The sequence below is a fragment of the Enterococcus sp. DIV0806c genome (assembly GCF_051710905.1).
Lineage (GTDB): Bacteria > Bacillota > Bacilli > Lactobacillales > Enterococcaceae > Enterococcus_B > Enterococcus_B mundtii.
The window spans coordinates 173014-230684 of sequence record NZ_JBIOLO010000002.1; the positions used below are offsets into that span (position 1 = coordinate 173014).

The 57671-nt window shown below is 36.1% G+C and carries 46 protein-coding genes and 10 pseudogenes (2 of these 56 only partly in view); 19 read left to right on the forward strand and 37 right to left on the reverse strand.

Annotated features, from left to right (window positions below):
• From IGK77_RS15580 to IGK77_RS15600, 5 genes are all read right to left on the reverse strand, one after another.
• Window positions 1–299 carry the start of a helix-turn-helix domain-containing protein gene (locus IGK77_RS15580; RefSeq protein ID WP_438713348.1) on the reverse strand. The gene continues 985 nt to the left of window position 1, outside the view, so only the first 299 of its 1284 coding nucleotides appear in the window; it begins with the start codon at window positions 297–299; its stop codon lies beyond the left edge, outside the window.
• A gap of 61 nt (window positions 300–360) precedes the next feature.
• Window positions 361–5886, reverse strand: a complete 5526-nt coding sequence (locus IGK77_RS15585) for a WxL domain-containing protein (protein WP_438713349.1) — start codon at window positions 5884–5886, stop codon at window positions 361–363.
• A 13-nt stretch (window positions 5887–5899) separates the two neighbouring features.
• On the reverse strand, window positions 5900–6943 hold the full coding sequence (locus tag IGK77_RS15590) for a DUF916 and DUF3324 domain-containing protein (protein WP_438713350.1): 1044 nt from the start codon (window positions 6941–6943) through the stop codon (window positions 5900–5902).
• Window positions 6944–7035: 92 nt separating this feature from the next.
• Window positions 7036–7860, reverse strand: coding sequence for a WxL domain-containing protein (locus IGK77_RS15595; protein ID WP_438713351.1), 825 nt, complete (start codon window positions 7858–7860; stop codon window positions 7036–7038).
• Between the two features lie 14 nt (window positions 7861–7874).
• Window positions 7875–8192 carry an LPXTG cell wall anchor domain-containing protein gene (locus IGK77_RS15600; RefSeq protein ID WP_438713352.1) on the reverse strand — a complete coding sequence of 106 codons (318 nt, stop codon included), beginning with the start codon at window positions 8190–8192 and terminating at the stop codon, window positions 7875–7877.
• A 454-nt stretch (window positions 8193–8646) separates the two neighbouring features.
• Here IGK77_RS15600 and IGK77_RS15605 point away from each other — a divergent pair, with 454 nt between their 5' ends.
• Together IGK77_RS15605 and IGK77_RS15610 are read left to right on the forward strand one after the other, a co-directional pair.
• Entirely contained in the window at window positions 8647–8862 is a 216-nt protein-coding gene (locus IGK77_RS15605; RefSeq protein WP_438713353.1) for a DUF378 domain-containing protein, read from the forward strand.
• A 563-nt stretch (window positions 8863–9425) separates the two neighbouring features.
• Window positions 9426–9965, forward strand: a complete 540-nt coding sequence (locus IGK77_RS15610) for a hypothetical protein (protein ID WP_438713354.1) — start codon at window positions 9426–9428, stop codon at window positions 9963–9965.
• Between the two features lie 542 nt (window positions 9966–10507).
• Here the strand turns inward: IGK77_RS15610 and IGK77_RS15615 are convergent.
• The 3 genes from IGK77_RS15615 to IGK77_RS15625 form a co-directional block, all read right to left on the reverse strand.
• Complete coding sequence (locus IGK77_RS15615) at window positions 10508–13117, reverse strand: BspA family leucine-rich repeat surface protein (protein WP_438713355.1); 2610 nt, start codon at window positions 13115–13117, stop codon at window positions 10508–10510.
• 1041 nt (window positions 13118–14158) lie between these two features.
• Window positions 14159–15553, reverse strand: coding sequence for a hypothetical protein (locus tag IGK77_RS15620; RefSeq protein WP_438713356.1), 1395 nt, complete (start codon window positions 15551–15553; stop codon window positions 14159–14161).
• A complete protein-coding gene (locus tag IGK77_RS15625; protein ID WP_438713357.1) occupies window positions 15550–18207 on the reverse strand; it encodes a binary toxin-like calcium binding domain-containing protein in 2658 nt (885 codons plus the stop codon). Before IGK77_RS15625 ends, IGK77_RS15620 begins: the two co-directional genes overlap by 4 nt.
• Window positions 18208–19040: 833 nt before the next feature.
• On the opposite strand from IGK77_RS15625, the gene IGK77_RS15630 reads away from it, so the two are divergent.
• The gene (locus IGK77_RS15630; RefSeq protein WP_438713050.1) at window positions 19041–20336 is read left to right on the forward strand and encodes an ISL3 family transposase; all 1296 of its coding nucleotides are present in this window, start codon (window positions 19041–19043) and stop codon (window positions 20334–20336) included.
• Between the two features lie 550 nt (window positions 20337–20886).
• Here the strand turns inward: IGK77_RS15630 and IGK77_RS15635 are convergent.
• From IGK77_RS15635 to IGK77_RS15645, 3 genes are all read right to left on the reverse strand, one after another.
• Window positions 20887–21663, reverse strand: coding sequence for a LytTR family transcriptional regulator DNA-binding domain-containing protein (locus IGK77_RS15635; RefSeq protein ID WP_438713358.1), 777 nt, complete (start codon window positions 21661–21663; stop codon window positions 20887–20889).
• A gap of 11 nt (window positions 21664–21674) precedes the next feature.
• The gene (locus IGK77_RS15640) at window positions 21675–22199 is read right to left on the reverse strand and encodes a hypothetical protein (protein ID WP_438713359.1); all 525 of its coding nucleotides are present in this window, start codon (window positions 22197–22199) and stop codon (window positions 21675–21677) included.
• Window positions 22200–23034: 835 nt separating this feature from the next.
• On the reverse strand, window positions 23035–23241 hold the full coding sequence (locus IGK77_RS15645; RefSeq protein ID WP_438713360.1) for a hypothetical protein: 207 nt from the start codon (window positions 23239–23241) through the stop codon (window positions 23035–23037).
• Between the two features lie 782 nt (window positions 23242–24023).
• Here IGK77_RS15645 and IGK77_RS15650 point away from each other — a divergent pair.
• Window positions 24024–24194 carry a transposase gene (locus IGK77_RS15650; RefSeq protein ID WP_438713361.1) on the forward strand — a complete coding sequence of 57 codons (171 nt, stop codon included), beginning with the start codon at window positions 24024–24026 and terminating at the stop codon, window positions 24192–24194.
• 553 nt (window positions 24195–24747) lie between these two features.
• Here the strand turns inward: IGK77_RS15650 and IGK77_RS15655 are convergent.
• The 7 genes and pseudogenes from IGK77_RS15655 to IGK77_RS15685 form a co-directional block, all read right to left on the reverse strand.
• Window positions 24748–24963: pseudogene (locus IGK77_RS15655) on the reverse strand (DUF2187 family protein).
• 67 nt (window positions 24964–25030) lie between these two features.
• Window positions 25031–25231: a cold-shock protein gene (locus IGK77_RS15660; RefSeq protein ID WP_086335682.1), complete on the reverse strand. Its 201-nt coding sequence runs from the start codon at window positions 25229–25231 to the stop codon at window positions 25031–25033.
• Window positions 25232–25573: 342 nt separating this feature from the next.
• The gene (locus IGK77_RS15665; protein ID WP_438713362.1) at window positions 25574–28570 is read right to left on the reverse strand and encodes a WxL domain-containing protein; all 2997 of its coding nucleotides are present in this window, start codon (window positions 28568–28570) and stop codon (window positions 25574–25576) included.
• Between the two features lie 87 nt (window positions 28571–28657).
• On the reverse strand, window positions 28658–28792 hold the full coding sequence (locus IGK77_RS15670) for a hypothetical protein (RefSeq protein WP_438713363.1): 135 nt from the start codon (window positions 28790–28792) through the stop codon (window positions 28658–28660).
• Between the two features lies 1 nt (window position 28793).
• Window positions 28794–29855: a DUF916 and DUF3324 domain-containing protein gene (locus IGK77_RS15675; RefSeq protein WP_438713364.1), complete on the reverse strand. Its 1062-nt coding sequence runs from the start codon at window positions 29853–29855 to the stop codon at window positions 28794–28796.
• A 129-nt stretch (window positions 29856–29984) separates the two neighbouring features.
• Window positions 29985–30806, reverse strand: a complete 822-nt coding sequence (locus IGK77_RS15680) for a WxL domain-containing protein (protein ID WP_438713365.1) — start codon at window positions 30804–30806, stop codon at window positions 29985–29987.
• A complete protein-coding gene (locus IGK77_RS15685; RefSeq protein ID WP_438713366.1) occupies window positions 30807–31175 on the reverse strand; it encodes an LPXTG cell wall anchor domain-containing protein in 369 nt (122 codons plus the stop codon). It lies immediately after the preceding gene.
• Between the two features lie 487 nt (window positions 31176–31662).
• Here IGK77_RS15685 and IGK77_RS15690 point away from each other — a divergent pair, with 487 nt between their 5' ends.
• The 6 genes and pseudogenes from IGK77_RS15690 (at window position 31663) to vanS (ending at window position 36332) form a co-directional block, all read left to right on the forward strand.
• Window positions 31663–31848 (forward strand): hypothetical protein, encoded by a 186-nt coding sequence (locus IGK77_RS15690; RefSeq protein WP_438713396.1) that lies wholly within the window; start codon window positions 31663–31665, stop codon window positions 31846–31848.
• A 385-nt stretch (window positions 31849–32233) separates the two neighbouring features.
• A pseudogene (vanC, locus tag IGK77_RS15695) lies at window positions 32234–33287 on the forward strand (D-alanine--D-serine ligase VanC).
• 191 nt (window positions 33288–33478) lie between these two features.
• Window positions 33479–33972, forward strand: a pseudogene (locus IGK77_RS15700) (alanine racemase).
• Window positions 33923–34395: pseudogene (locus tag IGK77_RS15705) on the forward strand (alanine racemase C-terminal domain-containing protein). Before IGK77_RS15700 ends, IGK77_RS15705 begins: the two co-directional pseudogenes overlap by 50 nt.
• A gap of 169 nt (window positions 34396–34564) precedes the next feature.
• Window positions 34565–35260, forward strand: coding sequence for a vancomycin resistance response regulator transcription factor VanR-C (vanR-C, locus tag IGK77_RS15710; RefSeq protein ID WP_438713367.1), 696 nt, complete (start codon window positions 34565–34567; stop codon window positions 35258–35260).
• Window positions 35250–36332 (forward strand): vancomycin resistance histidine kinase VanS, encoded by a 1083-nt coding sequence (gene vanS / locus IGK77_RS15715; RefSeq protein ID WP_438713368.1) that lies wholly within the window; start codon window positions 35250–35252, stop codon window positions 36330–36332. The genes vanR-C and vanS overlap by 11 nt, the downstream gene beginning before the upstream one ends.
• A 216-nt stretch (window positions 36333–36548) precedes the next feature.
• Here the strand turns inward: vanS and IGK77_RS15720 are convergent, their stop codons facing one another.
• The 5 genes and pseudogenes from IGK77_RS15720 to IGK77_RS15740 all read right to left on the reverse strand — a co-directional run bounded on the left by IGK77_RS15720 (window position 36549) and on the right by IGK77_RS15740 (window position 38823).
• Window positions 36549–36764, reverse strand: coding sequence for a DUF2187 family protein (locus IGK77_RS15720; RefSeq protein WP_137073137.1), 216 nt, complete (start codon window positions 36762–36764; stop codon window positions 36549–36551).
• 66 nt (window positions 36765–36830) lie between these two features.
• Window positions 36831–37031 (reverse strand): cold-shock protein, encoded by a 201-nt coding sequence (locus tag IGK77_RS15725; protein ID WP_438713369.1) that lies wholly within the window; start codon window positions 37029–37031, stop codon window positions 36831–36833.
• Between the two features lie 255 nt (window positions 37032–37286).
• Window positions 37287–38024, reverse strand: coding sequence for a trypsin-like serine peptidase (locus tag IGK77_RS15730; RefSeq protein ID WP_438713370.1), 738 nt, complete (start codon window positions 38022–38024; stop codon window positions 37287–37289).
• A 167-nt stretch (window positions 38025–38191) separates the two neighbouring features.
• Window positions 38192–38566 (reverse strand): annotated as a pseudogene (gene tnpA, locus IGK77_RS15735) (IS200/IS605 family transposase).
• A 122-nt stretch (window positions 38567–38688) separates the two neighbouring features.
• Entirely contained in the window at window positions 38689–38823 is a 135-nt protein-coding gene (locus tag IGK77_RS15740) for a hypothetical protein (RefSeq protein WP_438713371.1), read from the reverse strand.
• Between the two features lie 172 nt (window positions 38824–38995).
• Between IGK77_RS15740 and IGK77_RS15745 the strand changes: the two genes are divergently transcribed.
• The 4 genes from IGK77_RS15745 (at window position 38996) to tnpB (IGK77_RS15760) (ending at window position 41541) form a co-directional block, all read left to right on the forward strand.
• On the forward strand, window positions 38996–39232 hold the full coding sequence (locus IGK77_RS15745; protein WP_438713372.1) for a hypothetical protein: 237 nt from the start codon (window positions 38996–38998) through the stop codon (window positions 39230–39232).
• Window positions 39229–39636: a hypothetical protein gene (locus IGK77_RS15750; protein WP_438713373.1), complete on the forward strand. Its 408-nt coding sequence runs from the start codon at window positions 39229–39231 to the stop codon at window positions 39634–39636. The genes IGK77_RS15745 and IGK77_RS15750 overlap by 4 nt, the downstream gene beginning before the upstream one ends.
• Window positions 39637–39982: 346 nt before the next feature.
• Complete coding sequence (gene tnpA / locus IGK77_RS15755; protein WP_438713374.1) at window positions 39983–40384, forward strand: IS200/IS605 family transposase; 402 nt, start codon at window positions 39983–39985, stop codon at window positions 40382–40384.
• 11 nt (window positions 40385–40395) lie between these two features.
• On the forward strand, window positions 40396–41541 hold the full coding sequence (gene tnpB / locus IGK77_RS15760) for an IS200/IS605 family element RNA-guided endonuclease TnpB (RefSeq protein WP_438713375.1): 1146 nt from the start codon (window positions 40396–40398) through the stop codon (window positions 41539–41541).
• On the opposite strand, the gene IGK77_RS15765 is transcribed toward tnpB (IGK77_RS15760), so the two are convergent.
• Window positions 41538–41954, reverse strand: a complete 417-nt coding sequence (locus IGK77_RS15765) for a hypothetical protein (protein WP_438713376.1) — start codon at window positions 41952–41954, stop codon at window positions 41538–41540. The genes tnpB (IGK77_RS15760) and IGK77_RS15765 overlap by 4 nt on opposite strands.
• A 350-nt stretch (window positions 41955–42304) precedes the next feature.
• Between IGK77_RS15765 and tnpA (IGK77_RS15770) the strand changes: the two are divergent.
• Window positions 42305–42673 (forward strand): annotated as a pseudogene (gene tnpA / locus IGK77_RS15770) (IS200/IS605 family transposase).
• A gap of 16 nt (window positions 42674–42689) precedes the next feature.
• Window positions 42690–43823 (forward strand): annotated as a pseudogene (gene tnpB, locus IGK77_RS15775) (IS200/IS605 family element RNA-guided endonuclease TnpB).
• Window positions 43824–43995: 172 nt separating this feature from the next.
• Here tnpB (IGK77_RS15775) and IGK77_RS15780 read toward each other — a convergent pair.
• From IGK77_RS15780 to IGK77_RS15790, 3 genes and pseudogenes are all read right to left on the reverse strand, one after another.
• A pseudogene (locus tag IGK77_RS15780) lies at window positions 43996–44310 on the reverse strand (type II toxin-antitoxin system PemK/MazF family toxin).
• Window positions 44311–44454, reverse strand: a complete 144-nt coding sequence (locus IGK77_RS15785) for a hypothetical protein (protein ID WP_438713377.1) — start codon at window positions 44452–44454, stop codon at window positions 44311–44313.
• A gap of 44 nt (window positions 44455–44498) precedes the next feature.
• Window positions 44499–45844: pseudogene (locus IGK77_RS15790) on the reverse strand (IS3 family transposase).
• Between the two features lie 69 nt (window positions 45845–45913).
• Between IGK77_RS15790 and IGK77_RS15795 the strand changes: the two are divergent.
• Window positions 45914–47073 (forward strand): IS3 family transposase gene (locus tag IGK77_RS15795; protein WP_185953894.1). Its coding sequence is split into 2 segments (ribosomal slippage): window positions 45914–46160 and window positions 46160–47073, totalling 1161 coding nucleotides; the frame shifts between segments, so codons are not numbered across the junction.
• 366 nt (window positions 47074–47439) lie between these two features.
• Here IGK77_RS15795 and IGK77_RS15800 read toward each other — a convergent pair.
• The 6 genes from IGK77_RS15800 to IGK77_RS15825 all read right to left on the reverse strand — a co-directional run bounded on the left by IGK77_RS15800 (window position 47440) and on the right by IGK77_RS15825 (window position 52604).
• Window positions 47440–48519 carry an LptM family lipoprotein gene (locus IGK77_RS15800; RefSeq protein WP_438713378.1) on the reverse strand — a complete coding sequence of 360 codons (1080 nt, stop codon included), beginning with the start codon at window positions 48517–48519 and terminating at the stop codon, window positions 47440–47442.
• 463 nt (window positions 48520–48982) lie between these two features.
• On the reverse strand, window positions 48983–50098 hold the full coding sequence (locus IGK77_RS15805) for a DUF4062 domain-containing protein (RefSeq protein ID WP_438713395.1): 1116 nt from the start codon (window positions 50096–50098) through the stop codon (window positions 48983–48985).
• An 83-nt stretch (window positions 50099–50181) separates the two neighbouring features.
• Window positions 50182–50877: a Fic family protein gene (locus IGK77_RS15810; protein ID WP_438713379.1), complete on the reverse strand. Its 696-nt coding sequence runs from the start codon at window positions 50875–50877 to the stop codon at window positions 50182–50184.
• Between the two features lie 48 nt (window positions 50878–50925).
• Window positions 50926–51525, reverse strand: coding sequence for a tyrosine-type recombinase/integrase (locus IGK77_RS15815; RefSeq protein ID WP_438713380.1), 600 nt, complete (start codon window positions 51523–51525; stop codon window positions 50926–50928).
• 559 nt (window positions 51526–52084) lie between these two features.
• Window positions 52085–52360, reverse strand: a complete 276-nt coding sequence (locus IGK77_RS15820; protein WP_438713381.1) for a type II toxin-antitoxin system RelE/ParE family toxin — start codon at window positions 52358–52360, stop codon at window positions 52085–52087.
• Complete coding sequence (locus tag IGK77_RS15825) at window positions 52350–52604, reverse strand: type II toxin-antitoxin system RelB/DinJ family antitoxin (protein WP_002334330.1); 255 nt, start codon at window positions 52602–52604, stop codon at window positions 52350–52352. Before IGK77_RS15825 ends, IGK77_RS15820 begins: the two co-directional genes overlap by 11 nt.
• Window positions 52605–52948: 344 nt before the next feature.
• Here IGK77_RS15825 and IGK77_RS15830 point away from each other — a divergent pair, with 344 nt between their 5' ends.
• Complete coding sequence (locus tag IGK77_RS15830; protein WP_438713382.1) at window positions 52949–53383, forward strand: helix-turn-helix domain-containing protein; 435 nt, start codon at window positions 52949–52951, stop codon at window positions 53381–53383.
• On the forward strand, window positions 53380–53859 hold the full coding sequence (locus IGK77_RS15835) for a hypothetical protein (protein ID WP_438713383.1): 480 nt from the start codon (window positions 53380–53382) through the stop codon (window positions 53857–53859). Before IGK77_RS15830 ends, IGK77_RS15835 begins: the two co-directional genes overlap by 4 nt.
• 210 nt (window positions 53860–54069) lie before the next feature.
• Here IGK77_RS15835 and IGK77_RS15840 read toward each other — a convergent pair.
• From IGK77_RS15840 to IGK77_RS15855, 4 genes and pseudogenes are all read right to left on the reverse strand, one after another.
• Window positions 54070–54330, reverse strand: a pseudogene (locus tag IGK77_RS15840) (DUF7006 family protein); the annotation flags it as partial.
• 107 nt (window positions 54331–54437) lie between these two features.
• Complete coding sequence (locus IGK77_RS15845) at window positions 54438–55916, reverse strand: helix-turn-helix domain-containing protein (RefSeq protein WP_438713384.1); 1479 nt, start codon at window positions 55914–55916, stop codon at window positions 54438–54440.
• A gap of 49 nt (window positions 55917–55965) precedes the next feature.
• Window positions 55966–57249 carry a helix-turn-helix domain-containing protein gene (locus IGK77_RS15850; RefSeq protein WP_438713385.1) on the reverse strand — a complete coding sequence of 428 codons (1284 nt, stop codon included), beginning with the start codon at window positions 57247–57249 and terminating at the stop codon, window positions 55966–55968.
• A gap of 61 nt (window positions 57250–57310) precedes the next feature.
• Window positions 57311–57671: the 3' portion of a WxL domain-containing protein gene (locus IGK77_RS15855; RefSeq protein ID WP_438713386.1), read on the reverse strand. Its footprint extends 5813 nt past the window's final position; the window shows 361 of its 6174 coding nt (coding positions 5814–6174); its start codon lies off the right edge, out of view; its stop codon occupies window positions 57311–57313.

The window sequence follows — 57671 nt, forward strand, 5'->3', positions numbered from 1 at the left end:
AATTGATCCACCAAGAGAAAAAGTTTCTCTTTATCTAGTAACGCTTGTTTCTTCTCATAATACCCTTTAGGGTCAAGAAAGGAAAAGTGGTAGCCCTTCTCATCGCCGATCAATTGGATTCTCTCACCAAAGTAATACTTGATTGCCTTCATATCTTCAATGATCGTCCGTCGCCCAAAGCCAGTCTGCTCAATTAAGGTGTGGGCGATAACGTGTTCCTCTTCTTCTAACGTTGCCAATAAGACCAGCCATCGTTTAGTCTTATCCGCCATGACTAAATGATCAAATAAACTGTGCATATTTTTTCTGTCCTTTCTATGAAGAAAAAGAAAAGAGCCGCAGCCCTTCTCTTTCTTGTGATTAATTGCCAGGAACTGCACTTAGTTCCCAGGTGAGTGTTGTTTCGTATGTGCTCGCTCTTGGATTCGCGGTTGGAGGGACTTCAAGTGCCACGCTTTCGCTTGCACTTTCACCGTCACCAAACCGATAGATCCAGGTACCTGCTCCTTGGCCATCGAGCGCGGTCAAAAGTTTAGTCTTTTCTCCTGGAATTAAAGTGACACCGTCTTGAGCATACAACGTCGGTTCGTCACTTCCGTGAACAGACTTCAATTGTTGGTTCGTTAATGACAAACGTGCCCCTCTTAGTTCATTTTCCTGTAAATCCGTAAACTGACTGTTTTGCGTAACTGCTAATTGCCAGCCGTGACGTTCCTCTTCTGGCCGTCGATCACTGATCTGGATATAGTTTGGTCGCTCTTCCACCTCATTGACGGTTCCATCAGGATTTAACAAGCGTTGCGGTTGCGCATAATACCGCTTCGTTCGCGTAGAGATTGCTTGTTCGCCAAATGTGAATTGAGAAGCAAAATCAATACTTAATAAGCCTTGTTCTTCTTCGAGCTCAGGTTTATTCTCTGGATCGACTTCAATTTCTGGATTCATCGGATCTACTGGTGAGACAGGACCAAGATTTCCAACCGTTAAAATTGTCGCTGGTTCAAATGTCACATCATGAAACAGTAATTCGATTGGCGGATTGATATTACCTCGATCATTATTTGTTTCAGGTGGAGCAACGACCTCTGCGGCCTTTGCGGATCCTGCATTATCCCGTAAAAAGATTTGAATTTCATCGTCTTCTTTTAGTACGAGTTCACTTAGATCAAGCGTAAATCTGCCATCGTCGTTAACAGTAACCTCCGACGTATCAAAGGATTGCCCATTATGCGTTGCGGTCACTTCGACTTCTTTATTTTCTGAAGTCCCTTGGATGGTTCTACTATTTTCACCAATGATGGAAGACGAGAATTTCGCAGGTACCGGAGGGACAATTGGAAAGACTTCCACAGTGTCCGTTAGAATCTGATGGTCAAAGCCTTCGGTCAGTTCGCCACTGGTTAATTCTACATGGCTGATTCGAACTTTTGATCCCGCTTCAAGGGGGGCAGGTAAGGTAATTTCAAAAAGTCCGCCACGTTGGGCTTCTCCGTAAATACTGATACCTGGTGATTCGTCTGAATGACCGACGGTCTTGGTCGTATAGTCTCGTGTGTGCCCTGATGGGGATTTTACTTCGACTGTTACGATCGCTTCATCATCCCACGCTGGACGACTATCATCTAGTCCTACAGGAAGACTCACGCGCCCATAGATTTTCTTATCGGCATTGGTTGGCACCCTCAGCTCATCTGCGATGGCCCAGCGCCCATTATTACTACTTAAACGACTGTATGCAGTTAAACCTGTGTTGCCAAATACTTCCGTATTTAGTTGATCTGGTGCACTTGTCTGGCTTAACGTATTAAAATTTGTTCCAGTAAAGGAATAATCAATAGTACGAATGTCTAAATCTGGATCACCACTCAAGTCAGCACCTTTTCGCCAAACAGATAAATCACTATTTATTGCATTTAGTGTCGCTCCACTACTAACATTAAATATATTTCCACCACCGATACGAGTATTTCTAAAGTCCATAAATAGTGGATTCTCAAAACGAACAGTTGCATTTCCAGCGTTGAAAATTCCTCCCGCATCTGTGGCTGTACGTCCTTGGGCAATGAAAGTGGCACCATCTCGCGCTTCAATTTGCCCCGCCTGACTTTCCATATCTATCGCTGCTCCGTTATCCGCAACAATTTGAACCTTAGAACCCAAGCCATCAACTACAAAAGAATTATCCCCGGTCCTAGGATAATGTACCCCTTGATTTGCCAAACCAGAGGCCGTATCTTGATCTCTAGGGACACCATCTCCAGGATTATAGATGAAAAATTGCCCCCCGTTCCTAACTAAAATATGATTATTTCCACCATACATACGAATACCGGGTGTCCTTCCTCCTGTTTTACTTATATTCATTTTTGCATTATCTATTGTAAACTGATAGCCTCCTGCACGTATAAAACGTAAGACAGAAACAGCACCATTCTTCGTTTCATCAGTACTTCCGGCAGTTAAATTTAATTCTGAATTACTTAACAAATCAAATTTTCCATCTTTGCTAAGCAGACCTAACGCAGTGGCATGATTTGCATGAATGTTCAATTTTGCGCCTTCTGTCAATCTAATTTCAGCATTAGGATTATTAGCTCCTGAAGTAGTACTAGCCATAGCAGCACCTAGATAAACCGCTGCATTGGTTTCAGCGGCGCTGACATTACTAATTACTTCCATCTTTGATGTAGAACCACTCATTTGTAATGAAGCACGTGCACCATGTATCGTTATACTATTCGCATTATCTGATGTTGCATTGACTTGGGCACCATTTTCTATAACAAGAGCTGAATCTGCTCCAGCTAACCAAATATTCTTACCAGAACTGGCTGTTTCAAAAACAGTATCAGAGTGATCAAGTAAGACTGTACTATTATCTCCATCCATATGAATATTGTGCCCAGAGCTTCCGTTTGCCTCCCACTGGCTCTTTGAGATGGCTAATTTATTAGTAGTTCCTGTTGCAGAATAACCGACCCCACTACCAGCTAACTTCAATTTTATATCACTGGAATCAACGTGTGTGGTTGAATTATTTCCCGTCATTACTATACCACGTCGATTGCCAGAAGTAATATTAATAGAAATATTTGACCTATCTGCAATATTTAGTTCTGGATCACTCCCTCTGAGATGGAGTGCATTATTGATTGTAGCTGACCCGGCACCTGTTCCACTAGTAGTAGTGACTCCTAATTTTGAGCCACCTTCTAAGTCTATCTTAGGTCTTGCATTGTTGTTACCGACTTGAATGTTTTCGGTAGTACCTGTTCCACCACCAGAAATATTGAAGGCACTATTCTTTTTTAAAGAAAGTAACGCATCTGTGCCTTCCAAAATCATTCCTTGCGAATCACCAGTATCTGTCATTTCAATCTGACTCTCATTTAAGAGTACTTGTGGTGTTGCACCTTGTAAAAAAATTCCTCGACCAGTCGTCGTCCCCATAGTCACGTGACTGTTATCCAACACTAGTTTAGGCAAAGCCCCAACAAGATTCAGCCGTTGTCCTGACGTGGATCGAATCAGCATATCTGTGTTTATAGCCTGTAAGGATGACTCTCGTCCATTAATGGTCAGACCTTGACCTGTTGCTGTATTTATATTCAGCTGGCTATCTTTGATTGTCAAATCAGCCTCTGCACCATTCAAAAAAACTCCTCGACGCGCATTAGAAGTAACCGAAATATTCAGTTCTGATTCTTCTGATATCGTCATTTTCGGTTGCTCACCACGTAAGTGTAGCGCATTGTTAGCCGTATCCGAAGCGCCACCTGTACCACTCGTAGTAGTGACTGTCACTTTAGAAGCACCAATTAGTGAGAGTTCTGGACGAGGGTTATTGGAGCCAATTTGAATATTTTCGAGCGTTCCTGTCCCTGCCCCATTCACTATTAAATTACTATTATCTTCTAATGAGAGTAATGCATCTGCTCCAACTAAAATCATCCCCTGAGAAACATCGGTGTCTATGATTTCAATGTTGCTTTCATTTAATAAGACTTGTGGTGTCGTTCCTTCTAAATATATTCCCCGGCCAGTTGTAGCGGACATTGACAATTGGGTCTGATCCAATGATAACTGAGGATTGTCTCCAATCAAATTCAACCGTTGACCAGTAGTGCTTGTTAAACTACCTGTTGTTTCTACATAGCTGACTTTAGGTGATATACCCGTCAATGCAAGTGTAGGTCCTGTTGTAGAACGAATGTCACTACGACTATTCGTTACAGAAAATGATGGCTCACTACCAGCTAGATTTACCGTTGCCTGTGTGGTGGTAGAGGTAACTAATAGTTCTGAGCTATCCACCATCATTTGAGGATTATTTCCTGATAGATTCACCGCTGACTGTGTAGCTGAGGTCACAGATAATTCCGAATCATCAACAATCACTTGTGGGTTATTTCCGGATAGATGTAACCCTCTTTTAGCAGCAGTACTTGTCGTCGTAAAGTTGCTTTTATCACGAACAGTGATTTTTGGTCCTGCTCCAGTCAAAGCAATCGTATTATTGCTTGTATTAGTAGGAGCAGCAGTCGTTCCGATTGTACTAATCGTTAAACCTCCACCAGATTGGAGTGCAACTTCCGCATTTTCTCCTCTAAAATCAATTGTATTTGCGACACCCGAAGTCGTAGTAATTGCTAAAGTTGCGCCGTCTTCGATTGTTAGTTTAGGTTCAGAAACAGTCGCTGCTGCTAGAAAGATCGTGGCATTTCCACGACTGATAGTTACTTGCGCTTCATTTACAGCCTTCACTTCTTTCGCTTGAATAAAGGTTTGCGTAGAAGTGGTGCGTGTGAAGTTACTCGCCCCCCCTGTAAATTGAACCATTCCTTCTGGAATAGAGGCTAATTGCATCGCATTTGCATTGACCTCTGCTACATCTTCTATTTCTAATACCCAATTGTGACTGACCTCTACCGACGCATTGACTAGGGGAGTCGCACCTACTTTTGTAATTGTCGCGTTTTCTATCCGAAAGGTAGTCGCTTCGTCTACGTCTTCTAATTGAAAATAAAAACCATTGTTCCCAAATGTCAAAGTATACCCATTTCCTTGAATAAGCAAGGGACGAGACACCGACATAATATTTACGATATTTTCTGACAGATTGTCTTGAACAGAGATAATGCTAACTTCAGGATCTGCGACTGCTTCTCTGAATGCAGCCATTGTTGCGACTTCTGCCGTATTTCCTTCAAAGACTGCCTGTTCGAATGTTTCGTTCTCAGAAGGAATAGCTTCCTCTTTCGATTCTTCGGTTGCTACAGGCGCTTCTTTTTCTTCTGATTGTTCAGTCGCATTTACATCTTGCTCATGTTCTTCATTTGATTCATCAGAGGATTTCTGATTCATTTCTGATTGATCTTCAATCTCCGTTTCTTCCTTTTCCGATATTTCAAGTGTCGCAGTTGCTTCTTCGACGGATACCTCATAATTGCCTTCAGACTCATAAACCACAGGAAGCACAAATGTTTGTTGCGCCCGCTCTGCTTGAATCGTCCATTCATCTGATTCTTCTTCTTGGTTGATGGTAACCCCAGCTTGTAACTGGTCTTTTACCAGCTTTGCTTCCTTCGGAAGGGTAATCTTTGCCTCTGACACCTCTTGATCTGAAACAAAGGTCACCTTCAATGGCTCTTCAACCGTTCCTTGAAGGCGAGAGCGAGGAAAGGAAAAGCGAGGATTGCCTTCTTTTTCCACTTCTAGATAGTTTTTTATGGATGGAAGTTCCAATTGTTCTTCTTCCTGTACTTGCCCCCCTTCCTTTTTATCCGTGGTTTCCGCATAGACGATGCCTACTGGCAGGAGGAATGCATGCAGAACAAGAATCATCGTTCCTAAAATGAGCATTCCTTTTTTCATTAGCTTTCTCATGGAATCCTCCTCTCTATACTTCTTTTTCGCTTTCACGTGCTCTTTTCTTTTGCCACATCAGGTAAAGAACAAGTCCAAGCATTAAAACGAGTAAAATAATCGCACCGATCATCCACCAATTGATACTTGAATCAATCATTACGTCTTCTCGATTTAACTTGCGGGCTTCATCGGATTCAATCGTAAATTCACGCGTCCATGACCATTCATTCTCTCCCGATGTCGCTGTTAATTCTAGGACATAGTTCCCACTTCGAAAACGGTCGCCTTCTAAAGAAATCGGGAAGTTAAAGTTGGAATTCGGCGCCATCTGCATCATTTCTTTCTCTGCCTTATAGAGGACATCGTTCTCCCCTGCTCGTTTCACGGTAGCTTTCACCGCCAATTGATTGACAAAAGTAGGCGTAAAGTTTTGTAAAGAGGCACTGATCACATTGCGGTAGTTCAATTGATCCGCAAACACATCTAATAGTTCCAACTCAGGTTGTACCGAGTCTCTGCTATTACTGACGACCACACCAACCACATAGGCAAATTCATTCTTAATGGCCACGCCTTCCCCTGTGGCTTCATCGGCTTTTTCTGTTTCCTCTTTTAGTTCGGCAATGCGTAAGCCTCCGGCCAAAAAGCCGTCAAAGGCTTCGTCTGGCATCTGTAAGGGAATCTCAACCGTCTTCTTTTCATTTCCAGCTAATTCAATGACACCGGAAGGCGTTATCAGCTCATCTAAGGAGTGGGTTAAGGTTGGATCCGCTTCTTCGGCATCTTTGCCGTATTCGACGTTTCCTAACACGTTGGTATATGCCGTATGTGGGGTGACCTGAACCCTTATGGGTTCTGCGCTCGTGTTCCCAATCTCCAAGCGCAAGATTTCTTTTTGATTCGGGGCTAGATTCAAATCGTAATAGCCTTTGTCCTCATCTACTTGGCTGTCTGGAAAAAGTGGTGTGGCATAAATATTAAGTGCCGTTTCTTCTGCCTGAACCGAAACCGGTAAGAAAAAACAGAAAATGGCGAGCAACCATAAGTATTTGTACTTCTTTTGTGTATAGTTCATCTAACGTAATCCTTTCTTAAAAAAAAGCAGCGTCACAGAAATCTGTAACGCTGCCAGTAACTAATGGAACATGGAAATAGGAATGTTATTTCTTAATCCTCATCAGGCTCATTCTCAGGTGTTAGTTCTAATTCCCATGTCAATGTAGAGGTATACGTTACCGCATCTTTGGCGGTTGAACCTGGAACAAATAGTTTGATTGCGTCATTTTCCACTACGTCCGCTCCGGCTGTGACTTGTTGTGCAAGAGCAGCATTGTCCCCCCAAACAACAGAAGATGATCCGGCCCCTTTTTTAGCAGCCGCTGTCATCACTGGCACAGCCTTTTCTCCGGGTAAAATCTCCAGGCCAGTAGCATGTACCTCAGGTTCTTGTTCAGAATCATTGATGCTATAAACAAGATTTGGATCGTGCAATGTGATCTTTGCTCCTTTTAACACCTTATTTTGTGTATCAGCTGGACCTTCAAATTCAGACAAGCTGACCATTAATTTCCATCCTTCATTCGTACCACGTGTGTCTTGGACTTGTGCCAAACTCACATAAGGGATCTTGTTTTCTTCGCCCGTTGTTCCTGCCTTTTGTTGTCTTTCAGCGATCATGTTGTAATTTTTATCGGTAGTTGAGATAATTTGTGAGCCGAAGTTCATCGTTGGAACTGTCGCGATCGTTAACGGTCCTTTATTTTGTCCATCCGGTCCTGTAATCGGTGGAATGTCTACCTCTGGTTCTCCGGGTAGTTCATCCACTTCCGTATCGTCATTCCCTGGGGTGAATGTGATTTGCCCATCGGTTGTCGTTTTGCGGACTTCGCTTGTTTTTTCCTCGTTGTCTGGTTCATCGGCAAACGCTTGAACGCCTCCAGCTAAAATGGTCGTAGATAATGCAGCAACACTTACTAATCGAATAAATTTCATGTGTGATTCCCTCTTTAATTTTCTCTATTTTTTTTGTTCTTCATGTTTCTTTTGATTCCAAAGAATACAACTAAACCTGTGAGTAAACAACCTAGCCAAATCCAGTAAGATTGCATCGTTGCATTGGTCTGGGGAAGGTCTCCCTCAATAATGGGCTTAGCTATTTCTGTCGGTGGTGGATCCGGTGTACCGATTGGTTCATAGCGTCCCGTAAAGTGAATTGATCCTTCGGTCTCGGTTGAGTGTATAGACGAAGCTTGTACATTAGATGTAAACCTCAAAATCAGGATTACCAGTAAATAGCGAGTGACTATTCTTTTTTTATAGTTCATTCCCCTCCTCTTTTTATGAAATTCAAAGCTTTTAATATACGGAACTAAACAAGCAAGGTTCAAATTGGAGTCTTAATTGCACTCACCTATAATAAAATATTCTACAGAAAATGAATAATCGAAATTTTCACCTCGACGTGCAAATTTAGAATTATTATTATTAAAAATTAATCGTCAGATAGCCTTCTCGAAAAATCGAGAAGGCTATCGTTTATTTTATAGAAGAGTTAATTGGAAATTCATACTTTATTGTAGCTCACTAAGTATTTCTGACTATCAACGTTTAAACCTGACTTTTTGTCAGTTAGTTACTTTTTTGATAGAAGACATTATCTACTGTACCTTTATTTGCTTTCTTCTTTTTCATAGTTTACTAGAATTTCTGAGCGTTATATAAGCAATGTTTCTTATTTTAGTACATAATTATTTTATCAATTAAGAAAGGAGAATTATAATGAAAACTTTAGATGCTATTGCATTAACTTTATTGATTGTGGGAGGACTGAACTGGCTGTTGGTAGGCTTGTTCGAACTTGATTTAGTTGCTATGATTGCTGGTGGTTCCACATCTATTTTTGCGAAAATTATTTATATTATCGTAGGAATTTGTGCAATCTACTGCTTGAAATTCTTCCCAATGATTACTAGAAAAGTTGATGAAACATATTAGATAATTATTATTTTTATGAACCTTTCCATTAATGGAAAGGTTTTTTATTTGAGAAATTTTATTTATTTGTAATTTATAGTATTACATTATTTCGCTTTTCGGAATATATAAACAAATCTATTCTAACTCATAAATTGTATTATTCGTAGTGGTAAATGCTTCTAATTATATAAGAAACTGTTGGGTTCCTTCCTTTTCCAATACACTTATTTGTTAACTATGAAAATCACCAACGTGCGAGAACTTCCTTACTAATACCCTCTCATCTATTAATAGATGTACTAATTAATATGAACACTCTTACTTTTTATACTTTTATCTCTATTTTACTTACTCATTCTGTTGACGAAATTTTACTAGCTTCTAGAAATACCCATTAGCACCTCTAAATAAATTTTGCTAAGTGATTATTAGTTAATTATTCCAACAGATTATATCGAAATTTAAAATAGTTTTAAAAAAAATTAATAATATTTTTTTGGAAGCGCTATCCATGGCGTGATACAATAAATATGTAACAGAATTACTGATTATTTATAAAAATAATAAAAGGAGGCGCCATTATGAAAAAAGTAGTTTTCTCACTTGTTTGTCTTTTAGGTTTCTTATCAGCAGGATTATTAGGACCAAAAGTTCAAGCAACCATAATACTTCCAGAAAATACAAGCTCTATTACAGATGTTCCAATAAACACTCCACGAGTTATGTCGTCAGTTAACACGAACAATGATTTTAACTCTATGCTATATTTGAATCAAACAAAATCCGCTGGTTGGTATTATCCAACAATGCAAAAACAGAGAGAACCTTGGTATGATCAAATCGTTTTTGAAAAATCACCTAGAGGACTATACATTAGAGTATTACACTCAAAAGAAAATGATGACAAATTATACTTTAATATCTCTAATAGAGGATATGTTTATCTAGATAGAAAAGAAAATGCCAGAGAGTTTTCTGTTACCAAGCTGCCATCTACAAATAATTTAAATTATGATACCTTTAGAATTACAGATCTATCTACGGGCCAGTCTTTGGGAATTTATAATAATTATATTACTATCGGTTCAGGTACTATCCGAAGAAACTGGATTTTTGTTTAAATTGATGGAAGGCACTCATCAGAAATCTATTTTTATCTAGTATTTCTTTTGATTTTTTAGATTGTTTCCATACCCCAAAGTTCAAAAAGAGTATTTAGAAGATAGCTATTTTCTAAATACTCTTTTTTTAAAACAACGTACAAATCTATGTAAACAGAGTTTTATTTCTATGAAAGTCTTAATCTATACACCAAAGAAGTTGGCACTCAAAGCCAACTCCTTTTTTGCGCACAGAAAACCAATGATTTCCGGACAATCTTTTTAATAAATCTATTTTTATACCACCTTACATACCATCGAATGGTTGTTCTATGTGTTCAAATTATTCTCACATAGTTCGTTGAAGTACGTACGATAGTCCGTTTCAACAATTCGCAAGATCTTTTTGACTGGCCGTATCCGGATTTTCAAACCGTTAGCTCCAAGTACCACCACCTTCGGATTACCATCAACAGAAACTGCGATTCCCTAGAACTAACATTAGGCGCTTGGCTTATTTCAAGCAATCGATTAACCTTCTTAATGAATATTAGATTTGTTCTTTAAATTCGTGGGACGAATCGTAACACGATTCGGTAATTAGGTACAAGTGTGCTCTCGTAATAGCCCCCTTGCTCAAGTTCAGGATGATCAATCCACCGTGGATAATCCCCATAAAATTCTCCTGATAAGGAAAGCGGTGTACGATCTCCTTCTGGTAAACGAATCAAATGTTGCTCCGGCATCGTTGCGTATAACTGTTTTTTAGTCTCTTGCGTTTGGAGATTCAAGCGCAACAATGGCTTCGTAATATCCTCATAACTAGGATCCTTCACATCACTTTCTACATAGTCAAGTGGATCTTCCCCTTCTTTCAAAAGAACGATTCCAGCAGGGGCATCAATAGCAACTTGGTTGATATACGTATCAACAGCCACCGAGGATTGATTGTGGATCTCATAGGTTTGGCTCTCAAACTGGCGGTTCGATTCTTCTTCGTCATACAATGATTCAAAAATCATTTTGACAGGGATCGTTACCCGCAAATGTTCAACTTTTGAGGTCAGATTGATACCGATCGTCATCTGATATGCTTTATTGCCGACTTCAAGAATAGCGTAGTAACTCCCGTCTTCTTTACTATCTAACGAAAGATCTGTCTCAATGATGCGAAAATCATTGGTCATGACTTCTTCAGATATGATATTTCTTGCTTGCGCACGACTTTTTTGGAGAATGAGCTCATGTAATACTTCGACTGTATCTAGCTCGTTGATCTCAGAACGATCTAACGTAAAGTTATTGCTTCGATAATCAATACCTTTAATGACTGTTTGCTCTTCTGTCACATCTCCAGTCGTATCCCCAGAAGGCTTTGACAGTTTCATTTCGACCTTTGACCCCGTTTCGATCCGTTCATTTTCTGCTAAGTTGATTTGGAAGGAGCGAACCTTCTCGTGGGTATCTTGATAGTCTCCCCAGGCAATACGAGGAGAATCTTTTTCAAGAACAACTATATTTCCTTCTGTGTTTTTATAGGTAATCGTCAACTGATCCACCATTTCTGTGGCATGACCGTGAATCACTACAGATTGGTCACTCACAGGGTCAAATTTGGCAATGAGTTGTTCAGGAGGAACTGGCTCCCAGATGTAAGTACCCGGATAAGTGCCATCATAGTTATTCATAAACTCGGTTGAGTTTTCAAATGCGATAACACCAGTCCCGCTAGTTAAACTTTCTTTTAAGACCCATCTGCCTGTGTATTGATCAGTTATTTCAATCTGCGGCAAATTTGTCCAAGCTCCATTTGGCGAAAAAACACTTTTTTCTCCCAGAACAATTGTCTTTAAAGATGTATTATCAAACATACTTATAAAAAAGCTTAACCTTGCTGTATCCCAGTTACTGATATCTAATTTTGTTAAAGACCTTGCACCACTGAACATAAAGCTCATATTAGTTACCTTCGATGTATTCCAGTTACTCATATCCAATTCGATTAAGGATCCTGCGTTTTGAAACATCACACCCATATTTGTGACATTTGACGTATCCCAGTTACTGATATCTAATTTTGTTAAAGACCTTGCATCACTGAACATAAAGCTCATATTAGTTACCTTCGATGTATTCCAATTACGCACATGTAAAGTTCTCAACGAAGAAGTACCATCGAACATATGGCTTATATCGGTCACATTCGACATGTCCCAATTATTCAAATCTAATTCTCTTATTGATGTATTGAGAAACATTTGTCTCATGTTTTGGACATTTGAAACATCCATTCTGCCAATATTTTCAATTATTTCCAGATTTCGTAAGTTTCCAAACAGACTCTCAGAATTTTTTGGTAATATCACTTGATCTTCCACAATGATTTGTTTAACTGAAGAATGGGTTTTCCATGGGGCATCTACTGCTGCGCCAGCCTCTCCACCATATAATGTAATTGTTTCAGTTCCTTCCTCATACGACCAAGGAACCGTTCCCCATAGATTCTGTTCAGGCTCGTAGGTATAGACAACCATTTGTTCTTCTACTCTAAAAGTTCCAGAGGCATTTTCGGGAGTCTTACTCAATTGCCAACCACTAATGCTTAACGCTTCGGTTGTGTAGATTTGATCAACTAATCCAATCAGCACGCTAGGATCAGCTAATTGATTCCCTTCCTCATCTTCATGCTTTACAGTAACATTTCCACCTTGAACTGGTTCAAAAACTGCACGAATCACAGAGTTTCCAGCTTCCCTTTGGCTTACAGTAAGATCTTGGTTAGTTGGATGAAGTATAACTATTGGACCTGAAGCGACTTCCCAACGTAAAAATTGGTAACCGGGATTTGGAAATGCATTCATATTACCCAAGTTATCTCCTATTCGGAGCCAAACTACATTCGTTCCTCCCTGATAAGTTCGTCTAGGATTACCACCAGCTAGTGGACTTGCAATTAGCTCTAAACGGTATTCAGTAGTACGATTGCTCATCTCTTCGCTATCGTTTCCTTCTAATTCTTCTGACTTTTTTGCATATTCCAAAGTGTCTGTTACTTCATGATTACCAGAAAAACTTAACTGATCATCCGCATAGGTTAGTTGAAATGGGATATAAGGTAAAAGTAAAACCATAATTAACAAAATTTTCCCAACTATTCGGATAATTTTTGTCATTTTCATACCACTCCTCTGTATATTTCTCTCTAAAACCTCGTTCTTGATTTAGATAATAAAAAAATATCCTATGATATCGAATGTCTTCAAAAATTATTGCCCTATCTTCTCTACTATAAAAAATATATAACAAACGTGTGCTATTAATACTAAGTTTTTTAATAACATTTTTATAACCCTATGCTTATAGGCAAATCTCTTACCCGAACAATATTAACAGGATACTAGATTAAAATAAAATCCTTTATTTTCACACACCTATGAAATAAAGTTTTCTTTTTTTGTAAATCACTTTAAAAATTTAAAATAATATTTTCCGATAGAAATTTGTTTTTCTTTCTAAGAATCTTCAGACTTCGGCTACAGCTTTTCAACAAAAGGAATTTTCCCAAAAATAATGGTTATATTTCGTGAAAATTTAATCAATTAGATCTGCATTTGACATTTCTTGTGTGAATTGTAAAAGAATGAAGGTCAAGAAGTGTTTTGTATCAAACTTTTACATTGCACAAATTTGAATTGGATAGCAGATGAAAAGATATTCAAAAAAAATAAAATCGTGCTTGTTATATTTTTATATCCTATGTATTTATATTTATATCTTATCAACTATTACTAGAATTCCATTATTAACGACTCTTACAGAACAACACGTTCTCGATAAATACGAGACTATAATTAATTTATTTAATCGCTTTCTACTCTATAATCTCCTAATGTAAAGTTGTATTTTTTTAACTTATATGTGTAATTTCCACCTTTATTTGCAAAAATAATTTGAGTTTTAACTTTTTTTAAATTTATAAACATGAGAAATAATGAATTATATCTAGATTGTATCTCTGTTAATAAAATATACTTATTAGTTTTACTCCAAATAATAGGGAAACATAAAAAGAAAGATTAGTCCATCTTAAAAACAAACTAACCTTTCTTTTTTTCAATTTTTGTTATCTTTTGCCAAAGATTATGAAGTGTTATTTTTTGTTAGAATATTTCTCTCTTCATACTTTGTTATATAAATCAATTATAGTCTCACCCTTACATATATGGATTCAACTTTTCTTTGATATATTTACAGGTGTTCGGAACTTGTTCCCAAATCAATTTTCTAATCCGTTCTTCTTTCGAATGCATCGCCGCAAATACTTCCGCAAAGTACTCTCCTGGATCTGTCGTGCCATATAGTACTTCAGAGTTTGTTTCTTCATCATAAATTAGCTTAGTTGTTTCATTCGTTAAGTTCTCACTTTCTTCCAAAAACAAATTTTCAAATTCCTCGTTATTTTCTGACCATTGTAACTCTTCTGAACCCAATAATAAACAATCGATTGCATGTCCTAACTCATGTGCTACAGTTTTGTAAAAACTCTTTTCATATTCATATTCTTCCATAAATTGTTCTGCTGAAAGATCAACAGTCATTTCATTTTTAAAAGGGTCATAATGTCCAGCTTCGTCTTCTTTTTCCTTGGCAAGAATACTTTTATCTACATAATTCAATTGTAAAAAACTAGGTTGTATATCAAATTTTTTTGTAAAAATCTCTTTTAATAATTGTTTAGGAAAGGTGGTAAGGTAATAATTAATACTGTTTTTAGCTCTTTCCACAACCAAATTGGTTCGATAACTTTCTGCTTCGATATGGATATGGTCTTCATTAATTCCTAATTCATTTTTTAGCTGACTATTTAGATTTTTTTCATTCTCCTGTAACAATTTAGTAATCTCTGCTTTTGGAATAATTTCTGCTTCTATTTTGATGTATTGCCTCCCTTCATTGACCAAACTGAACCTATTCACCAACACACCCGTATCTTTATTTAAAAGTACCTCACTTCCACCCAGATACATCATTTCCGTTCCTCTAGGTATTTTTAATTTCATGATGATCCGCTCATCATTATTTGGATTTCTTTGATATAAATCACCAATTGTATAGCCTTTTACATGAAAATATTGAAAACTATTCCTAAACTCTTCAAACTTTTCTTGATCAATTCCTGTTCTGTTGTCGAAGTAATCATTCACGGAAAATCCTAAGTTCTCTGGAGATAAGAAGGAGTAAACATATTGCGTAGCAGTTGTTTTATCAGTTTTTTTATCAAAAAGTGTTTTTAAGTCTTCCACCATCTCTAGATAGTCTTCTAAATCTTCGACTTTACCAATCTCATCTCCAGTATCAAAGCGTTTATTTAACTCTTTTAAATTTTCATTGTTTGCTCTTGTTATATCAATAAGTCTACCTTTTTCAATGTTCGTTAATCTTCCCTTGAATTCGTCTGCCTTTTTTTCACCATATTCTTTTGCGGCTTGTTCGTCTTTTTTATAGTCCGGTCGAAAGTTCTCATTGGCATAAAATTTATTCGTACCTACTCCTGTTGTACAGATAAAAAAGACAGCAAAAACAAAGAAAATTCTGAAGATTTTTTTCATTGCATGCCTCCTGTCGCAGGCATCACTAGATCTGTATCACTAGAAAAGACGCGGACAGTCCCCCCATCCCTTTTATTGGCCCATATTTCAATTTTAGTTTGAGAAAGATCCACAGGTAGTCCCCATAACAAATTCATTTGGCTCCCATTCATAACTGTAAGTTCATCTAAAGTAGATTGAGAACCTTCCTGATTTGTAAAAACCCCTTTGTAGGAGGCTATTTTAGAAGAAATATGTTCTGGTATATTTTCAAATATTATGCCAATTTTATATTTGTCCTCTAGCATTCCTTTTTGCCAGTCCTTAAACTTATGAACTCTTTCTATACGATAATCAATAGGATCATTGCCATCTAAAGTTTTGTCATAAATTGGATATCTTTTTCCATTATATTCTGCATCCAACGTAAAAATATCTTTTGAATCCTTTAATGCATTCCCCACATAAGTAAATCGTTTTCCTTCCTCCGTATTTTCAGAAGAAAGATAATAGGCATTTCCATATTCGATGGATGCTAGATATTGATCGTTTACAGTGGCCCGATAATGATATTTTCTATGCATCGTTTCATTCAAAACAATGGAAATATCATTTGGAGTTAGTGTAATTTCTTTCACAGATTTTTGAATTATCAACCCTTGTGCTTTTTCTAAATCTTTTCCGATCTGCATAATTTCTAAGTCTGTGTCAGATAGGAACCCAAGCTTAGTACGTAGTAAATCAAGCGTATTTTGAGTCACCCCTTGTTTTATTTCATTTTTCGCATCAGTTGTAAAAAGGTCCCGTACTTCTCCTTCACAGGCTGTCATATAGTCCGAAGTAATAATTTGGATGTTCATTCCTGGTCGAATGGTTACATCATAGATATTATTTAATCCTTTTTCTTGGACTTGACGAGTTACTTCCTCATGGGTCTTCTGATCAAAAATCAAGTAACAATCCTCTTCATTCAATGACAAACCCTTTCCTGTTATCTCATGATAGTAAGAGAGTTTACCATTGCTTTCTTCTATTCCAAATCCTTTTTTAATGGCCTCCTTTACGGTTAACTCAGGTGTTCCATCATTTGGATCTTTCACGTTTCTAGCAGCAATTCTTCGTTCAATCGCCTCTTCGTTGCCAACATCAAGGGTAATACCTGTGGTTGTTTTATGAATTTGAGGAATATATAAGTCCCAACTTCCACCTATAATATTTCCTCCTGAAGCGCTACGCTTAACAAAGTTCCCAGAAAACTGGGTGGTCTCCAGCCGGAGTTGTTTACCCTCATCTAATTTTTGGACTTGTTCATAATTTAAAGGAATGAGTCGTGAAGAGAATTCATCGAGTGTATTCAATGCGAGACCATTCAACCTTCGTTCGGGATATGCTTCATCAGGTGCAAGATCTTCCGCTGTTTGATTGATCTGCGCAGTAATTGTAGCAAGTGTATCTTTTTCTAAAACAAAGTTAACGGTTGGTTTCAAACCATATACTACACCTGTACCGGTGTTATAGTAGCGAATATTTGCATTTAAATCCGCCGTTTCACCTTTATTTAAACCAATACTACCGCTCCAGGTTTTCCCCGTTGTATTTTTACTTTCAATTGATTGTGTCTCTGTATGAGAATAATTGCCTGTTATAGATACCTTAGGGAATGCAGATATTTCTCCACTTAAACTGATTCCTTCTGTGTTTGCCCAAGTAGAATTCGAGCCTGTTTCTCTTGATTCAGAGGTGCCATGTTCATTATTTTCATTGATTACACGAGATAATATCATTTTTTCCATACCAACAGATATTGCAGGTACAGCAGCTACTAATGGGTCTCTGGCTTCCCATTTCATCCCTTCATCCACGTCTCCTATTGCTTTCTCAAAATCTGTGTACGGATCACGAGCCGTATGTGCATGATTTGGATTCGATACATACTTAGTAAATCCTTTTGAAGCGTATGAATCATCCCACTTTGTTACAATTCTGTTGATTATCGTGTAGCCGTTTTTCTCCCATTCGTCATATATTCCATCATCGTCTGTATCAACAGAAGAATTTATTCGGGCAAAAGGCTTGTTTTCATCCATTTTTTTTACCAATGCTTCTTCTCTTTTTTCTGGATCGAGTTCAGGTCGCAATAATTTTTCGTTCGCATTCACTGTTTTATTTGCCTTTGTGTTCTTCCAAGATAAATCTAGATCAAAGATTTGGTTCTCTTTTTGATTTGTCTGGTACTCAGCCACAATAGAGTATGTACCTTTTTCTAAATGAATCGTTTTTATCATACCATTTTCAATAACCGATTGTTTATCCACTTGCAAGAGTATAGTTTTATTATCAGTCGTAGAAAATTCATACTCTCCTGTTTGTTGAATCTGTATTTGACCGACCCATCTAGCAGATTGTATCGGTTCTTCCGTTACCTTTTGGATTTCTGCCACGTCTTCAGAATCAATCTGAAGCTTTCCATCAGAGTAAGTATCCATACTAATAAATGCAGGTTTCTCAAAGTTATCTCCATAGTAATAGTATCCCAAAACACCTGCCAGATTTTTACTATGATCACTCGTTTGTTTTTTTACTTCTATTTCTTCACCTTCAGCATAAACATTGGAAAATGCTAACGGTGCAAGCAGAGCCGTAGCTATTAAACTATAAATCCATTTTTTCTTCATAAAAAAAGGCCCCTTCCTTTTATTCCATCTAATTTAAAAAATATATTAATATGGATGACTTTATTTAATTCATTTGCAACATCGAATTTTTGATAACTTTATTTTTACTATAATGACTGTTGGAGTTCTAAAGATCCAACAATTATATTTTTAATTTCGGTTGCGCTTACATTAAAATTTATAAAGAGACTTGAGCTAATTCCACATTCAACCTTTTTAAAGTCAACTCATTTCTTCGACAATTACACTTATTGTCTAACTACTAAAAACAACAGTAACAATAAAACATGTCTTTTTCAATTTCCTCCACTCCTTTGGTTTTAATTAATAAAATATAGAAGTTATTTTCTATATTTCTATCATGCTACATCCAAACAAATAAAAAATGCCTTTAACAACTTTTTTTGTCTCTTTTGCGCAAAATTTCATTTAAATATTTTGCCGTTTTTTTACAAAATAATATTTTTCAGAATGTTAATCTGCACGTAGAAATTTCAACAGAAATTGTACTTCACATTATCATCAAAAAACAATCAATTGATTTTCATAGTTTTGAAAGCATACCGATTTAAATTAATCAAACATATGACTTATAGTTACTTCAATTTTCTTTATTTTCTTGACAGAATTTATTAAAGCAAAATCTTAATTTTCCAAGATCAAGCCAGATCAAAAGAGAATCCATCGAAGCTTATTTGGCTCTATAATTTATGGGACTGATGAATCAAAATTGATTCTTCAGTCCCATTTTCATTTTAGGTATTAAAAAACATATCGTTCTCTAGTATGATTAAATCACCACAAAATAAACAACTGAGAGGACGATATGCTATATGAATGATTCTATCAAAAAAATGCTGAGATTAATAGATAAAGATTTGATGATTACTAAGATCTCTTACGAGATCTTTCATAAGGAAAAGACATTGGTCATTAATGCCATTCTCTCACCTGATCCTCGTACCTGTAGAAGTTGTGGTTCTACTGTGGTAGATGGAAACGGGAAAGCAATTGTCGTGAAAAATGGGAAGAAGGAAATCATTGTCCGCTTTGAACAATACAATCATATGCCAATGGTTATGCGCTTAAAAAAGCAACGCTATACCTGTAAAAACTGTCGAACCCATTGGACTGCTCAAAGCTATTTTGTCCGCCCAAGACATTCAATTGCGGATCATGTCAGATATAAAATTGCTTCTTTACTGACTGAAAAAGTCTCTTTATCTTTTATTGCGAAAAGCTGTCAGGTATCTTTGACTACCGTTATTCGTACATTGAAAGAGTTTAAAAGCTATTTACCAAAGCCCACTAAGAGGATTCTCCCCAAAGTATTGATGGTTGATGAATTTCGTTCGCACACTTCCATAGAAGATAAAATGAGCTTTATTTGCGCAGATGGAGAAACAGGTAATTTAATTGATATCTTACCTACGCGTAAATTACCTCGATTAACAAACTATTTCTTGGGCTGCATCAATCCAGAAGAAGTAAAATTCTTAGTCACAGACATGAACGCCGCCTACTTCCAGCTTACCAAACGCGTTCTGCCAAATGCGAAAGTAGTGATTGATCGGTTTCATATTGTCAAACACATGAATCAAGCTTTCAATGAGTTGCGTATCCGTGAAATGAATGAACTGCGTAAAGCAGGACAGAAAAGCCATGCAGAAAAACTGAAAAAGAACTGGCGCTTTCTGCTAAAAAATCGTGCAAACATTAACCACTATGAGTATAAAACATGGAAAAGTTTCCGAGCACCTAAATACCCATTTCTTACTGAAGCAATGATGATTGATCGATTGCTTAGCTTTTCTACGCCCCTAAAGGAGGCATATCCCTTTTTCCATGAATTAGTTGAAGCTTTTCGAGACAAAGACCCTGACTTGTTTTTCTCCTTATTGGCAGAACTTCCCGAAACGTTAGATGACGGCTTTCGTGAGAAACTTCAAAACCTTCTGACCTACGAAGAAGGCATCGCCAATGCGATGATTTATCCTTACTCCAATGGAAAAATAGAAGCAAAGAATACCCACATAAAAACGATGAAACGAGTATCCTACGGTTTTAGATCATTTGAGAACATGAAAATTAGAATCTTTTTGACCAATCGATTAATCAATGTTAGATAACAAAAAATCTGAGCCAGAATGAGGTTCATTCTGACCCAGATTTAATTTTTCGCAACTCATCAGTCCTTATTGACAAAGAGCCACTATTTCTTATCTATTAATAAAAATCAATGATTAATTTAAAATCCCCATTTTTAAATTAATATCGTGTAATTTTGTACTCTGAAGAACCCCCATGAATATTCCCGCTACGCACCTTTATCCTTTAGAATACGTTTACTACCACACTCCTTTTTTATTTTCAGCTAGCTTAATTAAATTTTAACCAATAGTAGACTACACTGCCTATCTTTTGTGCTTCGTTTCATGCCATTGAGGAAAATCATACTCGATCATATCCATTTTTCTATGCTTTTCTTTTATAAAAAACATGAGCATATAATCGTATACCCCTTTAGTTTATAGAGGCATATAGCATTTTCTTGAATATCACTTTCTCATTAATTGTACATATTTTCAGTGTCATAACTAACCAATTGACTGATTAGAATTCGAGAATATTTTCCTCATCGCCAACTATTAAGATACTTATTCGAATTATTTTTTACACTTATCTATGAAAGTCATTTTTTGAAAGATTCCAATAATTCTGCACGGCTTTTTCTACTTTTTTTAAAATTTTTTTTCCCACATATAAACGTCCCAAATTAGAGAATTCTATAAAACTATTACGACCATCAATTTTACGAATATGTAACAAATTCAATACATAAGATTTTAGCAGAAAAAAATCAGAAGTATTTTTCAACTTATTTTTGATATCGATTAATTTATAATTAACTAGAATCTCATTTTGTTTGCAGTTAAAACGCACACTCCCCTTATCTCCTGGAACTGACTCTATGTACATAATGTCAGAAATAGGCAAATTAAAATAATGACTCCCTTTTGACAGCTTAATTGTAATGAAAAGTTTTTCAAATTTTCTGAATTGTTCATGTATCCTGACTTCTACTAAAGTATCATGCAATACTTTTTCAAATTCCGCTTTGCTGAATCCTTTTTTAGGTATGTAATTGAATAACAAAATATTTTTTTGCAATGCTTCCAAGCAATATCTCGTATCTTCTGCGATAAAAATAATAAAACAATAATTATTTTGAAAACGAACATATTCCGCCAGCTTAAATACTGATTCTTTTTCATAAGAACTAAGGCCAATAATAAATAAATCATTGTCTGTAATCGAAAAATTTTTGATTGACGAAAGAATTTCATTCGTATTTTTGAATTTTTTCATAAAAACAGGAGTAAAGTACTCTATGATTACAGCATGTACGCTCTTATCAAAGAGTAGATGGTTATCCACTATCCATACATTTTTCACTGGTCATCTCCTTAATAGTCTTGATCTTTCTTTGTAACAGAAATAAATAAGTGATCAATTGTTTGTGTCTTAGTGTCTTTTGTAAAAATTGTTACTTTCTGACAAGCACATAAAGAAGCCTTTCCTAATGTATAGTTCCAAAAGGTTTTGTATTCTGTATGGTTGTCTAACTTAACTAGACTTATAAAATAATCGTAGGTACGTTCCTTCAACAGATATGTACACACTGTGTCTTGTAAAAAAAAACGCTGGAATTCCCTAGGATAAGAGGATGCATAATGACAAATGATATCAACTAATTCTCTTGTATTTTCAAATTTAAACTCAGCTATAAAAGAATCAAAGATACTTATAATATATTCATAAGTTGATTGTCTAAATTCAGCAATATTTTGAAATTCACGATAAATTGGTTGAGTGGAACATGTAATAAAATCTGCTAATTTTCTTGCCTTAAAATTGTCAAAACCTTCTTGGACAACAAAGTGATAGGCTCCTTCGAGTAAACATTCTCTAGAAAAAATTTTTTTTCTCACGATATTTTCCCTCCTAAAAGTAAACAACGAACTGGTCAACATTTTTTACACATAAATCGAATGTCCAATGAATCATAAGATAAAAATATACTCAGGTAAAAATTAAATCAAGTATCATCGATGCAAAGACTTCTGTAACAAAAGAATACCTACCGACTATAAAAATCTGCGGACTACAAAAATAAAAAATAATAAAACTAACACTAAGAAAATTATCATTGTTAAATTTGCTCCTTTCATAAAATAAAAGTAGGCTAAAGTTTTTATGGAAAATTCAAAATATCATAAATAGTTTCTTTCTCTTTTCTTAGATTATCTTTTTTAAAACATATCAGCTTAGTTTCTCATATTGATTGTTAACAATTAATATGATACTCGAAATAATTCCTCTCACTATCCTTTTAATGTTCTATACTATTTCTTTTATGCTTTCCGTTTTTTTCATTCGGATAAAAAGAGGAATGTAGTATATATTATTATTGAGTAACTATCTTAATTTCTATTAGCACTATTTTTTTGTGAGGAAACTAAAAAATAGCCATAATAGAATTACATGCACTGAAGCAAACTGGTTAAGAAGGATAGAACCATGGACTATGCTATTCTTATTTTAAATAGCATCTTCTAAAAGAGTTGTCTTTCTAAAAACCAAAACAGGGTGTTACCTCTTCACATCTATCGGTAAAGCTAGACAGAAAACGGCGAGACATTTGCCCGTTGATTCTAAAGCTAAACACAATGCACTGAAAAATCGTCCGATACTATCCAGTCTTCAAGAATCCTGTAAATAACGAGAATCGTTCTTTACAAACAGCTATATCTTTCATATAACTATTTAATTCAATCCCAGTCGCTCAATTTCAACGACGGTTTCAATTTTGGAATACAGAACCTCTATATCCCTAACCATTAAGTTCGTTTGATGAACAAATTTTCTATTTCCAAGATTGGCCCATGTACTGCCATCGATTAGATGAACCATAATCGCTCGTTGTAAAATCAATTGGGGCGAACAGGGCTTCATTCGTGTAGGCTTGTTCATTTTTTTATCACTCCTTCACTAACTTTCTCGAACAAATATCAGAAAACAAAGGCAAACAAAAAGGAGGAATTCCACATGTGTGAAATTCCCCCTTAATGACTGTAGTTGTCAACAACGCCCCATAACAGCTAAATTGATCGCTCGTTTGACACGCACTCCCCCACTGAATCAAACGTGTGAAAAAACGACTCGTATTAGTCCAAGACAATGTACAAATGCCCTCACTCACCTTCTAAAAAATCAGTTTTTAATACTGTTCCATAAAAAAGATTTTAAAAAATAAGTAAAAACAAATGAATACTACTCAGATGTTTGTTATAATTAGCAACGTTGTAGACATCGTCTACAATAATTAAGGAGCAATCCATTCAACATGTTGGATATGTTGTTTGGACCCTTTGACTCTCAACGACCTTTAAACTGATTGGCGTCAGTTTGAAGCGAGAGAGCTAAAGGTGCTCCTTTTTGTTTACCTTCATTTCAGAAACTAAAATATCTAGCTCCTTTTAAGCAAACAAAACCCAGTACTTTATTTAATTCTACTTAACGATAACATGCTTCTTGTACCTCTGGCAACAATAAAGTATTCTAATTTTACTATAACTATATTCCCTTTGAATAAAAACACTCTTTGATTCCTCTGATAATTCCTTATTCAATTTGAATAAGAACCGCGTACCAAGTGCTATTCTAATTAGAGATAATTCGTCTTAATAGTTATTCTAATTTAGACAATTTATGTTAAATATTTATCTTACAAATTTCCCAGTATTCATATCCCGATGGACATGGTACATGAGGTCTATTCTTTACGCTGGCAAATCGAGTTGCTTTTTAGAATCTGGAAATTAGTGTCAAAAATCAATAAAGTGAAGAAAATTAATGTTTATCGATTGAAATACCATATTTATAGTAAATTAATCGCATTATGGCTAACGATGACCACCATGTAGAAAATGCGAAAATTGTCGTATGAAAAGTAAAACAAAGAGCTGAGTGAATACAAGGCAATACGTGTTTTAATCCATTATTTGCCTGATTTCTGTCAATCTCTCATAAACAGAGTCAAGACGATTTACTAAGGCGTCTTCTAAACTTAGTCAAAATAAGTAGCTTGAAATCTAGAAAACGAGTCAAAAAGATTTGTCTGGATATTCTTAGTGTATTTTTTAAGTTAAAAATTGATAAAAGCCTCTTATGCTTATTTCCTCTGCCCATTTTAATGAAGCAGAAGCTAAAATACATCATTTACATAATTACTGGAAAAGGCAAATTGCTTCATGCGCGTAGAGAGGCCCTACGTATAGGGATAGCAATTAAGTCCTTGGGTTTCCTATCCAATCGTTTAAAGAAATCACATGACTTCCTCAAACCTTTATAAAGACAAATAATCATTAACCAATTAAAAAACTCTTACCAAAGTAAGAGCCTACGCATTTAAGTTAGTCCCATCAGTAAGTTCTGTAATGAATTTCATACTACCTTTTTCATCGAGCAACACTTGATTCAGATAGCTACTAAGTTTTTATAATTGATCACCGTTTTTTCTGAAGTAACGCTTACTTGGGCTATACTTAGAGTGACAACTACCGAATTCTTTAGAAGGGATACGATGGTTCCAATGACTTGTTTCTTGTTATGTTTAAATGATACCTATTGATTTTCTTTAAAAGCCAAGCCTTTGATCGATGGTTCTATTGGTTCCCACTGTCCAAAACTCATAATAATCTCCCCTTTTTAAGTATAAAAAAAAACCGCCTCAAGCAATTGAGACGGTTAAACAAATCATTTATGCTGTACAAATGTTAACGGCTTGCATGCCACGCTGACCTTCTTCTGTATCAAAGGTGACTGCTTGCCCTTCATCAAGAGACTTGTAGCCATCTGCTTGAATCGCAGAAAAATGAGCAAAGACCTCTTGACCATTCTCACCTGTTATAAAACCAAAACCTTTGTCTGCATTAAACCATTTTACTGTACCATTATTCATACTGTTTCCTCCTTGTGCATCTCTACGTATGCGTGTTGTTGCAATAAATGTTTGATAAGCAAAAGGAGAGTATAAATGGAAGCATAGCACTCTTAATACGTTTCAAAGTATATCACTACATTTAGTATACCACATAAAGCACCAAGTTACAATTTTACAAAATATATTATTTCTGTATATAGCTTTTCTATTTATAAATTACCTCTAAACCTCATTAAACAAATTCAATCAATAAACAAAAACGATAAATTCTCCATAGTAATCCATCAAGGAGAGTTAATTCCTTACTTTATCTATGAGAGATTCTAAAGACATAGTAAAAGAAAAAACGGTATTCTTTTTCTAATTATCAGGAACTGCACTTAATTCCCACGTCAGCTTTGTCGAATAACTAGTTGCTCCTGGATTCGCGCTTTTAGGTACATACAGACCGACACTTTTATTTGCCGTATTACTATCACCCAAACGATAGATCCACGTCCCGGTACCAGTTTCTCCTTTTGCTTGTATGAGAACTTTTCTTGTATTTGGCAAGATTCGCTGCACAGGTTCTTCCTGTAGTTCAGGGGTAGTTCCGCCTTGCGCTGTCACCAACTCTTGATTGAATAATTGGAGTTCAGATCCACTCAATTCATGTCCGCTTGCATTACTAAATTGCCCTTTCTGAGTAATTGATAATTGCCATCCATTACGTTCATTATCCGGTCGTCGATCACTGATCTGCACATAATTTGGCCTTTTCTCGTTCTCATTCACTGTTCCATCTGCATTTAATAATCGTTGCGGCTGCGCATAGTAAGTTTGATTGCTAACAGATATCCTTTGTATCCCGAACTTGAATTGAGAAACAAAGTCTAGGCTCAAGAGCCCTTGATCTTCTGGTATTTCAGGCTTATTCTCTGGGTCAACTCCAATTTGTGGATCTAGTGGGTCAACTGGCAGAACGGGTTTAGTATCTATGACTTCTTCATAAATATAGGTTACTGAAATCGGTTCTTTTGAAAATACTCCAGCCGCGTTTTCTGGAGTTTTTATCAAATTCCAACCATCAAATTCTTCTGAAGCTGTTATATAAGGATCTCCTACTATTCCTTCAATTATCTTTGGATCAGCTAACTGTTGTCCATCAACACTTTGATATGAAACTGTCACCGTACTAATAGTATTAGGTTCTACTACTGTGCTAGCTGTTGCTGTTCTTATTCCCAGAGTTGAAGTAGCTGTAACTGTATTTCCCCCAGTAAAATAGCTCCCCTCAGGTAACTTGTATATATACTCCCCCTTGTCATCTGCTTTTGTATGTCCAGTCTCCCCATCTATCCAACTAGCTACAGGAATAACTCTATCCCCTGAAAATTGTATAATACTACCAGGAGTTGCTTTTCCTGTTATAACGTGAGAATTCTCATTATTTTTATTTTCTGATAAAGAGTTGATCGTTAAATCTATCTCAGGGACACGATCGAAGTATATACGTGAAAACCCATTATGTGGATTTCCCGAAGCAGTAGTACGATAATTTGTTTGAAAGTCTATTGTTACTTGCGGATTTGAAAATATGGCAGAAATATTTGTAATTTCTCTACCACTATACGTGATAGTTGAAAGTGCTAGGTCTGACCAATTAAAATCAGGGTCATCACTGATATTAAACCCTTTCCGCCAAGCCGAGACATTTTGATAAAATGCACTAAAATAACCTGGATTAGTCATATTAATTAAATGCGCATTCTGATTATTACGTGAGTCTAAGTCTACTTTATTCGAGTCATTAAATTGGAATATTCCATTAGCACCTACATTAATCAAGTTCCTAACCCCAGTGCCATCCTCAACCTTGATTGAAAATTCTCCTGCTTTTCCAATATCAAATTCACTGTTTGCCCCAACAGCAACCACATCTCGGACGCTCGTTCCTTGGTTATTTAAACCAATATTAAGTGCACCGTAGTCAGAAACCTTTACTTTAGCATTTGTTCCCAAAGTCATTGCTGAAGTACGCATTTCGCCGTTAATATTAATGTTAAGCCTAGCATGATCTGATATTTCTACAGCTGTATTTGCAGTAAGATTTATCCCACCTCGTGTTGTATTTTCGAGTGTAGAAATATCCAATGAAGAAGATTCTTCTAGAATTAAATTTCCCTTTGCTAAACCTATAACATTGTATCCAGTACCGACTATTTCACCTGTATTTCCTAAAGTTTTTATTTCAACTTTCGCATTTTTTGCAAGCCTTGCATATGCTTCTTGCCCTGAAGTTTGACCAGTATTTCCTAAATACGAAGCTAAAATTAGGCCATTACCATTTTCAACCTCCATAATAGTTGTGCTATCTTCCTCAAATGTTGCCCGAAAAGCTTCAAGGCCAGATTGATTGGTCCATGTATTTTTTTGTCTTCCTGATATGGGAGAAATATAGCTATTAACTGAATAAAACTCATTGTTCCCTTTAAAAAACATGTCTGCTTGCCAGGAAGCAGTTAATTGTGAGCCTCTATAATAAACATCTTCGTAAGTTAATGTAGATCCTAATTTAGCAGTGTCTCCAATAGCAAACGGTCCGTATGCACTTTGTCCGTACATTTTAATATTTTTAATATATATATTTCTTTCAATGTTTACGTTAGCCGCCCAAGTATACCTGACGGAATTAAAATCAACTGTATGACCTTGACCGTCTATCACAAAATCAACTCTATTAGCTGGCGCGTTTCGTCTAGTATCGGTACCTAGATTGCCCGGATTTTCTATATTATTCGTTATTTTAATATAATCTGAATTATTTTTATAAGCTTCAGTGCCTGTAAAAGTATTCAATATAGCTCGATTTAATTCATCCCAAGTGCCAACCTCTACGACATTATTTGCATTCTTTTCTGACACACCTTCTGATAATGAGAAATTACGCTTTAAAGATTCTTTTTCTTTAGTACCTTCTGTAGATCCATCTAATTTATCAGTTGAATTTTCTAATGCTGTCTCACTTGAAGTCACCTCTTGAGTTGTATTTCCCATTTTCTCTAGTTCTTCTGTTTTCTTTGTTTCCTCCGAGGAAGTTGTTTCTTGTTCAGTTGTTGGTAGGCTCTCCTTTGTTTGAATATTAAGCAGCGTTTTTGATTCCCCAATAGCTATTTCATATTCCCCTTCATTTTCTACAATTAGAGGGATTGAAAAATTCTTTTGTGGGGAATTAGCCTGCACTTGCCACTGATTTTCTTCTGTATTCGTTAACTTAAGATCGGCAGGTAGCTCACCTTCTACTATACTGACTCCCTCAGGAAGGGTCACTATAAACTCGGAAACTTCTTGGTTGGCATGTAAGACTAAGTGGAACATTTTACTTACCGTATGTGGCTCTTGGCTCTCTTCGAATGAAAAAGTAGCCGCCTTTATTTCTTGCGTGCTTACCAACGGATCAAGCAATTATAGTTCTTTTGGTAGTTCCACAGTATTCTCGATGGCATATACAGGAATACTCGTTGAAATCACTGGGAAAAAGAGCGAAGGAAAGCAAAGAAGACTAGTACTTGCAATTACCATGGCCTTTTTTATGTTCATCTTACTTGTCCTCCTCGTCATTTTTAGCTGTTCGCTTCTTAATAAGTAACCAAACAATGACTAATAACAACAAAAGAATAAGACTAACCGCTACGACGATCCACAAATTGATGCTCGTATCAATGGTCACATCTTGTTGATTCAATGCTCGTGCTTCATCTGATTCGATCGTAAAGGCTCTTTCCCATTGCCATTCATCTTCCCCAGAACGTGCGGTCATTTTCAATAGATACTTGCCACTACGAAAGCGATCGCCCTCTAATGAAATCGGAAAATTGAAATTAGAGTTTGGCGCCATTTGCATCTGTTCTTGACTGGCTTGGTATAAAATTTCTTCTTCTCCCACTTTTTGAACCGTAGCTTCGACTTCTAAACGATTCACAAATGTCGGGGTGAAGTTTTGTAGATTCGCACTGATCACATTGCGGTAATTCAGTTGATCCGCAAAGACATCCAACAACTCTAAATCAGGTTTTACGGCGTCTTGGTTGTTGCTCAAAACCACACCGATGATATACGCAAACTCATTTTGGATGGCGACACCTTCTTCATCACTTGTTTCTTCTGTTGCTTCTTCTTTGACTTCTGACACTCGTAATCCACCCGCTAATAATCCTTCAAATTCTTCTGTAGGCATGTTCAAGTCAAGCGTAACGGTCTTTGTTTCATTTCCAGCAAGCTCAATGATTTCTGGTTGTTCAATCAACTCAGCAAGCGAATGCTTGAGCGTTGGATCTGCTTCTTCCGCATCTTGTCCGTATTCTACGACCCCCATCACGTTGGTATAAGCAGTATGTGGCGTAATTTTTATTTTCTTTGCTTCTGCGTTTGCGTTTTGTAGTTTCAACGTTAGCTTTTCTGTCGTATCTGGCACAAGATTTAATTGAAAATAACGATCATTTCCTGACTTTTGATTTTCTGAGAACTCGGGCGTTACATAAAAATTCAACGTTCCTTCTTCCGCTCCAACCAAGATGGGAGCCAGCAGGCTGACAAGCATAACGAGTAATACGATCCCCACTTGTTGGATTTTATTTTTTCGATATGTAATTGTCTTTTTCATAAACTTACCCCTTTCTTTAAAGGAAGTAGCGCTACAAAATTGTAACGCTACGCCATTCGTTTCTATGATCTAAAACAGTTTGCTTTCCCCAATTTCGAATCTGGATTATGCTTCGACATTTCCTTCTGGTTATTCTTCGTCTGCACCGTTACTACCAGGTGTATTGGATAATTCCCAAGTCAGTGTTGATTTGTATTGTGTCGCATCTTTTGCTGTAGAACCCGGAACAAACAATTGGATTGCATTGTTTGTTACTACTTCAACTTCATCGTTCGCCTCTTGTGCACCTAGGTCTGCTTGGTTCCCCCAAACAATCGAAGATGCACCCGCACCTTTGTCTTTTTCTGCGGTCATCACTGACACGGCAGACGCATTTGGCATCAATTTCAATCCATCCATATGAGCTACTGGCGCATTCCCAGGTGTGCTTCCTTCATACTGAATTCTTGGATTCAATAATGAAATCTCCGCACCGAGTAATGTGTCATTTACTGTTTCTTTCGTTGCTTTAAAATCTGTCATACGTACTTGCAGATCCCAACCCGCATTCGTTCCGCGGACATCTTGTACTTGCGCAAAACTGACATAAGGAACTTTGTTTTCTTCACCTGTAGTTCCCTTTTTTTGTTGTTTTTCTGCGATCATATTGTAGGTTTGGTTTTGATTAGAGATGACTTGTGAACCGAAATTCATTGTGACAGCTTTCACGATTGATAAAGGCCCTGTTGTTCCTGGTACTTCAGGATTAATTTCAACTTCCGGTTCTTTTTCTGGTGGATCAACGACTAGTTCTTCATCTTCATTGGCTGTGAATTCAATCGTTCCATCAGTTGTTACATTACGTACTTCTTTTGATGTGTTTTCGGATGTATCGTCTGCGAAAGCTGTGATGCCACCGGCAAAAATGGTGGATGTTAATGCTGCAATGGTTGCTACTCTAACTAGTTTCATCTATTTAAATCCTACTTTCTTTATTTGTATTTTTTTGTATACCCAAAACCAAAAGCCAAGTGTCATTATGACAAGTAAGAGGCCAAACATGGTCCAACTGTTCACCCGTTCTTCATTTGTTTTCGGTAATTTTCTGTACGTTTCACGCCTGACCTCTGATGGTTGTTGGATAATTTCTTTGGGTAAATCTGGTTTGATCGCTCCTTCGGGTGCAGGATCTGGTGTTCCATGTCTTTCATATACACCAGTAAAACCAATTGTCCCTTCGTTTTCGACCAAACGTACTTCTGCCCCATAAACCACTAGTGGCGCATAAACTTGAGTCAGTAACATACCTATACTTAGTATGTAACTTTTTTTGAGTTTCATATCCCTCCCCCTATTATCTTTCTCACAAGTGAATCTGTCTCAAAAATCTTCGTTTTTAAGGAGATAACAAAAAAAGACATCTGATAGCATCAGATGTCTTGAAAAAGTTATTAGATTAGGCTTTCTATTTTAAATGATAAATAACAAATACTCATTCTTAAAAACGAAGGTTTTTGAGAATATTTATGTAAGAATAATCCTATTTGGACATCTCTTACATTAACAACAATAACATTTTATATCTTTTAAAAAAAACAATTTTTTCATAGGGTAGCGAAAAAATTGTTTTTTCCTTTTTAGCGTCTTGTTTAAAACACAAAAGAATATTTTGGTATAAGGGCTTCTTTTCTGTCTAAAGGTGCAGTTTATCCCCTATTAATTCTTCACTCAATAACTATTTAGAGAAGATTGTAAATGGTCAAGGTAAAATGTAGGTTTCACTCAAAACTCCGATACGCTTTTTCATAAATTATTAGGAGGATAATCTGTGAGAAAAGATATCTATGAAGGAGTGTTATTACATATCATAAATAAAACAAAAGCAAACTATTCTCTTTTAGCGAAACAGTTTAAATATATTGAAACTTACTATAACACAAAACACATACACTCTGCCCTGGGCTATCAATCTCCTAAAGACTTTGAAAAAAATTCCACTTATTCTCTTAACTAAGTGTCCAGTTTTTCTTGACAATTCCAATTTCTCTAGTCGGTACTCGGTCTAACTATTGGGTCTCACTTCACTTTCCATTTGGTTCTTAGGTGCAGAATTATTGGAAAAGTCGCATCAAAGACCTCTTGATTCCATATACTCATTTCATCTATTTCTTCTTTCGAAGTATTTATCAAAAGCTTTCTTCCTTAATTAACAGTGCTCTTTCTGCCTAAATTGCTGTTTTCTTTCTTGCTTATAAAGAACTACAATTCTCATATTTGCTTTTGTCATTAATTTATCAGAATTTCATCACAAAAAGAAGAGCAATATGCCAGTAAGCCCGTAAATTTCATTTTCTTTCCTTGGTACATTTATTTCAGAAAGCAACGAAAGGAAGAAAAAAATGAAAAAAATTGCAATAATTTTTGGAGGCAATTCCCCCGAGTACTCCGTTTCCTTAGCCTCAGCAGCTAGTGTTACTGAAGCACTCCAACCATCAACGGATGAATATGAGCTTTCAATAATTGGGATTGCCCCAGATACAATGGATTGGTACTTATATACTGGAGACCTAAAAATATCCGTCAAGATAAATGGTTGACGGATACCAAAAATCAACAAAAAGTCTTGCCACTTTTTGAAGGAAACGGCTTTTTGCTAAGTGAAGAACAGCAAACCTTGATTCCTAATCTCATCTTCCCCATCATGCATGGCAAATATGGAGAAGATGGCTGTATCCAAGGATTGTTTGAATTGATGAAACTTCCGTACGTGGGATGCGGTGTTACAGCTTCCGCATTATGTATGAATAAGTGGTTGCTCCATCAAGCTGCTACAGCGATTGGCGTCCAAAGTGCCGCAACGATTCTCTTAACAAATCAAGAAAACCAGCAAGAACAAATCGAAGCCTTTATCCAAATTCATGGCTTTCCGGTTTTCTTTAAGCCAAACGAAGCTGGCTCCTCGAAAGGGATCACAAAGGTAACCTGTGCACAAAAAGTTGATCCTGCCCTGAAGGAAGCCTTTACTTATTGTTCAGCAGTGCTCTTACAAAAAAATATAGCTGGCGTCGAGATCGGTTGCGGTATTTTAGGCAATGACCATTTAACCTTAGGCGCTTGTGATACCATTTCATTAGTAGAAGACGGCTTTTTCGATTTTGAAGAAAAGTACCAGATGATCAGCGCCAAAATCACTGTTACTGCCCCATTGTCTGAAATGATTGAAACAAACATCAAAGAGCAAGCCACACTGCTCTATCGCAGCTTAGGCCTTAAAGGACTTGCTCGCATCGACTTTTTTGTCACGGACCAAGGAGAAATATACTTAAATGAAATCAATACTATGCCGGGTTTTACCAGCCACTCCCGCTACCCTGCCATGATGGGGCGATTGGCTTATCTTATCAAGAACTTCTACAAAAACTGTTTGTCTTAGCGGAGGAGGAAGTCAAATGAATCCCTATCTACAGTTGGTCAGCAAAGAATTTACGTTAGAAAAAAACCAAGAACCGCCCCATTTAGTCCTTGCTGCTTTTATTGACAAAGAGGTTTACTTGCAGCCTGAAGCAGCCAAAGAATATTCAGTCCCCGTCCTATTGCACAACTTGCAGGAAATCAAACGAGTGATTCCATCCACAACAAAAGTTATGGCGGTCGTTAAAGTGGATGCCTATGGTTGCGATGCGAAGTTGGTCGCTCGTACCCTGGAAAGAGATGGTGTCGATTTCTTTGAAGTTGCTACCATTGAAGAAGACATCGAATTAAGGTACAATGGATTCGAAAGCGCTTACTTATTTTAGGGTACACTTCTACCAAACGAGCCAAAGAGCTAAATCATTATTCCTTGATTCAAACCATCGTCAGTGAGGCATATGAACAGGCGTTAGCCCAAACTGGCATTCCAATCAAGTGTCATTTAGCGGTAGATACCGGCATGTATCGTTTAGGTGTTTCCCCTGATCTTGAAACAATTATTTGGCTCTATACCTTGCCATCCCTCAAGATCACAGGTATTTTTTCCCATTTAGGTTCTTCGGATCAGCTAGATACGGCAAGTATCTTGCGAACTCAAGCCCAGATCACTTGTTTTGATGATCTATTGGCTGGTTTATATCGCCTATGGTTTGACCCATCTCCATAGCAGCGACGGCATATTGAATTATCCAAATAAACACTATGATTATGTGCGCCCGGGTATTCTCTTACCTGGTTCGTTGAGTGTCCCGAATGAACCAACAAAACAGAAGATAAGCTTAAAGCCGATTCTGACCCTCAAAGCTTTACTAGTGGCAAAAAAAACAGTCGGAGCTGGGGAAGCAATCGGCTATGGACTAGTCACTGTTTTTGACCGACCAACCACGATCGGTATCGTCAGTATTGGCTACTGTGACGGTGTCCCCCGCGCCTTATCAATCAAGGATTTCAACTTTCTTATCAAGATACTTTACTACCACAGGTTGGGTTGGTTTGTATGGATATGCTTATGATCGATTTAAGGGATTATCTGGAACTAGCAATCGAAAGCTCAATTAGAAGTGATCATCGATTGGACGAATACGGCTGATCAAGCACAAACCATCACAAATGAATTGATCAGTCGACTAGGTTCTCGCATCACGTCTATTTAAAAATAGAAAACGAATGGATTCGTTTATCGATTACGGTATGATGTGTGTAGAGGAAATGGTAGTGTAACTGAAAAAATGACATTAGATAATTGGAGTGGATCAAGGATGGCAGAAAGAATAATCGTTGTTGATGATGAAAAGGAAATTGCAGAGTTAGTCACGACGTTTCTAAGAAATGAAGGCTTCCAAGTGGAACCTTTTTATGATGGAACTAGCGCTTTGGCTTATCTTGAAAAAGAAACGGTCGATGTGGCCGTTTTAGATGTGATGCTGCCGGATATCGACGGCTTTCAGTTGTTGCAGCAAATTCGCAAAACCCACTTTTTTCCAGTACTGATGCTAACTGCCAAAGGAGAAGACTTAGATAAAATCACCGGACTAAGCCTAGGTGCAGATGATTATGTGACTAAACCCTTCAATCCTTTAGAAGTCGTTGCTCGGGTCAAAACACAGCTGCGACGATACCATCGGTACAATCAGTCTAACACTTCGCAGAAGATTGTAGAATACGAAAAAGAAGGCTTACTATTGAAAATCAACAGTCACCAATGTTTTCTTTATCGCAAAGAGATTTTCTTGACCCCCATCGAATTTAACATCTTGCTTTACTTATTTGAACATCAAGGATCGGTCGTTGCCTCGGAAACCCTTTTTGAAGCGGTGTGGAAAGAAAAGTATTTAGACAACAATAACACGGTTAAGGCACATATTGCCCGTTTGCGGGAAAAGCTAAGCGAACAACCCGGCAAACCGAAATTAATTAAAACCATATGGGGGGTCGGCTATATCATTGAAAAATAGAAGTCCCTTGATACGCAAACTTTTGACCCAATACTTTATTACCACCGGAATCTTAATGGCAGCATTGATAATTTTCTCCTTAACAATGCGTTTTTTAGCTGGATTACGTATTTGGTATAGTTATGATCCCCTTTATCAAATATTACGGTTCTTTACTGACTATTGGTTATTCTGCATAGCCATTGGTACCTTGCTTATTTGGATCAGTACAACGATTTACTACATGAGCAAAGCAATCAGTTACTTGAACGAAACCATTCGAGCAACTAATCAACTAATTGAAGAACCAACGAAGCGCATCATTCTCTCTAGCAATATGATCGAAGTGCAAGAAGAAATGAACCAGTTGCGAGAAAAAAATCTGCACGATCAACGAGCAGCCAAGGAAGCTGAACAGCGGAAAAATGATTTAATCATTTATCTAGCGCATGATTTACGAACCCCTTTAACCAGTGTGATTGGGTATTTGACACTTTTAGAAGAAGAACCGCAGCTTACAATAGAATTACGAGCACGCTATACAAAAATTGCTCTACAAAAAGCCCAACGGCTAGAATTACTGATCAGCGAGTTTTTCGAGATTACCCGTTTTAATCTTACAACTATCGCATTACAGACCGAAACCACAGATCTTAGCTTGATGCTGGAAAAGTTGACGTTTGAATTTTTACCACTGCTAGAAGAAAAAAAACTTTATTGGCAGCTACAGCTTCAGAAGAAAGTTTTTGCCACAGTTGATACAGAGAAAATGGAACGAGTCTTTGATAACTTGATCCGTAATGCCATAGATTACAGTTATCCTGATTCTCCGATGAGCTTAGCAATCACCGAGTCTGATGATATTCTAATTCATTTAACCAATCATGGAAGAACGATTCCTGATGAAAAAATAGGCTTAATTTTTGAACCTTTTTATCGAATGGCTTCTTCGCGAGCAAGTACCACCGGCGGAACAGGACTTGGTCTGCCTATCGCCAAAGAAATCGTTGAAGCATTAGGTGGCAAGATCTGGGCAGAAAGCCGTAATGAAACAATCAGCTTTTCGATCCGCCTGCCGAAAGATTCCTTGTAAAAAGTGCCTTTATTTTACATGCAAATAACAGTAGATATTATAGAACAAAAAAATAATGGAAAACAAAAAGGAGTGGCTTACTTACCAACTCCTTTTTTTCTACAGTCTGAAGCTCTTATCAAAGTAAGAGCCTACACATTTAGGTTATTTAATCTACATAAGCTGAATTTGCTTTGATAGATTTAAGCGCTCCTTTTTCAACGAGTAGCACTTGATTCAGATGGCTACTAAATTTTTATAATTGATCACCGTTTTTTCTGAAGTAGCGGTTACTTTGTCCATGCTTAAAGTGACAACTGCCGAATTATTTAGCAGAGTTACGATGGTTCCGACGACTTGTTTCTTGTTATGTTTAAATGACACCTGTTGATTTTCTTTAAAAGCCAAGCCTTCGATAGATGATTCTATTGGTTTCCATTTTCCAAAACTCATAATAATCTCCCCTTTTTAAGTATTAAAAAAACCGTCTCAAACAGGTGAGACGGTCGAACAAATCATTTATGCTGTGTAGATGTTAACGGCTTGCATGCCACGTTGACCTTCTTCTGTATCAAAGGTGACTGCTTGTCCTTCATCAAGAGACTTGTAGCCGTCTGCTTGAATCGCAGAAAAATGAGCAAAGACATCTTGTCCATTCTCTCCTGTGATAAAACCAAAACCTTTTTCTGCATTAAACCATTTTACTGTACCATTATTCATACTATTTCCTCCTTGTGCATCACTACGTATGCGCTTTGTTGCAATAAATGTTTGATAAGCAAAAGGAGAGTATAAAAGGAAGCATAGCACTCTTAATACGTTTCAAAGTATACCACTATATTCAGTATACCATACAACTGGGTGGTATACTAATTTTATAAACATTGGGTCATTTTCTGTACGCTCTGGAAATTAAAAATCAATAGGCTCTTTAAAAAATATCTTGTAAATAAATATTTTTATCACATTTATTTTTTAAGATTCAACATTTTCTCTAATGAATTCATAAATACTTGGTTTAAAGCGAACAGCCACATTTTCACCACTAACAGCACCAAAATGAATTCCGATTACTTCATTTTGATTATTGAACACTGGTGATCCTGAATTCCCGCCAAAGGTACTAGCATTGTAATAAATTCGATTCGTTGTTTCAGTCGTAGATACGCCTTTGCTCTCCCACATGGTAGCCCATGGTTTATCTCCTGGATAACCAATAACTCTGATAGGTGTTCCAACTGTAGTAATTGGATTATTTACATATTTAGCTGGAGTTACAACGTCACCGATATTCTGTCCCTCTGTATTAGGTTTTAAATAAACGATAGCTAAGTCTTGTCCATCTGGGCTATATTTTATTTCTTCTCCATAGAATGTTCCTCTATACTCCGTATTAGAAACTCGAGCTGCATTTACTTTTATATTAGCTGGGTCTCCATTATTTACGACAGATGCAACGTGTCTGTTAGTCAGGATAGCATTTTTCCCTACTACGACACCAGATCCTTGAGTAGCATTATTCACATAAATAAAACATACTGACTGATAAGGTTCTACTGAAGTATCTGTTATTTGGGTTCTATCATTATTAGGTAGTATTGCTCTTGTATGGAAATCGGTTTCTTCTGCTCGTACAATAGGACTTAAACTGATAAAGTTAATAAAAAATAGGATCAACAAAAGGTTCCACTTTCTAGACTTTCTATTCTGCATAACTCTTCTCTCCTTTAAAAAGATTTTATAATTACTATTCTTTCCAATCAACTGATCAACTATACTAAGCAACTGTTTTTAGTTTTTCACCCCCTCTTAAAATAATACAGGGTTCAACTTTTAACTAATAGTATCCTCCTAACTGTTTATTCATTCACTAATGGAAGTTACAAATTTATGACATCAGTTGGTGCGCTACCCGTTGTCAAAAGACAGAAGTTTTTAGACCAAAACATTTCTTTCCAAAGATATTGCTTTACTCTAGGATAGTCACGTTTGATCAAACGTGAACTAGCGCTTTTATAAGCGTTGATGAATTTTGTCAGCTCTGTTTTAGGCTGAGCTTTGAACATAATATGAATATGGTCTTTCTCATGATTCTACTCAATTATAGTGATGTGATAGGACTCTGACATTCATTCAAAAGTTGTTTTAGCAAATTCAGATATTTCAGCATCAATCACTTGTCTACGGTATTTTGTTACCAGTACAAGATGATAATACAGAAGAAATATTGAATGATTATTAGTATCTAATTCCATTAGTATATCAGCTTACTTCTTATATAGACTGATTACAACATGGAGTAAAATAAAAAAGGCAATCAGCCTTAACTATCGGCTTTCTTCACCCATCGATAGAGGATGGGTGACCTTTGCCTAAGTTAAGTTAAAGTATCACCAGTGACGATTGTGTATTCTTTACCTTCAGTTTTCACAATATCTGCTTTACTTTGTTCGATCGAACATGATGTCCATTTTGTGGCCTCTGCATTTCCCGTATGAATGGCTAATGCCATTCCTCCAACTGTTAGATTGTTAACACTTTTAACATTTCCATTTAGGTTCCTTCTTCTATTTTTCCTTAAAATAAGAATCCCTTTTTTAGAATGCTAAGTCAAGCATTCATTTGATATTTATATTTACTTTGGTATACTTTTTTTAGTATCTAATATTTAGGAGGTCTATAGAATGAAATTAACTGAAATTCAACAATGGGGTGAAAAAAATCTACTCACCAGACAACAAGCTGCTAAAATCACAGGACAGTCTTATGCTGGATTCTCACAGACGATCAAAACAGGAAAGATAAAACCTTTTTTTGAGTTTGGAGATTCAGGGCCGTCGGTAGTTAGACTTTATTTAAAGAGTGACATTGAAGAATACGCACAGCAATTAAAAAGTAAAAAAATCGAGAAAAGCAAATGAAATCAAAATTATTCCTAGTTCTACCCATTATCTTTATTTGTTTAAGTTCTATTTTGATTTACCAATCTCGTAATAGAAGAAATAACTACCGAAATACAATAGAATCCTCATTTACACCTGAATCTTCTGCTTTTGAGCAACTACAACAAGGAACCAACAAAGAAGTAGTCGACTTAGGAGAAGCAATAATTACCTTTGTTTATTTTGAAGACATCAATCAGGCTATTCTTTCGATAGGTGACGAAGAAATTTATTTCCCGATATCAGTAAAAAACATAGAAAAAAAACAATTTGAATTAATCGGTTTAGCAGATAGTCCATCTGATCTAATGATTGGAACAGCGTTTGGACTAGCACAAGATAAAAATCAACAGTATTATTACTATCCGTTAGAACACGAATGAATCCTAGCTTAGTAGTTACCAGGGAGCACGTCCCTCACGAAAAGGACGCTTAAGGATAAATATTTTTAAGAGTAAAGTATTCTTTGAGACTTTAAAAAGGAAAAACTTAAACCAGGAATTTGGATTTAAAAGAACTCCCTGGCAACTATTAAGCTAGGATTTACTTTTTTTATGGATTAGCCAAGAACACCCGTGATTTTAATCATGGGATGAATCGGCTTCAGTTGTGACCTAGCTTTAGCTAGGTTAAACAACTGACAAATATAAACTAAATAATAGTGAAATGTCTTGCAATAATTGATTTTGTAGAAATACATATATTAAAATAATTGCGAGGTGTTTTTGTATGTCAGAAATTCATTATGGACGTGGTTATGTCTATTCTATTCAATATCATCTTGTTTGGTGTGTAAAATATCGACATGATGTTTTGTATGGTCAGGTAGATATTGATGTCAAACAGTTTTTGAAACAAATTGCTGCTGATAATAATATAAAAATTATAGAAATAGAATCAGATAAAGAACATATTCATTTACTCATTGAATGCACCCCACAACACTATATTCCTAGTATTGTTAAAGCATTTAAAGGCGCATCCGCTAGACTGCTGTTTAAAAAACATCCTGAACTTAAACAACTCCTTTGGGGTGGACATCTTTGGAATCCAAGCTACTTTGTAGCTACTGTTAGCGAAAATACAGAAGAACAAATTAGAAAATATATACAAAATCAGAAAAAGAAATGAGGTGAATCCGTATGCTACAACATAGGGCTTATAAATTTAGAATCTATCCTAATCAAGAACAAGAAATATTAATGACTAAAACTATTGGTTGTTCAAGATTTGTCTATAATTATTTTTTGAATTTGTGGAATCATGAATATACGACTACTGGAAAAGGATTATCTTATAATTCTTGTTCTGCCATGCTTCCACAAATGAAAAGAAATGCAGAGACAATTTGGTTAAAAGAAGTTGACAGTATTGCGATTCAATCCTCATTGAAAAATCTTTCTGATGCTTTTTCTCGCTTCTTTAAAAAGCAAAATAAACGACCACAATTTAAAAGTAAAAAACATCCTATACAAAGTTATACAACTAAAAATGTGAATAATAGTATCGAAATTAGAAATAATTTCGTAAAACTACCTAAGTTAGGACTTGTTAAATTTGCGAAAAGTCAAGAGCCCAAAGGGCGAATCTTAAATGCTACGATTCGAAAAAATTCGAGTGGTAAATTTTTTGTTTCCATCCTGTGTGAAGAAGAAATAGTTGAGTTTCCTAAATCTAATTCCGCTATTGGAATTGACCTTGGTATAACTGATTTTGCAATCCTTTCTGATGGTCAAAAGATTGATAACAATAAATTCACGTCAAAAATGGCAAAAAAACTCAAACGTGAACAACGTAAGTTGTCAAAACGTGCATTACTAGCTAAAAAGAAAGGCGTCAATCTCTTTGAAGCTAAAAATTATCAAAAACAAAAACGAAAAGTAGCACGACTACATGAAAAAGTAATGAATCAACGCAATGACTTTTTAAACAAGTTGAGTACGGAGATTATCAAAAACCACGATATTATCTGTATAGAAGACTTAAATACAAAAGGTATGTTGCGTAATCATAAACTAGCAAAAAGCATTTCGGATGTTTCATGGTCTAGTTTTGTGACTAAGTTACAATACAAAGCTAACTGGTATGGTCGGAAAATCATCAAAGTAGATAAATGGTTTCCATCTAGCCAAATTTGTTCAAATTGTGGACACAAAGACGGCAAGAAATCTCTAGAAATTCGAGAATGGACTTGTCCTGTTTGTCATGTTCATCATGACCGAGATATCAATGCTAGTATCAATATTCTGACCGAAGGTCTAAGATTACATTCCATGGGATTAGCTTAGATCCAATCATCAAAAACCGTAGGAACTATGGGGATAGCTTGGTAAATAAGAGAAACCGCTGTGAGTAAAGAAATACGCTTGCAAGTATGCTCTATTCCCAAGAATCTCGTGACTTTAGTCATGAGAGGTTCAAAATAACTATAAATTAAGCATATCAAACCTAATAAATTTCGCCAAATGATATCCTGTGTCTTTTCATACAATTTTAATAAAACAATTATTAATATAGACCAATCTGTATATTTATCACTGTTAACTAATCTAACAGTGGATTTATTTAAATATAATTTCAAACCATTTTTGTAAAGATAACATTTATATTGTATAATTAATTGCAATAACCTTTTTTTATAAAAGCTTTTCATGTTGATTAGAAAGTAAACATTGACTGGCTCTTTTGAGTAATCAAGCATGTTCTCCTCCTCTTTTGACATATCGCATAAACATTATATACACATTTATGGCTAAGACCTTCTCTAAACAGAAAATAGACAGACAACCGTCTGACTATGGTAAACCTATATAGTTTTTTCGTTTAGTAATTGGAAATCTTGATCAATGAATTGATAACAATTACCACAATTTGTACAATAATATTGTTTCGTTCAGATATTAATTTGAATCAGTTAACCGCAAGCACAATTAATTGATCAATACAGCCGTTCTTCATCCTATATAATGGACATCCCAGAAAGTACAGCCTACTGGTTTTTCTTGTATATGGTTTCTTCCTCATCAAAAATTTATCTATCCGTAGTGGGTTCTGTATTATCATCTTGTACTGGTAACAAAATACCGTAGACAAGTGATTGATGCTGAAATATCTGAATTTGCTAAAACAACTTTTGAATGAATGTCAGAGTCCTATCACATCACTATAATTGAGTAGAATCATGAGAAAGACCATATTCATATTATGTTCAAAGCTCAGCCTAAAACAGAGCTGACAAAATTCATCAACGCTTATAAAAGCGCTAGTTCACGTTTGATCAAACGTGACTATCCTAGAGTAAAGTAATATCTTTGGAAAGAAATGTTTTGGTCTAAAAACTTCTGTCTTTTGACAACGGGTAGCGCACCAACTGATGTCATAAAAAAGTATATTCAGAATCAAGAGCATAACCATGAGTAGAGAGTAGGTGAATCTTATGGAACGACTAAAAGCATACAAGTTTAGAATTTATCCCACAGAAGAACAAGAAATATTCTTTGCTAAATCTTTTGGCTGGGTCCGTAATGTCTACAATCTAATGCTTGATGACCGAATGAAATCTTATGAAGAAGTTAAAAGTGATTCTTCTAAAAAAATGAATTTCCCTACACCCGTAAAGTTATAAGAAAGAATTTCCGTTTTTGAAGGAAGTGGACAGCCTTGCTCTAGCGAATACACAACTCAATTTGGATAAAGCCTATAAAAATTTCTTTCGGGATACATCCGTCGTATTCCCTCGTTTCAAAAGCAAGAAAAATCCCGTTCAAAGCTATACTACTAACAATCAAAACGGAACGGTAAGCCTAGTAGACAATAAATTCATCAAAGTACCGAAGTTGAAATCATTAGTCAGAATCAAATGCCATAGACACCCGAAAGGAATGATAAAATCGGCTACAATATCACGACACTCAAGTGACAAATACTACATTTTTTTGTTGTGTAAAGAAGAAATTAGTGAGGTACCAAAAACTAATTCTGCGATTAGAATTGACTTGCGTATCACTGATTTTGCCATTCTTTCTAACGGTCAAAAGATTGATAATAATAAATTCACATCAAAAATGGCAAATAAATTAAAACGTGCCAACGTAAGTTGTCAAGAGGGGCATTACTAGCTAAAAAGAAAGGCGTCAATCTCTTTGAAGCAAAGAACTATCAAAAACAAAAATGAAAAATTGCGCGTCAACATGAAAAAGTAATGAATCAACGGAATGGCTCTCTGCATAAGTTGAGTACAGAAATGATCAAAAATCACGATATTATCTGTATGGAAAACTTGAACACCTAAGGAATGTTGCGTAACCATAAATTAGCAAAAAGTATTTCTGATGTGTCTTGGTCTAGCTTTGTGACGAAACTACAGTACAAAGCTGACTGGTATGGTCGTGAAATGATCAAAATTGATAAATGGTTTCCTTCCAGCTCAATCTGTTCAGAATGCGGTCATAAAGATGGTAAGAAAACTCTCGAAATCCGAGAATGGACTTGTTCTGTTTGTCATGACCGAGATATAAACGCAAGCATCAATATTTTGACCGAATCTCTAAGGCTAAAAAAATTAGCTTAGCTACAATCAATAACCGTAGGAACTACGGAGATAGCTTGGTAAACAAGAGAAACCGCTGGTAGTAAAGAAATAAGCTTACAAGTATGCTTTGTTCCAAAGAAGCGCCCACTTCAAGTGTTAATAACCGTTAGGTTTAACTAAGTAGTGAGTAGTTCACTGGTTCTCTCTCCTGCTAAATAAACATCCATATCACTTCAATCCACGTCAAGATTTCCCTTGTTCAATTGTTTTGACATTTCTTATCGTGTAGTCAATTGATCGTAATTGGTGTGTAACTAATTCACCTTCTATTTTTGTGGGTCTTTTCTTCCAATATAAGTTGCAAATTTCCTCTTTGTAGAAGTAATGGGACAAAGCAAGCAAAAGCCTGTACGTTTGTTAAACTCATCTTTACTAACTATTAATGCAGGTCGACGCTTTCTTATTCTTTTCATTTAGAAGGATCAAAATCAGGCCAGACAATATCCTTTTGTTTTGGATAATACATCTAGTATTCCTCTCCTTCACTCCTCATACTATCCCATTGGGTTTTTTCATCAATAATAGACTCTCTGAGTTCTTCCCATGACTTTCCATTTTTGAAAATATCTTCTTTTTTAGGTTTTAGAATATAAGCTTCTCCTACTTTCAAAATAGTAAATGCCCCCCTACGTGAACTGAACCCCAAAAGTTGAACTATTTAATGGACTGTTTCCGGTATTCTACTGGAGATAGTCCATTTAACTTTGGTTTTATCCTTTTGTTATTATACCATCTAATATACTCATTTAATTTACTTTGAAATGTCTCAATTGATCGGAATTTTTCTCGATAAAAAAAATCTGATTTAAGCAGACCCAAAAAATTTTTTATTACAGAATTATCTAAGCAATTTCCTTTTCTAGACATGCTTTGAATAATGTTATTCTCTTTTAATTTTTTTTGATATTGTGACATCTGATACTGCCATCCTTGATCTGAATGTAGAATCAGCGAACCCTCTGTTTCCTTTTTTTTTGCTTGTTGAAGCATTTCTTCAATCAGTTTATATGTTGGACTAGTTGATATACTATAACTAATTATTTCTCCGTTAAATAAATCAAGTATAGGAGATAGATACATTTTTCTTCCTTTTATCTTGAATTTAGTGACGTCTGTCACCCATTTTTTATTGGGTGTATCTACTGAAAAATTTCGTTTTAACACATTCTTGGCAATTTTTCCTACTGTTCCTTTATAAGATTTATATCGCTTTATTCGGATTTGACAGGTAAGTCCCATTTGGGATATTAATTTTCTAACAGTTTTATGATTGATTGTATATCCTTTCATCTTTAATGTTAAAGTGACTCTACGATAACCATAAGAGTTTCTAGATCCTTTTACCATCGTTGTAATTTCTTGCTTAATTTTGCTATATTTATCTGGCTTATCCAATTTTTTTACCCAGTAATAATAAGTTGACTTCGCTAATTGTGCAATTGAAAGTAATAGATTCAATTTAAATTCTTTTTTGAGCTGAAGGATTGTTTTAACCTTGATTTTTTCTTGCTAAAATCTTGTTCTTGAATCAAGGTTTCTAACTTTTTTAAATATGCGTTCTCTGCTCTTAAACGAATAACTTCTTCTTCAAGAGACTCTTCTTTAAGTTTTTTAGGAATATTTAGCTTGGAATTCATACTAATTTTTCTGCCCCTTTTTTGGCTCTCAAGTGAAGAAGCACCGCCTTCTTCATATTGCTCTATCCATTTACTTAGAGTTCTATTTGAACCGACATTAAATTTTTTAGCGGTTTCTTGGATAGAAAGACCATTTGTTTCCATTGTTTCCATATATTCTATAACATCAATTTTAAATTTTGCAGTGTAGCTTTTGCCACCTCCAACCAAGCCTTTCCAACTATGATAGTTATAAATTCTTACCCAATGTCTAACCAGTGTACGATTTATTTGATATTTATGTGCAAGATATTTGTAGCCGCCTTCGTTAATTAAATAATCTGAAACTACTTTTTTCTTAAAATCAAATGCATATTTCCGCAAAAAAAAGCACCCCTTGGACTTGGTATAATAAACTAGACAATAAATTAAGAGAAAGAGAGGATCTAGATTATGCCAAGACGTTCATTTGATAAAGCATTTAAAATCGCCGCTGTAAAACTGGTAACTGAAGAAGGATTTTCTGTTAAAGAAGTTAGCCTACAGCTAGAAGTTCACGCTAATAGCTTGTATCGATGGGTTCAAGAAGTTGAAAAATATGGAGAAAGTGCGTTTCCTGGAAAAGGGAGCGCACTTTTTGATGCCCATTACGAAATAAAGAAACTCGAACAAGAAAATCGTTACCTAAGAGAGGAATTAGACTTATTAAAAAAGTTCCAGGTCTTCTTGAAGCCAAACAAGAAGTAAGATTTCAGTACTTAAAAGAACACAAAAATGAGTTGAATATCCGGAGAGCTTGCCAGACATTGAACGTTTCAAAAGCTGGTTTTTATGAGTTCCTTAAAAGAAAACCATCCAAAAGAAAAAAAGAGAATGAACTCTTGAAAGAAGAAATCGCTACTATTTTTCAGGAACATCATGGAAGATATGGAGCGATTCGAATAACAAAAGTATTAAATAAAAAAGGAATTCTTGTTAATCGAAAACGTGTAGGAAAGCTTCTCCATCAACTTGGTCTTTATGCTAAAGGCAGTACCTATAAATACAAGTATTATAATCGAAAATCGCCCTCTCTTTCACGACCCAATCTTATTAATCAAACGTTTAAGGCAACAGAAAAAAATAAAATTTGGTTAGGAGACATTACCTACATCCCTCTGAAAGAAGGAACACTTTATTTATCTGTATTTATTGATGTCTGTACGAGAAAGATTGTTGGATGGTCTATGTCACCTAGAATGAAAGATCAATTAGTTGTGGATTCTTTTCTTCAAGCATTTGGAAAAGAGCAGCCTGGACCAGGATTGATTATTCACACGGACCAAGGCTCACAATACACAGGTACGAAATTCCAATCGGTGTTAAGAAAAAAAGAAGCACGCGCTAGTATGAGTCGAAAAGGAAACCCCTATGACAATGCCTTAATGGAATCTTTTTATAAAACGTTAAAAAGAGAGCTGATCAATGATGCTCAATTCAGTGATATCGATCAGGCTCAAATGGAGATATTTAAATATATTGAAACTTACTATAACACAAAACGCATACACTCTGCCCTTGGCTACCAATCTCCTAGAGACTTTGAAAAAAAATCCGCTTATTCTCTTAACTAAGTGTCTAGTTTTTCTTGACAAATCCACCCTTTTAATTAGATTTCTAGTCTAACTTTTGGGGTGCACATCAACGTAAGGCGATATGCCCTTTGGGAAAATCGCCTCCACAGAATTTCCTATTTTTCTTGCTACTGTTTTCATATTATCCAGCTCCATCCCTTACGTTACATTAAATTAAGTTCAACATAATTTAACGTAAATATCAATTATAGGGAGACATGTAACATAGAAACGAAATAGTGAGATAATGTACATGAGACTAAAACATTACTAAAATTCCTTTATATTGCCTCATGATCGCAAAGAGGCCTACTATAAGAATAAAAAATGTCTACCGATACTCTTTCGGCAGACAAAATTAGAAAATTATTCTTCGACTCGCTTATATCCGTATCCCTCATACAGTTGGATAACAGATTCCACGGAATAAGTTGAATCCTTAGTATCTTTAATAGTTATTAGGTCAGCAACGTTAACTTTATTTTCTTCATCAAGAAATAAGTCTGAGTAGCCAATTATAGCAGTAAATTCAGAATTCAACTTGTTCTCAGTTCCACCGTAATATCTCTTTACGCTGACAATCTTTATCAGATTTCCATTATTCGTTGCAGAATTAAAACTAAACTGTGAGTCATTGTTATCTCTAACAAATTGCCGATAAAATAGGCCCTCCTCTTTTATCTCAAATCGAGATCCGTAAGATTTTTCTGGGCTCCAATCTTTATATGATCTATTCACTTCTTCATCGATCATACGTTTAATATCGTCTAAATTAACAATATCAGTAGCTTTTTCGGCAACTTCATCTAATCCTTTAACTTCAAAACTGGGATCAAAAGTATCATCTAAAAGATAACCCCTATCTGCCAAACGATTCTCTAAATCTTCTGATATATCAATTTTTGCTAGATCTCCATTCTTAAATTTCCCATCATCAACTAAAGTAAATTGAACATAACGTAAATCGTCCGGAAGAGTATTATCAATTGTTGCAGCCCCAAGCCCACTAACACCGTTAAAGTTAACAACTAAATGCTTTTCAACATCTCCTGTTGTTAACTTCTTCGGTTCATCAAGACCTTTAACAACTATTTCTTTATCCCCACCGACTAAATTTTTAACTTTTGAAGAATCAACTTCAAGTGTTAATTTAACACTATCTCCATTTGATAACTCTGAATTTTTATCTAAATTTATACCTAACATTTCTTCAAGTTGTTTATCATCATAATAGACGTTGTTACTTTCAAAGGTTAACTCCTTATCATTCTCAACCAAATAATTACGAAGTCGTTCATGATCAACCAAATAACTAGCAGTTCCTCTGGTATCTAACCCCTTAAAATTAACATCAACAAAGTCTATCATCTCGATATTCCCTTGCCCACAACCCGACAATAGAACCACACTAATAACAGTACCTAAAAACAAAAAAAATTTTTTCATCATTAACTCCTTACAATTTTAATTAAAATAACAATATTAATAATTATTACTGATTTTATGATATTTAACTATAATTATATCATAAGGGGTTAAAACAACATAAGAATAACCAGAAGAAAATATATGAATTGACTATCAGAACTCTATCCAAAACATACTTGTTCCACTATCTACATTGATAAAATAAATTTTTTTGAATAGCTCAAATAGTATTAGAAAAGATACTAAAGCTACTTTTTTATTTCTAGGATCAACAGTTGAGAAACATAGAAACGAAAATACATGATAGGTTTAAATAGGTTCATCTTTTTCATTGTAATTTTAGAGTGTACTTAAAATTTACAGGGATTAATAAAGAAAATGTTCGTATTAATTTACTACCGCACTATTTCGTACGTACGTTCCATTTACCGCATAATGAGATAATAAAATTAGAATGAGCATATTCTAAACCTATACAAGTTTATTCATTTCCGAGGCGAAGCTTCAAAATATTTAGTTCTCTTGTGAATTCTGTAAAATCAGGGGCATTCAACGTCATTTCTATATTAATGACTAACCGTTGTTCAGTTGGTATATGATTAATTATCTGCTCGCGGCTTTCAACTAGATGAGTCTTGAAAACATCAATGTCCGCAATTAATGATTGACTAATCTTTCGCAATGAATTTACTATTTTTTCTGTGCTTTCTGGAACATTGATGGACATCAAATCTAGCTCCCATTTTAGTATAGAACAATAAATTGAGCCCCATTTTTCTGCTATATAAACTAGAAAATCTAAATCTGATGGAATTCCAGAGTCCCCAATAGCTTTAGCAAAAGCATGATTCAATAAATTAGAAAAGGAATTTGCAAGTCTCATAATCTGGTTGTTTTTTTCACTTATCCATTCAAATATCTGCCTCTCTTCATTAATTGGACTTGGAAACTCAAGAAATACTTCATATTCAAGATCTTTTTTTAGCTCATCCCCTGATTCCAAATAATCTAATAGAATTTGTATAAAAAAAAGATACTCCCATGCATTTGGTTTTTCTAAAATAATTTGTATTGCTTTGGGTCTGCGCATCATGATTTTTTTGGAGAAATTTTTGGATATTATTTGTTTTCTTAAAGATAACGAATCATAAAAAAGATACGCAAATTGGAACTTTAGTCTCTCTGAAATTTGTTCAGTAAGCTCATATTCATAACTCCAAGTGCTATCTTCATACATCACTTGTTCAACAAACCTGAACAACTCTGAGTTATCTACAAGAGAGTTAAAATTCCCATCAGGATTATCTTTCCATAATGGGACCCCCTGGATGACTTTCTTATCAATAAAAGCATAAATAGGAATTCCCTTTTCTTTTGCTCTAAGGTACTCTAAGTTAGTTACCGATTTTCCACTGCCAGTTTGGTATCCATATCTATTACCTATAATTAAAATGAATATATCGGCCCTTTCTTGTACAACCCTCAGGCAATTGTCCACGGTTCCTAATGAAGGGTCTATGGGAAACGAGGAATATTCGGACAATAGCACTTCAAATCCTAAATCATTTTCTATCACATTCTTAAGGTCACTTCTTATTTGTTATAAATCATAACAGGTTGAACTAATAAATACCGTAGGCTTTCTTGCAAAACTAGTCAAAGAAATCACTCCTTAAAAATTTATTGAAAAGTAATTCCAAAAATACAATTGGAATACATAAAATCTAGTATCTTTTCTACATCTATATCATTTTCACTATTGTAATAAGCGGAAAGCAATTCATTAAACCTTGTAAACTTTGCTTCTGGAATTGATAGTAGACCAGCACCCTGCTTAAACAAAATTAAATTTGCTGTAATTAAAGCAGTTCTCTTGTTACCATCCCAGAATATCTGATGTTTGGAAATAAATAAGAACAGGCGCAAAGCTTTTTCCGTTTTTGATATATTTTGATCCATTAATTTATCATATTGATCTCTTACTTCATCTTCAGTTAACATTGGTGGAACATATCTTCCTTGAATAGTCGATACTTCTACCCCACCAGTTCGTATTTCACCAGGAAAAAGAGCATCTTCAGCTGCAACTACCCGATTAATCCGCTTACTTGTCTCTATTAGGGGCTCCTGTACGTCGTTTAAAAGCATTTCAAAGCCTCTTTTTAAGTTAACGACGGTCAGGACATCATCTACCGCCACGTTATTGGCCCGATTATACTTAATAATCTCTTCTGTTTGTAACAATGTTGTGTTTAACCCTTCAAATTTCCCCGCATTATACACCAGTTCTACAATGTTCTTCTTCAATAAATACACCGACTCTTTGCGAGATAAGTGGTATTTATTGGGAAATTTAGGCCGCTTTTCTTCGTTCATTTTCTCACCTCTTGAATTTTTCCTTCTATTATTTAGGACATTATTCTGTCATAGATCCAAACTCTTTACGGCAGTATCTTTATCTTCCTGGGTGATCCCGATATAGCGTAAGGTCTCCCGTTGCGAAGAATGGTTGAGCAGCGACTGAATGATCTCTGTTTTGGTCCCTTGCTTGTATAAAAAATAGCCGAAGGTCTTACGCATCGAATGGGGACCAATTTCTTTCAAGCCAACCGCCGTCCCGGCTTCATGAATGATCCGCCAAAGACTTTGTCGGGTCAAAGGCGTGTCTGCTCCTTTTCGACTTGGAAACAAATAATTGCTGAAGTCATGTACTTGCAGCTGCTCAGGAAATTCTGATTGAACATAATCGAGAATCACCTTTCGTAATTTGTTCGAAATGAAGACCGAATTGTATTTAGCCGTTTTTTGTTCCTTCATGGCCAGACGTTCTTTGACAATCACCCGCCCACGGGAAATTTCTAACACGTCACTTAATTTCAACTGTCTCAAATCGGAGATTCGATACGCCGTATTGATCCCGATCGAAAAAAGCACCAAATTTCGTTGCCCATATTTTCCGGAAGCCAAAATTGCCTTCATGGCATCGATCTTTTTTTTGTCGCGAATCGGTTCCACGCTCTTCATTTTTAGCCACCTCTCAAATGTTACTTAATATGATTATAACAGATAATAAGTCACATTTAAACAAGCTATAGAAAAAAGGCGCTAAAAGAAAAGTGATTTTCTCTTAGAGCCTCTAAGGATGGAGCGATTTTGACGAATGTGACAGAATCAGTTTGCGTCTCATTGATAACTTCGATGTATTTTCATGTTCTACCATTACAATTATATTATTATTGAGACAATTATGTTTTTGCCTATTCAGAGTAAATCCTGCTATCCCTAAAAAAGAGTAACTTTCTGACCTAATTAATTGAGCCACTAAAATAGCTATAAAATAAGGAATAAATAAAGGATCAAAAACTATTAAGTTTTTGACTCATACACCTACTCAATTAATATTTTTATATTGCTCATTCATACTAACATTTTTTTGATATTCCTGTTTGTTTAATGCCTGATCTTAAAGAATAAAGTTCTAATTGAGACGGATTATGAGAAAAGAGAAACCCTTAGATAAAAGGATTCCTCGTTTTCATTTATTGCTTATTTTTAAGTCATACGATTTATCGTTTATGAGACTTCAAAGAACATCATCATGCTTTCCAGTAGCTAATAACCATAATTCTAAAATATCGTTTTTTATTTCGTATACAAGAAGCCAATCTTTTTCAATATGCAGTTCTCTAAGTCCTTGTTTATTTCCTTTTAACGCATGGTCTCTATACTTTTGATAAAGTATGTCTGTTCGTTGTTGGACAAGTAATTCTAAGACAATTTCTAGTTTTTGCATGTCATAATGCTTTTTCTTTAGGGCCTTGTAATTTCTTTTAAAAGTGGGAGTACGCTTAATCTTCATCGTTTAAGTCCTTCATTAATTCAGCTACACTATCAAATGACTTATAATCTTCATTTTTCATTTCTTCTAATGCTTGAGCAAGATTATCTTTTCGTACAGTCATTTCAAATGGAATTCCTTTTTCACGAACAACTTTAGTTAAAAATATTTTAATACCTGTTGTCAAATCAATTCCAAGAGAGTCAAAGATTTCTTTAGATTCTTCTTTTAATTCATCATCAATTCTAAAGTTAATTTGGGCCATTTTTCTCACACCTTTCATATTATAAGTATAGCACTATTGCGTAGTATTGTAAAGCGTACACTTTACAAAAAAATAATGATTGCTCACTTTTTTTCTTTAGTCACTCCATCAACCCTACTTCCCTATTAATTATTTGGTTTTATTTTCCCCATTCTTGTCAGCTTACTAGTAGCCACATCCGACTGCTGGTTAAATACTTGTAACAAGAAGTAAAACAAATTGTTTATGCTAGTTTAAAAAGGGGCCACTCTTCGTAGTAACGATGGCTGAAAAAGGGACCACTACTAACTCACAATAAGTAAAGAATCAATTTACTTATTGGAGGTCTTGGAGTGATAACTTTTATGGATAAATTAACAGTCATTCGTCTGTTAGAAAGTGACCGTTCTCAACGTTCTGTTGCGAAAGAATTGGGCCTCAATCGAAAAACTGTTGGTCGATATTGGCGACAATATCAAGCAACACAAAGAGTATTGGAACAAGATCCTCCCAATCCGATAAAAAAGGAGCAACTAACAGCTCCACCGACTTACCAAACAACTAATCGCCAGCCAAGAAAATATACGCCTGAAATCGACCGACGGGTCGAAGAAATATTCGCATTTGATCAATTAAAAGCGAAACAACTGGGGCCTCATAAACAACGATTGACAACTGTGGCTATTCACGAAATGTTGGTATTAGAAGGTTTTGATATCGGTCAAAGTACATTACGCCGTATATTCGAGAAAAGCTTCAAGCGAAAAAGGAAGCTTATATCAAGCAACTTTATCCGTTGAGGTATCGAACTGAGTTTGATTTTGGCGAAGTAAAATGTCTGATCAACCAACAAAAGAGAACATTGACACTCGCAGTATTCTCTTGTCCATTCTCTGGTTATCGTTGGGGAAAGCTCTATGAATCTGCCAATCAACAGGTTTTTTTAGATGCCCATATTTGTTTCTTTGAACAACTTCAAGGCGTTTATTCCACGGTAGTTTATGACAATATGCGAAATATAGTGAAACGCTTTGTCGGTCGACACGAGAAGGAACTCAATGACGAGTTAGTGAAAATGGCTCTTTATTATGGTTTTGAACCGGTGGTGACTAATCCCTTCAGCGGTCATGAAAAAGGTCATGTAGAGAAGAGTGTGCCGGTCTTACGACGAAAAGTGTTCATAAAACAGTATGAGTTTGAATCAATCGGACATGCCCAAAGACACTTAGACCAATCCCTACTTGTAACATTATTGAGAATTTTTTCTGGTTTATAAAATTTCTTATATCTTAAGCTTCATTATTTTTTTCTAGTCTCCTTTGTAATTGGAGTACCTGGAACATCCGTGCGAAATAGTGCGGTATAAAAACAATACGAATAATGGGTTTATTTATCGATGTAAAATTTGGATAAACTCTGTTGGACTTTTTTGAACACTCTACAAAATCTTTTTCGTAACAATTTGGTCGATCCACCCGTTGATTAATCATTGAACATTGAAAATTATGGAATGTTTCGGTTCCATACTGAGATCATACCCGCATAGTTCTTTGAAATAGGTGCGATAATCCGTTTCAACCATTCGAATGATAGCCTCATCCGAAAAATCATCAAAGACAAGCAATTCCGAGACAATTCCTAGCTTCGCATCGATCCCTAAGATCTCTGGCCAGGCTTGCCAAAAATTATCTTGTGTGAGTTGTGCAATGAGAGTCTCCAATCGGTCCGTTTGCGTGTTTAAATAGACCTTTAGGTCTTCACTTGTTCATTTATCGGCCTCTTCAAAAATACTTTGAAAGCCCTTCAGATACGCTTCTTTTGTAAAAAATGTCGTCATTTTTTTCCTTCCTTCTTTTAAAATATTTCCTGATCGATCAATGGATTCAACTGATGCTTGACTCTTGCCCAATCTTGCACCGTAGGAATACTGTCCATAAGAACATAATCCGCTTCAAAAGTGAAATCCAAAAGGTACGGTCGATAGTTCGTTACAATCAAATCAATGTGTGCATCATTTAAACGTTCCGGTGTCAATTCCTGAATCGGTATAAACAACAGCTTATGATATTCCCCTAGTAATACACGTGCCTGCATTCGGATTGATTGAACCACTAAATAGTCCCCTTCTAATAAAAATAAAACTTGTTTGACCGGTTGGTAATAGTGGAACAACAAGGTCATATATGCCGTGAAACTCACCACGATATCTTCAAAATATTGGGCAGATAAACTGAGTACTTGGGCGTGTTTTAGGAGAAATTGTTGATGGGCTTCATAAATCTGTTTATCGCTTTTCTTCACCATCCAATGGATTTCTTCTAGCTCTTTGTTCAACACCGGACTCACCGCTTCATTCATCAAGCGCGAAATGAAAAAAGAGGTCATGAACTGTCCTAAAGTATCTGTATCCCACTGTTCAAAGAAAGGATCAGAAAGGTAATCTGACACGATGATCTGAAGATCCTTCCAGTGGCTGAATCGTTGGTTAAAAGTTTGTTCTTGGTCCACACGATGGATCGTCCGTTTGGAAATAATCGATAAATGGATCCAAGCGAATTCTTCTTTTGGTAGATAGATCTCGTATTCCTGTTTGATCCTTTCTTGTAAAGAATAAAGCAACTGAAAATCTTTTTCCTGATAAATGCTTGCTTTTAGCCATTCAGGTAAGGAAACAAAACGGTTTTGATGGACTCGGACCATTGCGATATAAAGATGGTAATAAAAGGCTGAAATCGTGATTCCTGTGCCCAACTCATACTTTCCAAGTTTGCCAGATAGTTCGTTTAAAATCAATGTATGCAGCCCTTCGGGTGGACGGATCGTAAAGGGTGTCTGTTCACTGCTGTAATAAAAATCAAAGAAGAACTTGCGGATATTGACTTCTTTCCCTAAAAAATTGACCGGGTTAAAAGCCAACGTTAACTCGTACTCAGCTAATACCGGTCGGATTTTTAATAAAAACCTTCGCAAAGTACTCTCTGCATAACTGTACTGATGAGCCAAGTCAGCCAGTGTTAAATCTTCTCCCCAAAAAATATTTCCCACGATTTCAAATAATACTTCGCTTTCCAAAAGTTGTTCTTTTTTCTCTTGATAGTCTCTACGATTTTGTTCTTCAAAACGATACCCACTATAATTCGAGCGCAATTCGATGCTTGTGCCAAAATGGTTTTTGAATGTTTGAATATCTTTTATTAAGGTACGTTGTGAAATAGCCAGTCGTTCACTCAGCTCTCCAATCGTAAAACGCTGTTCTTGTTCCATCATACTTAACACCTGCATCCATCGCTTGACCTCTGCGCTTGTAATAAACGCCATCTGAAACTCACGCAACTTTTTTCCCCCTCACTTGTTCAAATATTTTTCTTTCCTACCTGTTAAATCATCTTGATTCAGAAAATACAGAGAGCACTTCAGCGATGTTCTCCTTGCTAGGTACGTAGGGAAGTGTAATCGTTACGCGAGGGTTTCTAGCTTGTGGTTGATTCACGATTTGTACATGGCGTACTAGTCCAAGTGGGTTCATTTGGGCAGCTTCAATCACCTGTAGGCCAGATTTTTTTAACCTCGTTTCAACTTCCTGTTTGATCCATCGTATCAAAGCACGTGGTCCTACTAGCTGATAGGAAACATAAATCGTCTGGCTATATTTTTTTTTCTCGGCTAAAAAACGTTTCATGAGTACGTCTAAAGGAGACAGTTTCTCACTGTTTGCATACGGCACTTGTTCTGGTGCTTCAAGTGTAGGCAACTGGAAAAAGGCCTCCATTAAAAAGAGGAGGATTTCGAAAAAATCATAAGTCAGACCTTCGGTCTCACGCATCGGTAATTCATACTCACTCGCAGGTGAAAACATGCGGATAAATACTTGTTGTGTCATAGGGTTCAGAAACTGGCGTTCATCTAATGACAGGAGGAACAACGCCGCTTTTTCTGCTCCTGGAAGAGCCACACGCACCTGTTGATCCAGAGCCTGGATCAGCGTCGCTTGGAGTTGTTCATGTGTCACTTGATCCTGTAAGCAATGTCCTTGGTCGACCCGTTGCTTGGCCAATTTCAGCCATTGATTAAACAAGGTTTCGTCTAGGTGCCAAGGTCCCTCTTGAACCGACACTTTCTCCTGATACAGGTCCTGAATATGTTCTGCAAGAACCCTGGGATACAAGGGTAAGGTGAAATAAAAATCATAAAGGAATTGGCGAATCCCCGCTTCTTCTCCCCACAGTTGATTGGTTTTCGATTCAAGTTTTATTCCATAATAGGTCGTCATTAACGTTTGAAGCTGCCGTTTCATCCGTTGAAAGCTTGCACTTGAAACATCAAGATACGCCATCCACTGGTGATTATTTAAACACTTTCCCGCAGCCAATTGATCCACCAAGAGAAAAAGTTTCTCTTCATCCAATAGAGCTTGTTTCTTCTCATAATACCCTTTAGGGTCAAGAAAGGAAAAGTGGTAGCCCTTCTCATCGCCGATCAATTGGATTCTCTCACCAAAGTAATACTTGATTGCCTTCATATCTTCAATGATCGTCCGTCGCCCAAAGCCAGTCTGCTCAATTAAGGTTTGGGCGATAACGTGTTCCTCTTTTTCTAACGTTGCCAATAAGACCAACCATCGTTTAGTCTTATCCGCCATGACTAAATGATCAAATAAACTGTGCATATTTTTTCTGTCCTTTCTATGAAGAAAAAGAAAAGAGCCGCAGCCCTTCTCTTTCTTGTGATTAATTGCCAGGAACTGCACTTAGTTCCCAGGTTAACGTTGTTTCATAGGTGCTCGCTCTTGGATTCGCCGTTGGTGGGACTTCCAGTGCCACGCTTTCGCTTGCACTTTCCCTGTCACCAAAACGATAGATCCAAGTACCGCCCCCTTGACCGTCGCGTGCGGTCAAAAGTTCAGTCTTTTCTCCTGGAATTAAAGTGACACCGTCTTGAGCATACAACGTCGGTTCGTCACTTCCGTGAACAGACTTCAATTGTTGGTTCGTTAATGACAAACGTGCCCCTCTTAGTTCATTTTCCTGTAAATCCGTAAACTGACTGTTTTGCGTAACTGCTAATTGCCAGCCGTGACGTTCCTCTTCT

Bases quoted from the DNA above. Each gene is read 5' to 3' on its own strand.
- IGK77_RS15725 (WP_438713369.1), bottom strand. From the start codon at position 37,031: ATGAATAATGGTACAGTAAAATGGTTTAATGCAGAAAAAGGTTTTGGT.
- vanR-C (WP_438713367.1), top strand. From the start codon at position 34,565: ATGGCAGAAAGAATAATCGTTGTTGATGATGAAAAGGAAATTGCAGAG.
- IGK77_RS15810 (WP_438713379.1), bottom strand. From the start codon at position 50,877: ATGAACGAAGAAAAGCGGCCTAAATTTCCCAATAAATACCACTTATCT.
- IGK77_RS15665 (WP_438713362.1), bottom strand. From the start codon at position 28,570: ATGTTCCACTTAGTCTTACATGCCAACCAAGAAGTTTCCGAGTTTATA.
- IGK77_RS15595 (WP_438713351.1), bottom strand. From the start codon at position 7,860: ATGAAATTTATTCGATTAGTAAGTGTTGCTGCATTATCTACGACCATT.
- IGK77_RS15825 (WP_002334330.1), bottom strand. From the start codon at position 52,604: ATGGCCCAAATTAACTTTAGAATTGATGATGAATTAAAAGAAGAATCT.
- IGK77_RS15630 (WP_438713050.1), top strand. From the start codon at position 19,041: ATGAATGATTCTATCAAAAAAATGCTGAGATTAATAGATAAAGATTTG.
- IGK77_RS15800 (WP_438713378.1), bottom strand. From the start codon at position 48,519: ATGAAAAAATTTTTTTTGTTTTTAGGTACTGTTATTAGTGTGGTTCTA.
- IGK77_RS15730 (WP_438713370.1), bottom strand. From the start codon at position 38,024: ATGCAGAATAGAAAGTCTAGAAAGTGGAACCTTTTGTTGATCCTATTT.
- tnpB (WP_438713375.1), top strand. From the start codon at position 40,396: ATGCTACAACATAGGGCTTATAAATTTAGAATCTATCCTAATCAAGAA.
- IGK77_RS15660 (WP_086335682.1), bottom strand. From the start codon at position 25,231: ATGAATAATGGTACAGTAAAATGGTTTAATGCAGACAAAGGTTTTGGT.
- IGK77_RS15620 (WP_438713356.1), bottom strand. From the start codon at position 15,553: ATGAAAAAAATCTTCAGAATTTTCTTTGTTTTTGCTGTCTTTTTTATC.
- IGK77_RS15745 (WP_438713372.1), top strand. From the start codon at position 38,996: ATGAAATTAACTGAAATTCAACAATGGGGTGAAAAAAATCTACTCACC.
- IGK77_RS15830 (WP_438713382.1), top strand. From the start codon at position 52,949: ATGGATAAATTAACAGTCATTCGTCTGTTAGAAAGTGACCGTTCTCAA.
- IGK77_RS15820 (WP_438713381.1), bottom strand. From the start codon at position 52,360: ATGAAGATTAAGCGTACTCCCACTTTTAAAAGAAATTACAAGGCCCTA.
- IGK77_RS15585 (WP_438713349.1), bottom strand. From the start codon at position 5,886: ATGAGAAAGCTAATGAAAAAAGGAATGCTCATTTTAGGAACGATGATT.
- IGK77_RS15685 (WP_438713366.1), bottom strand. From the start codon at position 31,175: ATGAAACTCAAAAAAAGTTACATACTAAGTATAGGTATGTTACTGACT.
- tnpA (WP_438713374.1), top strand. From the start codon at position 39,983: ATGTCAGAAATTCATTATGGACGTGGTTATGTCTATTCTATTCAATAT.
- IGK77_RS15680 (WP_438713365.1), bottom strand. From the start codon at position 30,806: ATGAAACTAGTTAGAGTAGCAACCATTGCAGCATTAACATCCACCATT.
- IGK77_RS15675 (WP_438713364.1), bottom strand. From the start codon at position 29,855: ATGAAAAAGACAATTACATATCGAAAAAATAAAATCCAACAAGTGGGG.
- IGK77_RS15615 (WP_438713355.1), bottom strand. From the start codon at position 13,117: ATGACAAAAATTATCCGAATAGTTGGGAAAATTTTGTTAATTATGGTT.
- IGK77_RS15645 (WP_438713360.1), bottom strand. From the start codon at position 23,241: ATGAACAAGCCTACACGAATGAAGCCCTGTTCGCCCCAATTGATTTTA.
- IGK77_RS15600 (WP_438713352.1), bottom strand. From the start codon at position 8,192: ATGAACTATAAAAAAAGAATAGTCACTCGCTATTTACTGGTAATCCTG.
- IGK77_RS15815 (WP_438713380.1), bottom strand. From the start codon at position 51,525: ATGAAGAGCGTGGAACCGATTCGCGACAAAAAAAAGATCGATGCCATG.
- IGK77_RS15720 (WP_137073137.1), bottom strand. From the start codon at position 36,764: ATGAGTTTTGGAAAATGGAAACCAATAGAATCATCTATCGAAGGCTTG.
- IGK77_RS15605 (WP_438713353.1), top strand. From the start codon at position 8,647: ATGAAAACTTTAGATGCTATTGCATTAACTTTATTGATTGTGGGAGGA.
- IGK77_RS15670 (WP_438713363.1), bottom strand. From the start codon at position 28,792: ATGAACATAAAAAAGGCCATGGTAATTGCAAGTACTAGTCTTCTTTGC.
- IGK77_RS15740 (WP_438713371.1), bottom strand. From the start codon at position 38,823: ATGGCATTAGCCATTCATACGGGAAATGCAGAGGCCACAAAATGGACA.
- IGK77_RS15625 (WP_438713357.1), bottom strand. From the start codon at position 18,207: ATGAAGAAAAAATGGATTTATAGTTTAATAGCTACGGCTCTGCTTGCA.
- IGK77_RS15850 (WP_438713385.1), bottom strand. From the start codon at position 57,249: ATGCACAGTTTATTTGATCATTTAGTCATGGCGGATAAGACTAAACGA.
- IGK77_RS15610 (WP_438713354.1), top strand. From the start codon at position 9,426: ATGAAAAAAGTAGTTTTCTCACTTGTTTGTCTTTTAGGTTTCTTATCA.
- IGK77_RS15590 (WP_438713350.1), bottom strand. From the start codon at position 6,943: ATGAACTATACACAAAAGAAGTACAAATACTTATGGTTGCTCGCCATT.
- IGK77_RS15650 (WP_438713361.1), top strand. From the start codon at position 24,024: ATGGACATGGTACATGAGGTCTATTCTTTACGCTGGCAAATCGAGTTG.
- IGK77_RS15765 (WP_438713376.1), bottom strand. From the start codon at position 41,954: ATGCTTGATTACTCAAAAGAGCCAGTCAATGTTTACTTTCTAATCAAC.
- IGK77_RS15750 (WP_438713373.1), top strand. From the start codon at position 39,229: ATGAAATCAAAATTATTCCTAGTTCTACCCATTATCTTTATTTGTTTA.